This is a genomic window from Chloroflexota bacterium (assembly GCA_023475225.1).
GTDB lineage: Bacteria > Chloroflexota > UBA6077 > FW602-bin22 > JAMCVK01 > JAMCVK01.
The window spans coordinates 1-41,970 of sequence record JAMCVK010000017.1 but is presented as its reverse complement, the minus strand read 5'-3'; the positions used below and the strand labels follow the sequence as shown (position 1 = coordinate 41,970).

Below are 41,970 nucleotides of genomic sequence, written 5' to 3'. Positions count from 1 at the left end.
CTAGTGCATTTGGGTCTTCAGGAGACAACGGATTATGAGATTCCCGGAGGACACTTCTTTGAGCAGACCAGTGGTAGGCTAGCAGCCCGCGGCCGTGGCTACGCCATCAGCGATGCGCACGATGTCCCCTTCTGGACTGAGTTTCAGCGCCTGGGCGGGGTAACAGAATTGGGCTATCCCGCCTCAAGGCGCTTCATCTGGGATGGCTTCACCAGCCAGGTGATGCAAAAACAGGTCTTCCAGTGGCGACCGGAGGTGAAGCAGGTCTACTTCGTCAACGTCTTCGATGAGCTCTCCAAGGCTGGCAAGGACGGCTGGCTATTGGCCTATCGTCAGGTGCCCAGGCCCTTTGACTGGGCGGGGGATAAGGGGCTGCCCTGGGAGGAGGTGGCGAAGAGGCACCTGGCCCTGCTCGATCTCAACCCGGCCATCAAGGCGCGTTACTTAGCCGATCCAGACCCCATCGCCCACTTCGGTTTGCCCATGGGCTATGGGGAGTATGAGAACGTCTTTGTCTTGCGCTGCCAGCGGGCAGTGTTGCAGCAGTGGCGCACTGATACCCCCTGGGCCAAAGCGGGGGAGGTGACCGTAGCCAATGGGGGAGACATCGCCAAAGAGGCAGGACTGATTCCCAGGGAGGCGATAACCCCTGAGGCGCCACCCCAATAGATAAGTAGGTGAATCAGCAGCGGCCGGCCCCTATAGTGTAGACAAGAGCGCTATTCCAACCCCTCGTTTAACCCTCTCGTCTGTAAACAACCCCTAGGCTCAAAAAATGCCGATCATTTGACAAGTTCCCCAGGCCAACTTTATATTTTAGGCCAGGTATAGCGGAGAAATTGCCGCGCACGGCGGGCCGGTCTGCACCCCTACACACAGAAAGGCTGATGTCCGGCCCACCACCTGAGCGCCCATTTGTTTGTATGAATGCTGAGAAGGATTCTTGAATGTACGACATCATTGTAGTTGGAGGCGGACACGCCGGTTGTGAGGCCGCCCTGGCTGCCGCCCGGACAGGGTGCCAAACCCTATTACTGACGATAAGCCTAGATAACATAGCCTTGATGCCCTGTAACCCCTCCATCGGTGGGCCGGCCAAGGGTCATTTAGTGCGGGAGATCGACGCCATGGGGGGCGAGATGGCTCGCAATATCGATAAGACCTCCATTCAGATACGGATGCTCAACACGGGTAAAGGCCCAGCCGTGCAGGTGCCACGCGCTCAGGCTGATAAGCGCTTCTATCAACTGGCCATGAAGCAAACTCTAGAAGCCCAACCCGGCCTCGATTTCAAACAAGCAATGGTAGAGAGGATATTGGTCGAACCGAACAGTCGGAGCGAAAGGCAATGGGTGGTCAGGGGCGTGGTCACCTCTACTGGAACAGAGTACCGCGCTAAAGCTATGGTGATCACCACCGGCACCTCCCTGCGGGGAAGGATCATTATCGGCGAGGTCACCCAACTAGCCGGTCGGGCCGGGGAATTCCCCGCCATCGGCTTAGCTCAAAGCCTGGCCGAGATCGGGTTCACCTTGGGTCGCTTGAAGACGGGTACACCTCCACGCATCGATGCCCATACCGTAGACTTCAGCAAAACGGTCTTGCAACCAGGCAGCGAATCGTCCCTCTATTTCAGTTTCAGACCCCCCACCCTCGATGAGGATGGACATTGGCAGCCATGGTCAGGGTTTGGAACCACTTTGAATATCAACCCGGTTTACCCCCATCTCCAGCCGAGCACCTGGCGCCCTCAGCTGCCCTGTTATCTGGTGCATACCAACAGCCGGACCCATGAAATCATCCGCCAGAACCTGCATCGTGCTCCTCTCTTCACCGGATTGATCAAAGGAATCGGACCACGCTACTGTCCTTCCATCGAGGATAAGATCATTCGCTTCGCTGACAAGGAAGCCCACGGGCTCTTTCTGGAACCAGAGGGCTGGAACACCAGTGAGATGTATGTACAGGGGGCCAATACTAGCCTACCCGAGGACGTCCAGCTGGCCATGCTGCGGAGTATCCCAGCCCTGGCTGAGGTCGAGATGACCCGCGTTGGCTATGCTGTGGAGTACGACTATGTGCCGCCCAGCCAGATCACCCCTAGCCTGGAGACGAAGCTGGTCGAGGGGCTCTTCCTCGCCGGTCAGATCAACGGCACTTCTGGATATGAGGAGGCAGCGGCCCAGGGATTGGTCGCCGGTATCAACGCGGCCTTAAGGATAAGGGGGATCAACCGCGCTGTAGATGCAGGCCATCTGCCGACGGATATAGCCTCTGTCCTGAGCGCTCTCGATCGGGGCGAACCATTGACCTTACCACGCAACCTCGCCTACGCCGGGGTGATGATAGATGACCTGACCACCAAGGAGATAAGCGAACCCTACCGCATATTTACCTCACGGGCCGAGTATAGGTTACTCCTGCGCAGCGACAACGCTGACCTGCGCCTTACGCCCATCGGTTACAAGTTAGGGCTGATCGATGAGGAGCGTTACGAGGCGGTCGAGCAGAAACGGCGATTGATCTGGCAGACGATAGATCGGTTGAGCAAGACATACCCGAACCCCAAGGCGTACCTCGCGCAACCACTCGCCGAAGGACTCCAACCGGTGGACAAGGCGACGAGTGCACTCGACCTCCTGCGCCGTCCAGCGGTAACCTGCCAGATGCTCACCCCACTGCTCAGTGAAGATACGCTGCCGAACGACATCGCCGAGCAGGTAGAGATTGAGGTGAAGTACGCTGCCTACATCGAAAAGCAACAGGTCGAGGTGGAGCGTATGCGCCATTTGGAGCAGCGAAGACTACCCGAAGACCTCAACTATGACCTTATCCTCAGTCTCCGCCGCGAGGCCAAGCAAAAACTGAAGGAGATCAGGCCGCTGACCCTTGGCCAGGCCTCCCGCATCAGCGGTGTTACCCCAGCTGACATCGCTATTTTACTTGTCTATCTCCAACGGCTGCAGCGGGTCGCCTGAGCTTCCCCAGCCTACATTGTATTCATCCATTTCTCGTAAGGTTCCGGGAAGACTTTGTTCTCAGCCCATGAAGGCAGAGCTATAGCTCAAAACAGGCGAGGGTGTAGGCTTAGGACCGCGCTTGACTGGCCAGGAAACGAGCTACCTCCTCACGGGTCGGTAAAGAGGGTTGAGCACCGATCTTGGTCGTGGTCAAGGCTGCTACTGCATTAGCATAGTCTACTGCCTCCTCAAGACTATGTCCCTTGGAGGCAGCTACAGCCAGGGCGGCCGTGAAGGCATCTCCTGCCGCCGTCGTGTCCACCGCTTTCACCCTATAGGCTGGGAAATGCTGGGCCCCATTCCGCTGTACGAGGAGTGCACCATCCTTACCCAAAGTAACCACAACCGCTCCCACGCCCTGTCCCAACAACCGCTCGCCGGCCATTTTCACCGTGTCCATATCGGTAACTTCCATGCCAGTCAACAACGCCGCTTCGGTCTCATTAGGGGTAATGACATCAACCTTTCGCAGCAGATCCAGGGGAAGACTTCGGGCTGGAGCAGGATTCAAAAAGATGGGAACCCCATTCTCTTTGGCCAGATCAATGGCGTATTCCACGGTCTCCAGCGGGCTCTCCAGCTGAGTAATGAGGGCTTTGGCTGAGGCAATCATAGGTGCTGCCTGCTCAACATCTGCCCTTGACAATTGCATATTGGCCCCTGAGGCGACAGCGATGATGTTGTCGCCCCGCTCATCTACCAGGATAAAGGCCACGCCGGAAGGATAAGCAGCATCACGGGCAATTAAGGGGGTCTCAACCCCGGCCTCTTGCAGATTGGCCAATAATTGATCCCCGAAGAGGTCCAGCCCTACTCTGGCCACAAAGAAACACCTGGCCCCCAGTCTCGCTGCCGCCACAGCCTGGTTGGCTCCCTTGCCACCAGCAGCCATATGGAATTCGCCACCCAGCACCGTTTCGCCTACCCTAGGCAATTTCGGTATTTTGACGATCAGGTCCATATTGGAGCTGCCGACGACTACAAGATGTCCACTGTTAGACATCGATTCCTCCTTGATTAATTCATATCTATCAGGATCTACTCATCCCCTCTGTCCCGCTAGGTGGGCGAAGAGGGATGAATGGTCCCCCTTGCGGAAGAATAATTCCTCTCCAGAAATATCAATGATAACCGTGTCTCCTTCGATGAATTCATGAGCCAGCAGTTTCTTCGAGAGTGGACTCTCTACGAAACGTTGTATCGCCCGACGCAAGGGGCGCGCCCCATAGTTTGGGTCATAGCCCTCCTGAGCCAACCACTCCTTAGCTGCCGGTGTCAACTCTAATTGTATCCCCTGTTCCTGCAGCCGTCCTTGAAGATCCTTAAGCAATAGCTCCACGATCTGAACCATCTGGGCTTGGGTCAAGGGATCGAAAATGATGATCTCATCAATGCGGTTTAGGAATTCTGGACGAAAGGTGCGCTTCAACTCGGCCATTATGATCTCACGCATCTCCTCCTTCTCGTTCTCTGTCCGGCTGACCGGCAAAAAGCCGATGCTTGCCTGTTTGCGCACGTGCTGCGTACCCACGTTTGAGGTCATAATGATGACCGTGTTCCGGAAATCGACAGTGCGACCCTGCCCATCCGTCAGGCGTCCGTCGTCAAGGACCTGGAGCAAGGCGTTGAACACCTCCGGGTGAGCCTTTTCGATCTCATCGAAGAGCACTACCTGATACGGCCTGCGCCGGATGGCCTCAGTCAACTGCCCACCCTCCTCATAGCCAACATAGCCAGGCGGTGCACCGATCATACGGGCAACGGTATGTTTCTCCATATACTCAGACATATCGATGCGGGTCATAGCCTCATCGGTGTCAAAGAGGAACTCAGCTAAAGCCTTAGCCAGCTCCGTCTTCCCCACACCGGTAGGCCCCAAAAAGATGAAGGAACCGATTGGCCTTTTCAGGTCTTTAAGCCCAGACCTCGCCCGGCGCACGGCGTCAGCGACGGCCGCGATGGCCCCATCCTGACCGACCACGCGTTGATGCAACTTCTCCTCCATATCCAGCAACTTTGTCGCCTCTGTCTCCAGCATCCGGCTCACAGGGATACCTGTCCACTGGGAGACAAGGGTGGCGATGTCTTCCTCATCGACCACCTCGTCAATGTTATTCTCAGTTAACCACCTCTTACGAGCCTCCTGGTAGCGTTGGCGGAGGACGATAGCCTCGCTATGTAGGACTGCGGCACGCTCATATGCTCGCGCCTGGCTAGCTGCCTCTTCCTCCATCTGAAGGCGTTGGAGACTCTCCTCCATCGCCTTCAGCTCAGGCGGCATGCTATAGAGATCCATTCGTACTTTCGAGGCTGCCTCATCGATGAGGTCAACGGCCTTATCAGGGAGGAATCGGTCGCTTACGTAACGATGAGCTAGTTTGGCAGCAGATACCAGGGCTGAGTCGTCGATCTTCAAGCGATGATGAGCCTCATACTTATCACGCAGGCCGCGTAGAATCTCCACCGTCTCCTCCACCGATGGCTCATCGACGAAGATGGGTTGGAAACGCCTTTCCAGGGCAGCGTCCTTCTCTACGTGCTTATGATACTCATCGAGGGTGGTCGCACCAACGCACTGCAGCTCGCCGCGTGATAAAGCCGGCTTTAGGATGTTAGAGGCATCAATCGCCCCCTCAGCCGCCCCAGCCCCAACAACGGTGTGTAGTTCATCAATGAAGAGGATGATCTCTCCCTTCGAGCGCCGGATCTCGTCTACCACCGCCTTTAGGCGCTCTTCAAACTCACCTCTGAACCTCGACCCAGCCACCAAGGCAGCCATGTCGAGAGCGACCACCTTCTTGCCATACAGCATTTCGGGTACATCCCTGCTGACGATACGCTGCGCTAAGCCCTCCACAATGGCCGTCTTACCCACGCCTGGCTCTCCGATCAGGACCGGATTATTCTTTGTCCGACGCGACAAGATTTGGATTACCCGCCTAATTTCCTCATCGCGCCCCACTACCGGATCCAATTTGCCCAGCCGGGCCAACTCTGTCAGGTCACGGCTATACCTCTGAAGAATCTGATACTTATTCTCAGCATGCGGGTCTGTAACACGCTGCGTGCCTCTAATCTCCACCAAGGCCCTATAAATCTTCTCCTGGTCAATGCCCAACTCCTGGAGGATGCGCCCGGATGGCCCTTCTCGCTCTCCGGCAATAGCAATGAAAAGGTGCTCTGTTCCTATATATTCGTCTCTCAAACGGCTAGCCTCCTCCTCAGCCAGTTCGAAGACCCGTTTGAGTCGTGGAGTTATGTAGACCTGGGTCCGGCCGTCGCTAATGTAGAGCTGCTTCGGGCTGGCGTTCAACACGGCCATGACCTGCCCCATGGCTTGCTCGACATCGACGCCTAATTTCTGAAGGATCTTTGGCACCAGCCCATCAGATTGCTCCAGAAGGGCCTCCAGTAAATGCTCTATATCCAATTGTGTATGTTGCAGCTCTTGCAGGAGCTCCTGGGCCCGACTAATGGCCTCTTGTGCCCGCTCAGTAAAACGATCTATCCTCATTTCAAATACACCCTCCTCTATCGTTCCCAACGGCCAGGATATACAGATTGAGTCGCCCCCTCGCCGGTCGATGGCCCACAGCTATCACTCAGCCACTTCACCCAACATTGAACGCAGCCGCTGGATCTCTCTCTCTAGTTCACGTCGCATCTCTTCTGCCTCCCGTTCCATTTGAGCCACCCGTTCCATCATATTGATGATCACCTCCACCCCCGCCAGGTTAACACCCAAATCCTTCATAAGCCGCTTGATCTGGCGAAGACGCTCTATATCTGCCGCCGAATACAGACGTATCTTGCCGACCGTTCGTGAAGGTTCGATAAGACCGAGACGCTCATAATAGCGCAACGTCTGGGGATGCATACAGACCATCTTGGCCGCAACGCTAATAACATAGCACGGTTCACGATCAACCAAAGATCACTTCACCTCCTCGCTTGCCGTCTGGGTTTAAGCCACAGGACGCAAGCGCTGCAACTCCTCGAAGAGCGCCCGCTCCTTTGGAGTCAACCCTGTGGGCAATACGACCTTCACCTTGACGTAGAGATCGCCCTTGCCCGTTCCCTGGAGGCGGGGCATACCCAATCCAGCCAGCCGAAAGGTCCGGCCATTTTGGGTCTCCGCTGGTATCTTCAAGGCCACCTTACCCTTCAAGGTAGGCACCTGAACTTCGCCCCCCAGAATTGCTTGGCTAAGAGGAATCGGAACTTCACTATAAAGGTCATTCCCCTTCCTTTCAAAGAGGGGGTGGGGCTTCACCGAGACGATCAAATAAAGGTCACCCCGTGGTCCCCCAGCTAGCCCCTCGTACCCTTCTCCGGCCACGCGTATCCGGGAGCCATCCTGTACCCCAGGCGGTATTTTGACCTCTACACGTCGCGGCCGGCTGCTGCCGGGCACGTTGACTTCGATAAGCCGCTGTGTACCTTGGTAAGCCTCCTCCAGAGTCACCTCAATGTGATGTTCAATGTCCTGCCCGCGCTGTGTCCGTCGCATCGTGTCCTGAGCAGCACGACCATGTCCAACCGTCTCAAACAAACGTTCAAAGATGCTCCCCAAATCTCCCGTCGCTCCGCCAGGACGACCAAAATCGAACCTGAAGCCATCGAATTGCGGACCCACATCTGTAAAGGTCCACTCAAAACCACCCGGCCGGCTGGTCTCGCCATATGGCCATCCCTCACCGAAGCGGTCGTACTGCGCCCGCTTCTCTGGATCGCTTAACACGTCGTAAGCCTCTTGTACCTCCTTAAACCTGGCCTCAGCCGTCTTATCCCCAGCATTGAGATCCGGATGATATTTGCGGGCCAGCTTGCGATACGCCTGTCTTATTTCCTTGTCAGTGGCATTCCTGCTGACGCCAAGAATCTGATAGTAGTCTTTGCCAGCCATCCTCTCACCACACCTACATTTCGTCCCAACTACAAATCAACGGCTAACCCAGTGACGATATAAGTATATATCTTGAGTGTCATTTTGTCAAGTATTATTCAGTTAATGTGTTAGAGCTGCTAAAAAGACAGATGAGGGGAGCAAGCCAAAAAGGATAGCTGTCTGGAGCGTCTAGCGCGGTTTGGGTATCTCACCGCCGTCGGAGACAGTATAAGGACTCCTGACGTACCATTGGTCAATGTTCTTGAACCGATCACTGTCCATAATGAGCGGTCCAAGGTGGATGCCCTTAACGTTCTTGTTTATGACATAATTATAGACCGGGTAATACAACAGAATACCCGGCTCCTCATCGGCGAAGATGGACTGAAATTCTTGATACAGCTTCAGACGTTCCGTTTGGCTACTTGAACGTCGGGCGTTCTCCAGGACCTCATCAGCTCGCCGATTCGTCCATGAGGAGAAATTCAATCCTTCTTTGATCTGTGAGGAGTGCCAAAATTGATAACAGTCAGGATCGGCATTCGGCGACCACTCCTCCGTCAAGACGGACTGGAAATTGCGCGGTATGAGGAAATCCTGAACGACCCCAGACCAGCCAGCGGCATGAACCTCCACCTGCATGCCAATGTCCTTCAGCTGACGACCGAGCTCCTCAGCCACCTTGATCCGCAGAGGATTGTCGTTGGTTAGGATAACGAAGCGTAGCTTTTGTCCACCCTTATCCCGGATGCCATCCCCATCTGTATCCCTCCAGCCGAGGTCATCGAGCAACTTGCGGGCATAGTCCGGCTTATAGTCGTATCTCTTGACATCGTACTTGTACGCCCAAGAGGCGGGGCTAATCGGGCTGTCAGCCTGGGTCCCTCGACCGTCCAAGACAAGATTGATCAACTTTTGGCGATCAATGCCATAGGCTACGGCCTGGCGCACGCCCTTCTCCCCGAAGATAGAACTCTTTGTATTTAAGATGAGAAGGGTCAATTTGGACATCTCCGGTAGCGCATAGGTATTAAATTGCTTATCTCCCTCCAGCACTCTTACCTCCGCGGGGTTCAGGCGACCGACACCCTGGATCTCATCTCGTTGCAGGGCAATTAAGGCTTTTTTATCGTCCGGGTAGAAGCGGAAGCGAATCCGTGAGAGCAATGGCCGCCGTCCATAGTAGTCTTTATTGGCCTCAAGGACGACCTCCTGCAGGCTCGCCGCTTTCACTTTGTAGGGGCCGGTTCCCACTGGCTTAGCGTTAAAAGCACTATCAGGTAGCCGTTTAGCCGGAACGTTCGCCAGAATATGGGCGGGTAATATGCCTATCGTGGTAAATTCCAGAAAGGGGGCGTAAGCGTCTTTCAGTACAAAACGAACAGTGGCTTCGTCGATCTGCTGAACGGTCACGTCTCTCCAAAGCCCAGCCAGTGCTCGGTTGCCCTGGAAGTCGATGTCTTGAATCGCCTTGATTGTGAAGACGACGTCGTCAGCCCCAAACGGCTGACCATCGTGCCAGCGCACCCCTGGACGCAGGTAGAAGGTATAAACCCTGCCATCCGGGCTGATCTCCCAACGTTCAGCGAGCCCAGGCATTATCTGGCCATCATCCCCTACTTTGGTCAACCCCTGAAAAACTAAGGAAACGATATCATCGTCGACCGTATCCAGTTGACGAAGGATAGGATTTAGGAATTTTGGTTGCCCTATTGCCCCTTCGATGTAGGTTCCGCCTGCCTCGGGCACGATCGCTGTTGAGGTAGGGGAGGCGGCCGTGATGATGAGGGCGACGATCAGGCAGAGGCCGGCCGCCGCAATTAAGAGCTGCCAGCGAAGGTACTTGAACAAGATGATTACCCCAGCTCCTCAGGTGATTAGGCTGTCGGACCGGTCCTGGCTGCAATGACGCTAATGACGGATACTAGAAGGAAGATAACTGCCAGTATGATGGTGAAGTTGAAGAGAGTTTTCTCGATACCCCGCCGCGTGCGGAAGATAGAGGTATCAGCACTGAAAGTCCCACTGAAGCCAGCCCCTTTCGTTTGTAAGAGGATGACCACAATTAAGACTATCGATAGGATCATCTCCACGATGTTAAGGTAAGTAAGCAAGAACCTCACCCCCTCCCGAAGTAGTATGATTATAACATGGTCTTTTGCTAGTTCCAAGAAGGCAGCACTTTGGCGAGATTGCGAGAAAACGAGCGTAGGGGCACGGCGGGCCGTGTCCCTACGCGTATTCGTTCCAATAACTTCTCTGCGGCTTCGTCACGCAGATCCTGCGGCACAAGTTTGCCTTCGAATGCCCTTCGCAAGCTGTCAGTAGTCATCCTGAACGAGAGGCCAGCCTCCATCCAGCTGTTGGGCGTCCACCTACGGCGGATCACCCTGACTGGTATCTGGCTGGCCAGTCGAAGCGACGAAAGTCCCCTCAGATAGGGATGGAGCACAAGAATTCAGCCGCAGACTCGGGGGTAGCCGTGTTAATCATGATCCCACTACCCAGTTCAAAACCGGCCGCAATAGATAACTTTGGCAGAATCTCCACGTGCCAGTGGTAAACCCCGCCTGCCTCGTCGTGACAAGGGGTAGTATGTATATATAGATTAAATGGTGGATCGTTTAACCCCTGTTGCAACTTACCCAGCACAGCGTGGAGCGATTCCGCAAAGAGGTAGCGCTGCATCTCATTTATCACCTCAAAGTGCGAGCTATGGTGTCTGGGGAGAATCCACATCTCAAAGGGAACACGTGAGGCATAGGGTGCAAAGGCAACGAACGATCCGTTTTCGTAAATCAGGCGGTCACCTAGCTGCAATTCCTCCTCGAGCATGGCGCAATAGACGCAGCGGCCCGTTTTTTGCTGATAAAGCTTCGTTCCAGCAAGCTCCTGCTCTATCATGGCTGGAACCAGCGGCGTACCAAACAGCTGGGAATGGGGATGTTCTCGTGAAGCGCCGGCCTCCTGGCCATGATTGACAATGATGAGGATATATTTGATTATCGGGTTGTCCTTATGGGCCAGATAACGCTCCACATACGCTTTAACTACCGTAGCCACCTGCTCCACAGAAAGGGAACCGAGGTCATTATGGTGGTCCGGACCATCGATTATCACCTCATGCACCCCTAGAGCCTGCATCACTGCATACATCCCCACCTGGTGAGGGTAGAGAGAACCCTCAGCCGGACCAAAGGCCGGATAGAGATTGGGTACTACCCTCAGATACCAACCAGGGGAATCTGGTGTTGAACCGGGTTTCCGGTAAGCGATCACCTCCGCTGGAGTCATCCTCTCGTTTCCCTCACAAAAAGGACACTCTCTACCAGGTTTTGTATGCTCTTTTGGGGCCTGCGTGAAGGTGTGTGGACGTTTAGCCCTTTCGGTGGCTATCACCACCCAGTACCCAGCAATGGGGTCCTGTCTTAACTGCGGCATCTTCGAACCTCCCTTTCATCACAGGGCAGCTAACCAGCCACCTTCGCCATGCGCTTGAACTCAATCGCCTTTCGATACAGCTCCGCATATTTTTGGGCTGAAACATTCCAGGAATAATCAGCCTGCATCCCCCTCTCTTGCAACATGCGCCAGGTGCTTCTGTATTTATAGTTCTCGATCGCCCGCACAATAGCGGCAAAGAGGTCAAGGGAGCGATACCGACTGAAAGTGAAACCGTTTCCCTCGCCGCTGCGCGGATCGAAGTCATGTACGGTATCGGCTAGCCCTCCCGTAGTACGGACGATGGGGATGCAACCATAGCGCAAGGCAATCAGCTGTCCCAGCCCACATGGTTCGAACCGCGAGGGCATAAGGAACATATCCGCTCCGCTATAGATACGCTGCGCCAGGGTGGCATTAAAAGTGAGCAGGACAGCCATCTTGCCAGAATGCTTGCGCGCAAAGTTACTGAACATATCGTGATAATGCTGATCGCCCGTTCCCAAAAGGACGAACTGCATATTCAGCGCTTCCATCATTGGATCGAAGATCTCGGCCAAAATATCAAACCCCTTCTGATCGGCCAAGCGGGAGACCATCCCCACTAGGGGAACAGCTGCATCCACGTTCAGCCCAGTCTCACGTTGTAAGGCAGCCTTATTCTCAATCCTTTTATCAAGGGTAGCTACGTCGTAATTGACCGCAATATACTTATCCGTGGCTGGATTCATCTCATCGTAATCTATACCGTTTAGGATACCAAAAAGCCGGTCCTGTCGGTCGAGTAAGAGAGGATCAAGCTTCTCCCCATATTCTGGAGTCAAGATCTCTTTAGCATAGGTTTCGCTAACCGTGTTAATGACATCAGCGAAATTGATGCCCCTGGCCAAAAGGTCAACAACGTTGTCTAGATCCTCCATTCGGGGATGATGCAGGAACCCATATTCATCTATGCCGGCGATCTCCAAGATGCGATTCCCAAATATGCCCTGGTAGCGGAGATTGTGAATGGTGAATACAGTAGCAGTATTGGCGAAGAAGGGGTCGTCCCGGTAGATGGTCGTCAAATAGTTGGGGATGATGGCTGTGTGCCAGTCGTTGCAATGAATGATATCCGGCAGCCAATCCAGCCGTTTCAACATCTCCACCGCAGCTCTACAGAAAAGGACGAAGCGTTCTCCATCATCGGAATAACCATAGACACCTTCCCGGTTAAAGTAACGATCGTTATCCATGAAATAGATGGGCACCTTTCCCCCGATGGTTGACTCCAGGATGGCCACAGACTCGCTAGTGTCATCTATTGGGACAGGGAATGGCTCCAGTTTTGTGGTGAGGCCAAAGCGACTCTTGTCGATGCGCCCATAACGTGGCATAGCCACCCGTATATCGTGTCCCAAGTCTTTAAGGACCTTAGGCAAGGCCCCAGCCACATCGGCCAGTCCACCGGTCTTAGCGAAAGGAACTACCTCCGCAGCCAGGTAAAGAACCTTAAGCGATTTATCAGCCATCGTACTCTTTTTCCTCCAAACTTACTCCTATATTTTAAGAATTATAGTATAATTGGCTGTTGATAGAGCGCAAGGAGAGCACTTTTTACCATGAAACTGGCCATCACCGGCAAAGGTGGCGTCGGTAAGACTACCCTGGCCAGTCTGCTGGCCCGGCTCTATGCCCAGGAAGGATATCCTGTTCTGGCCATCGATGCCGATCCCAACGCTAACCTCGCCTCCGCCCTCGGTTTTCCGGCCGAGGTTATGGACCGGATTGTACCCATCAGCGAAATGAAGGATCTTATTGAGGAGCGCACCGGCGCCCGACCAGGCACCTTTGGCGCCTTTTTTAAGCTCAACCCCAGGGTTAACGACATTCCGGAACAGTTCTCTGCCACCCACGCCGGGGTTAAGCTGTTGGTTATGGGTACAGTAAAAAAGGGGGGCAGTGGCTGCGTCTGCCCGGAGAATGTTCTCCTCAAAAACCTCGTCAGCCATCTACTCCTTGACCGCCAAGAAATCGTCATTATGGATATGGAGGCGGGCATCGAGCACCTTGGGCGTGGGACGGCTCAGTCGACAGATGCCCTCCTCATCGTTGTTGAACCGGGCCTACGCTCCCTCCACACCGCTGAGACAATCAGGCCACTGGCTGACGATATCGGCATCCCCCGTTGTCTCGTCGTCGGTTCCAAGGTCAAAGACGAGTCTGATCGCTCTTTCATTAAGACACATCTGCCGACCTTTGAGGTGATAGGCTTCCTTTCCTATAGCGATCTGATCGTCGCTGCCGACCTCAAAGGGCTATCACCATTCGATCTCGATCCCAACGCTGTCGCCGAGGCGGATCAGATACGCCAACGCCTCGACAGACTTATCAGTAAAGGCCAGGTATAGCCAATACCAGAGATCTTTTGGAGTATAGTCTGGCTGCATACACCTGTCAACCTGATTGAAGAAAATCGAACAAGGGATGCAGCGCGCAACCCAAGATGTCCTTTTCATGATTACCACTTAAGCCGTCGAGGTAGGAACTGTGTCAGCCTATCAGGTAAAATTAGGCATCTTCGAGGGTCCTTTAGATCTGCTCCTCCACCTCATCGAGAGACATGATCTTGATATCACCGCTATCTCCCTGGCTACGGTGGCCGATCAGTATCTGGAGTATCTACATGCCCTCGACCATCCCCATCCAGCTATCTTAGCCGAGTTTCTCTCCATCGCCGCCAAGCTGCTCCTCCTCAAGTCGCTGGCCTTGCTACCAACTTCAAAGGAGATGGATTCGCCTGCTGTCTTACACGACGAGGCGGAGGAGATGGCCACCGACTTGACCCAGCAGCTACTTGAGTATAAGCGTTTCAAAGCAGCAACCGCTCAACTCCAGCAGCGACAAGATCAAGGGCTCCGCTCTTATGTTCGGCCTGCCACTCCGTCGCGGCCACCACTATCATCAGGGCTCAACAGTTTAATCCTGGCTGATCTAGTGACCGCTCTCCAGCGGGTCCTCCGACAACATTCTCCTCCTGGAGAGGAGATGGCCATGCCCAGAAACACCTTCACCATCGGGGACAAGATAGAGTTGATTTCGAACCTACTTCGCCGGGACGTCCAGCTCGGATTCGACGCTCTTACAGCCTCGGCTACCTCACGCCTCGAGGTGATCGTCACCTTCCTGGCCCTCCTGGAGTTACTAAAAACCGGTCGAGTAGGGGTGAGACAGGATAAGCTATTCGGGGAGATCCTTATCTTTGCGGTAGCGACACCAGAGAGCCACACCAATAGCTGAGCCCAAGGCATCGACAATGATATCCCATGGACTAGCTGATCTGCCCGGCGTGAACATCTGGTGCAGCTCATCGGTCATGGCATAGGCTACAGCGATAGATAAGGAATAAAAAGACGGCGCATTGGGTCGCCCTTCACTTGCCGAACTCGCAGCCCTTTGTAATAGCCAGCCGAGCAGCGCATATTCGCCCAAATGAGCTGCCTTCTTCCAGAGGAGTTCCAGCAGAGGGTATGGAGCAGTTGGAAGATGGGGCTGAGAAGAAAAGTAGAAGATAATGCCCATCCAGGCCGTTACCGGTAACCAATAGATGAACAACCTTCGCAGGACAGATGGCGGATGTTTTTTGAGATCCAACACTGCTCCTTACACCCTATCCACCGGTAGCCGTTTGATAGGCCAGCTCCACTGTCTCAACCAGTTTGTCCCAAGAGAAAGCGGTCGTAACACGCTGTCGTGCCTTCTCCCCCAACCAGCGCTGCCTCTCCCCATCTTTTAGAAGGGCGACGACTGCATCGCCGAACCCGACCCAATCGCCGGGTTCGATTAATACACCGCTGAGCCTATCTTCTATATATTCAGCATTCTGCCCCACCCAATCAGCGACGACCGGTAGGCCCGCAGCCATCAGGTCGATCAGCTTCACGGCACATTTGGCACGGTTGAGAAGGTTATCATCATAAGGATAAATGGCCACATCCGAAGCAGCGAAATAGTCTTCCAGATCATGACGATCGACCCAGCCGGCGAACGCAACGGACTCTCCCAGCCCCTCCTCCAAAAGCCTTCTCAATTCTCGCTCCTCGCCGTAAAGACCAGTGCCCACGACCAACAGTTTTGTCTCCGGTAGTCCCGTCACTATGCGACGGAAGATGCGCCTCATCCTCTCTAGAGAAAACTCAAAGAAGCGCGTGTATAACAACACTACGGGGTAATCCCCCAGGTTATATAGTTGGCGAATACGTGCCCCTGCCTCCGGCGATCGAACTGCCATTGACTGGCCGACTCCGTTTGGAACATAATGAACCCTATCACTCGGCACACCGATGGACCAGGCTAACGTCTGTAGAGTGCGACTGGCCACCGTCAGAGCATCACAATGCCTCAAACCCCACTTCTCTTGGGCGGCGACAATCAGTTTGATGTGCCTCGGTAAAGGATCCAGTTCGTTCCACCCACCCGGCCCTTCCCAGTCATCGCTATCCATAACTAATCTGACCTTGCTGAACCCGAGGGTCTTTAACCCCCATAAAAATGTGGCTACGAGACCGGTGTAGGCCTTGGGCTTAAAAGTGTGGATTACGTCAGGCTTCTCCCGCAGGATACGCCGCAGCAAGCGATACACTATCCAAATATGCCCCAGTAGGGGAAGCCTTGGGGGCAACTTGATATTCACAATCCGTACACCGTGGCTGACATCCTCACGAGCAGAATCGGCTGGTGTCTCCCAGGGCGGTACCACTATTACCACCTCCCAACCACGCCGCACCAGAGACTCGGCCATAGGCAAGGCCCGAACGCCCATCGTCCCTTTGTGCCATAACCCAAAATTGCCGACCATGACCACCTTCATCGCCCTAGCCACCCCAACAGATCGTCCCTCTCATACCAACCGCCCCTCGGACTATTCGACCGTCACCGATTTAGCCAGGTTGCGTGGTTGATCTACATCACAGCCTTTCCTGACAGCGATATAGTAAGCCAGCAACTGCAGAGGAAGCACGGCCAACACAGGCGTAAGATGATAGGAGGTACGGGGAATAAGCAGCACGTGATCCGATTTCTCTCTGATCTCCTCATCACCATCAGAAGCCACCGAGATAACAATGCCCCCCCTTGCCTTCACCTGTTGGATGTTGTTTACAACCTTCTCATAGACCCTATCCCGTGGGGCGATGGCCACGACAGGCATCAGCTCATCGATAAGGGCGATAGGACCGTGCTTCATTTCCCCAGCCGGATAACCCTCAGCATGAATGTAAGAGATCTCCTTCAGTTTCAGTGCCCCCTCCAGGGCCACTGGATAGTTGATCCCCCGGCCAAGGTAAAGAAAATTGTGGCACTTGAAATAGACATTCGCCAGATGTTCGTAAATTTCAGCAGGGCGAGCGAGCGTCTCCCCTACGAGGACAGGGAGCTCAGCAATATCCTGCAGCAGCTCCCTCACCCTATCCTCATTCAATAGTCCTCGCCCCTGTCCTAGATAGACAGCAAAGAGATATAGGGCCACTAGCTGAGCCGTGAAGGCCTTAGTCGAGGCCACACCAATCTCAGGCCCAGCGCGGGTATAGATAAGGGCATCGGCTATCCGACTGGCCTGACTGCCGACGACATTTACCACCCCCAGTATCTTGGCCTCCTTCTTCTTGGCCTCTTCCATAGAGACCAATGTATCCACAGTTTCACCAGATTGCGTAACCGCAACAAGTAGCGTTCGCTCATCAACCAGTGGATCGCGATAGCGAAACTCAGAGGCATAATCTACTTCGACCGGGAGACGGGCCAGCTCCTCGATAAGGAATTTCCCGATCAATCCGGCGTGCCAGGCCGTCCCACAAGCGACAATGGTGACCTTCTCGAAATTCCGCAGCTCTTGAGGCGAAAAGAGAACGTCTTCCAGATACAGCCGAGGCGGTTGGCATTCCAGCCGGCCTCGAATGGTATCCATCACCGCTGTCGATTGTTCGTGTATCTCCTTCAACATAAAATGCTTATAGCCACCCTTGGCCGCCGCTATGGGATCCCAGGGCACTATCTGAGAGGATTTCAGCAGGCGTTCCCCCTCTAGATTCAAACAAACTACGCCATCTTGCTGCACGACAGCAATCTCGCGGTTATCAAGGAAGATCATCCGCCGTGTATGATCCAAAATAGCTGGCGCATCAGAGGCGATAAACATCTCGCCTTCCCCTAAGCCGATAACCACCCCGCCGGCATGACCTAGGCGTGCCGCTACAATCTTATCGGGCTCACGCGCGCTCATCACCACGATAGCATGGGCCCCACTTACCTGTGACAGCATTTTGCGCACCGCTTCTACCAGAGGATCACCAGCACGACAATGCTTCTCGACGAGGTGGGCGATCACCTCTGTGTCAGTCTCCGAGCGGAAGATATGTCCCTCTGCCTGGAGCTGATTTTTGAGCCGGAGGTAGTTCTCCACGATCCCATTATGGATCACAACCGTCTCCCCCAGACAGTCAATGTGTGGATGCGCATTACTCTCACTAGGCTTACCGTGAGTGGCCCAACGAGTGTGTCCGATGCCTATGTAGCCGATTATGGGTTCGCTTTCCAGAATCCTGCGCAGGTTCTCCAGCTTGCCCACACTGCGTCGCAATTCAATTCGCCCATTATGAAATATAGCCAGACCGGCTGAATCATAACCCCGATACTCTAGGTGTTGCAGTCCTTCCAGTACAACCGTCGTCGCCTCACGCCCGCCAATGTAACCAACGATGCCGCACATCTAAACCTCCTTGAGCGCTTCTTGCCCCATCCGAGTTGCGCCTAGAAGCCCCCGCACCGTACCAGCAAACCGAAGGGGAATACCCAGCTGCTGCTCTAACTCAGCTGGGGTCATGCCATCCAGAAAACAACCAATGGCCGGATCGATAGTCGCCTCAGGTAGTATAACCAGATCACCAAGCGGCTGTCCGCGGGCAGTCGCTAAAATGTCAGGAGCAGTCAATAAACCGGAAACAGTTATGCTCTCACCGAAAAAGTGATTCTCCACCGGGAGCAGCGAAGGGTGAACCCCCATCCTGGTGGATAGCTCGGCTAAAATCGCAGCCAAGACAGGCTGAATCAACCGACCGCAAACGATCGTCGCCTTACACAGGGAGATCCTCCCAAGGTTGCGCTTTCGTATTCTTGACCACTCATCCAGCAACACCCGTACCATGCCTATTCCATTACTATACTGTGGAAATTTATCGTAGCGCCACGCCGCTGGGATGGGACAGCCGGCCAGAAGGTACAATTCATCGGCCAAATAGACCAACCCAACACCCAGCCTCGCCCGCAGCTCCTTTTGCCAGGAGTGTACCAGGGGGACCAATTGAGCAGCCTCAGCCGCGGTGAATAGGCGCAGGTTCGACGATCGCCCCCGCCGCTGGCGCGTTAGACCAACAGGAACCAGTCCTATCGATTGCACCCAGGGATAGAGAACGGCCAAATCAAAGACTGTCTTCTTCAACCGAAGATCATCGTTAACACCTGGGCAGATTACTACCTGGGTGTGCATCCTGATCCCCATCTGGCCCAGGCGCACCAGCTGTTCTAGGATATCAGGAGCAGCAGGATTACCCAACAACTGCCGGCGCAGTTCGAGATCGGTGGCATGTACTGAAACATAAAGAGGGCTTAGCCGTTGCTCGGCTAGCCGCTGCCAATCATCTTCGCTGAGATTTGTGAGGGTAATAAAATGTCCATAAAGGAAAGAGTAACGAAAATCATCATCTTTAATGTATAAGCTCGGGCGTAATCCCTTGGGGAGCTGGTCGATGAAGCAAAACGGGCAATGATTTTGGCAACGGCGCAGACCATCAAAGGTTGGTTCGGCAAAGCTGATGCCGAGCGGCTGACCACCCGCGGCCTTTAGCTGCCAGCATTGTTCACGGCGCTCAATGGTCAGATGCAACGCTTCATCAGCCGTGTAAAACTGATAGTCAAGCACATCCCTAAGCAGCTTGCCATTGACTGCTAACAGCCGATCCCCTCTCCTGATCCCCAGCCTGGCCGCTTCGCTCTCAGGCTCTACTTGCACAATAGTGTCACCCGCTCGCACTCCATCAATTTGGGGTAGGTTATTTCGGCAAATCATGTTCGTTCGCTAATTCTAGCCAGGCACTCCAACACACTGGCGATGGACCAATCAGGGGTTGATGCCCCCGCTGTTACCCCAACCCGACACGCAGAAACGAACCATTCTGGCCGCAGCTCACTTACCTCCTCAATATGATACGTCGGTACACCCTGATTGCGGCAGATTTCGGCCAGGCGGCGTGTATTGGCGCTTTCGCGTCCGCCGACAACGACCACGACATCCACCTCTTTGGTGAGTTCCAGCGCAGCCTGCTGTCGCTCCGCGGTGGCATTGCAGATCGTATTGTATACCGCGATCTCCTTAGCCTGCTTAATCTGAAGCTCGATCAAACGCTTAACAATCTCCTCATACGCCCCTATACGTTGCGTAGTTTGGGACAGAACAGCCACCTTTTTGGCCAGCAGCAGACCCTCTAAGTCCTGTAGATTGGAGACTACGCGCGTCTTGCCCTCCGTCCAACCAAGGACACCTTTCACTTCAGCATGGCCGGGATCACCGAAAAGCACGACCAAATATCCATCCTGGGAAAGGTGACGGGCCTTCTCCTGAACTACTTTTACCAGAGGACAAGTAGCGTCAATGACCTTGAGCCCCCTCCGTCTGGCCTCTTCTACTACAGTGGGAGGGACACCATAGGCTGCAATCACCACCGCACCACCGTCTATATCTGCCAAATCGGAGGCCACCCGTACCCCCAACTGTTCTAACCAATGAACCACCTGGGGATTGTGAACCAACCAACCCAGCGTTGAAACCTGTTCATGCTCCTTGGCCGCCCGCTCGACAAGCCCTACCGCTCGTCGCACCCCAAAACAAAACCCCATCTCCTTAGCTAGAATAACCTCCATGAATCAACCTCCCTCAGGAAGGGCATGACCGAAGGGATCTAACGCTGAAGTTCACTGCCGAATGGTTCCGCAATTAACTTTTCGACGATTTGCCATTCCTCCTCAAGGCTCAGGTCGTCGCTCCTGATGATCACCGCATCTGCCGCCGGTTGGAGAGGGGCGATAGACCTTTCGCTATCTAGCTTATCACGACGACATAAGTCGGCCAATACTGTGGCGTAGCTCACCTTCTCTCCTCTCTGTAGGGCTTGTTCGTAGCGACGTCGAGCCCGGATGGCTGGTGATGCCTCCAGGTAGATCTTCAGATCAGCATCAGGCACCACCACTGTGCCAATATCCCGCCCAACCATTACCACCCCTCCAGCACGGGCGATGGCCCGTTGCTGCTCAATCAGTGCCTCCCGCACCTCTGGATAGGCCGAGACGACAGAGACGACGGCGTCAACCTGGGAGGAGACAATCTGCCAGGTAGCATCCTGTTCGTCGGCCAGGACCGTATATTGGCGTCCATCAGCGACAGTTGGGTGGGTTACCTTAATCCTCACCGTTCTGGCTATCTGCGCCATTGCCTCCCGGTCCGCCGGGTCAACACCTTCTTGCAAAGTCAGCCAGGCCACGGTGCGATACATTACCCCAGTGTCAAAATATAGATAGCCGAGCCTGCGGGCCAACAGTTCCCCTAAAGTGCTCTTGCCTGAACCGGCCGGTCCATCGATGGCAATGGTGGAGGGCTTTATCATTATCTATTTCACCTGCTTGCTACTACTAATCCCACGGCTCTCTTCAGCCTCTCTATCTCCTCCTCGGCCAGTGGCCTCGTCTTTCCCACCGGCAAGCACCCCAGAGAGAGGGGGCCAAACCGAACCCTGATCAGGCGCTGCGCTCTGTAGCCAAAAAGTTCACTCATCAAGCGAATCTGGCGCTTGCGCCCTTCATGGATGACGAATCTCAGCCACATCCCCCTCTTATCTTGCTTCATCTTCTCTACCATGGCTGGGGCAGTTGTCCGTCCATCGAGCTCAACCCCAGAACACCAGAGTCGCAACACATCATCTGATGGTACTCCATCAATCAACACATGGTACTCCTTCTCTACCCCATAGCGAGGATGAGTCAGTCGATAGGCTAACTCACCATCATTAGTGAGCAGGATGAGCCCTTCGCTATCAACATCTAGCCTCCCCACAGGGTAGACCCGCTCTGCTAGCGGCGCCAGGTCCAAGACCGTAGGACGGCCCTGCGGATCAGTAACCGTGCTCACATAGCCAGGAGGTTTATTTAACAACCAGTAAATATGCTCTTTCGGTTTAGAGATCAGTTGGCCATCCAGCGTGACCTGAGCAGATGAGTCAACCTGTATCCCCAGTTCGGTGACTACATCGCCGTTGACGGCCACGCGTCCCTGGCGAATCAGTTGCTCGCAGAATCGCCATGAGCCTATCCCAGCCCGGGCGAGCACCTTCTGTAGTCGCTCCCCCCGCACCCTAACCTGCGCCACAGCTCCCCCCACTCAGCGTATCCTAAAAGGCAGCTTTGCCACAAGGGAATCATCCAGATAGAAGCGGGCTACTCCTGATCCCGCGCCTGGACTGAAATCAACGAACCAGTTTAAGAAGGACCTCTGCCAAGTACCCAGACATTCCTCGTACTTATCCTGTAGAACGAACGGGTGCCAGACCTGTTCAGCGTCTTCCATCCCGAAGAAGGGATTACGTGGCAAGGCGAGCTCGACCCAGGTGAAATTGGCGAAGAGATAGTTCAAAAGCGACTGGGCATCAGCCACCCGGTCTTTGCTGTGCATCAACCCGACAAAAACCTGGTGACCAGCTCTGGTCACGGAGGCTACCAAGGTCTGCCCGGCCGCCTCTTCGTCGCCAGTCTTGACACCATCAGTGCCGGCATATTTCCAGAGCAGCGCGTTCGTATTCTTTAGCCAGTAGACCCATTTCCCCCGAACCGTGATCTCCTTTGTCCCAACAATCTTAGCAAAAACCGGATTACGCATAGCGTATCGCCCTAACATGGCCATGTCATAGGCGCTGGAGTAATGGCCTTCGGCATCCAGTCCATGGGGATTGACAAAATGCGTGTCCTGCAAACCCAGCTCAGCTACCTTCGCGTTCATCATTTGAACGAATCGCTCTTCGCTACCCCCCACATACTGGGCGATGTCCACCGCTGCATCGTTTCCCGAGGGCAACATCAGCCCATACAGGAGGTCCTCAAGGGTCAGCTCCTCACCTGAACGGAGTCCCATAACCGAGCTACCAGGCATCGCTACGCTATTCACTTTGACCTTGACCAGATCACTGAGTCGAGCGTTTTCCAGAGCCACGATGGCCGTGACGATCTTAGTGAGACTGGCCGGTGGTAGCCGCTGATGAGCATCCTTCCCATAAACGAGCTTGCCGGTGGCGCCATCGATGATGGCTACACTGCGAGCGCTCACCTCGGGCGCGATCGCCCGGCGGACTAGCCCTACTTGCTCAGCAAATAAGGGGGCCTTAACCTGATCGCTCTCGATCAAGGCCGGCGGGCCAAACCCAGTCAACAACTGGCCAACGGCGAACAAGAAGATGAGTGCTGTTCTCTTACCCAATCCAACACCAAGCCCAGAGCACCGAGTCTGCGCTTTCGCTCTACCGTCTAATCATTAGGCGCAGTGGGCGATGGCCATCGCCCACTGCGCCATCATAGTCCCTTTCAGCCCTCCCCTTGGACCTGCTCCTCCTGTGCTTCCCTTGGAGCCTCTGCCACCTTAAGCAGACGCTCATATTCGAGGGGGTGCTCTCTCTTGTAGCGCTCCTCGGTCACACAACCGGTGAAGATCGATTTATTGAAGGGGAAGATGTGCGGTGCCAGATGGGCATTATAGAGATGAATAACGAAGATCCAACCAGCTGCCAGCACCGCTTCATCGCTATGGGCAATAGCGGCTATCGGTACCACCACCCCCGGCAGAAATCTGACCGCGATCAAGGGGAACCAGAGGATCAACCCCGTGCCTACCATTATGGGAACACCCCAGAACACCGCCCAATAATCGAACTTCTCGAAGTAGCTGTAGCGGTCAAACTTAGGCTTCTCTTTGGCCAGACCAAGACAATAAGCCGTATTCTGGAAAAAATCCCGGAAATCTTCCGGGGAAGGAATCATCCAGACGGGGAACGGTCGCTTGAGGACGACTATACCATAGATAAGGTAGGCTAGGTGATAGACACAGGCCAGGATCATCACTACAGCTGCTGACCGATGAATCATGCGAGCACTGTCTAGCCCACCCCATACCCCAATAAGCCATTGGCTCACAGATAGGGTATAAAACTTTTGGGGCAGGCCAGTGAACACTAAAAGGAGCAAGGAGACCATCATCATCAAATGTTGGGCCCTCTGGTGAACATCAAAACGAACGATCTCCCGGCTGACAGCCCTTCCTACGATCACCTCTCTCACCTTACCCACTGCAGGTTGGGGAACGTTCATCACCGCTTCGTTTGATGAAATGGCCATAATTATCCTCCCTGGAGAAATAGCGAAGTTATTACATCAATGGTAGGTCGGCTTGCGCCCCATCGACCATGCCAGAATCTCAAGCCCGACCATAAATAAGAATCAGAGGATTAACACCGCCGCCGTAAAGAAGAAAAAGAACCGTTCCGTGAAGTATACTGCTGGGAACTCCTTGGGCGAAGCCTCCTTATGTCCCAACCAACCGCTGGCAAATCTTTCGCCAGCGCCAGGATGACAGCGTCCGCAGGTGCTGGCCAGGTTTTGCTTGTTTACAGGTGAATCTGGCGCCTCTACACTCTTGATATCGTGATAGCCGTGGCAATCAATACAGGTAGCCTTGGGATGTTGAGTGATCTCGTAGGGACTTAACACGTTGGCCTTACCGTGAAAGGTAGCCATATAAGAGCTGTACACCGTCGTCGGTACCCCGTATCTGGCCATCAGCTCCGTTTTAGCGTGACATTGGGCACAGGTATGGGCGATACTTGGACGATAGGCGGGAGAGTCTGGACTCATTATACGAGCGATGCTATGGGGCGTATTCTCAGTGCTGTGACAATCGACGCAGGACGCTGCGTCACGGCCACCTGCGGCGAGGCTTTGGCCGTGGACGCTACCCCGATGCAGTGCAAGCTCAAAGGTGTGGCAGCGACCACAGGCTTCGGCTATAGACACCTTCGTCACCGGCGCCATCTGCTTGTGTGGATCCTCACTATGACAGGACGTACACTCGATGAAACGATGAGCGTACACCCTTTGCGCCTGAGCTTCCTCCACGCTGGCTGGGGGAGGAGCGGTAGATAAGGCCACGTGGGTGAACTCTGGTTTGGTGTGGCACCTACGACAGCCAGCACTCACCACACCAACCTTCGCTGGAGTAGGAGTAGGACTGGGTGGCATAACCGTGGTAGGACTGGGCACTGGTGCAGTGGGAGCCGGGACAGAGGGTGTAATGGTTGGACTCGGCAGCGGCGTGGGCTCTCCGGGCGTGCGGATAGGGGCCATAGGCGTAATCGCTGGAGTGGGTGTAGGCATCGCAGGGACCACTGTGGGAACAGGGGTGGGCGTCGCAGACACAACAGTTGGGCTTGGCCCCAGAGCAGGCCGATGACAGGACAAACAGGTATCGTTCCCCCGACCGGCATGGTCGGCCGGGACCGGTTTCATGCCTCCCGGCCCATGACATTGCAAACAGTTGCTGCGGTTCTCCAGGGTATGAGGAACACCAGGCTGAGCATTCGCGACGGCCGGGATGAGAGCCAGAAAAAACACCGCAACACCCAAGATCAGGCTGAAGCGGCGTAACCAAAGTGGAATGACGGTGCGTGCGAGCATCCCCCACACTAGTTTGGGCATCATTACCCTCCTGAGATTACCCCTATCGTAGTTGAAATTCCCGGCGACCCGAATTAGCCTCATTTTAGGTCACCCTTTGTCTGCTGTCAATTTGCACTTCAGCTAAATATATGCTACACTACGGCATTATTGTAAACCCTGGATGTAGAACTGGGCTGGTGTGTATCCGCAACATAAATAGGCTGTATTCCTGGTAAGTTAAGTAGGTTAGTAAGGAGGGTGTACAGTGAGACAGATCAAGATAGACGATACCACCTTGCGTGATGGAGAGCAAACGGCGGGGGTAGTGTTTGCCAATGCCGAGAAGGTACGTATCGCCAGGCTCCTCAGTGAGATTGGTGTGCATCAAATCGAGGCAGGCATCCCGGCTATGGGAGGAGACGAGAAAGAGGCCGTAAAGATGATCGCCAGGCTTGACCTCCCCACCAGCATTCTGGCCTGGAATAGGGCCGTTGTCTCTGATATCCAAGATTCGCTGGATTGTGGGATTAACGCCGTGGCCATCTCCATCTCCGCCTCAGACATCCATATTCAGACAAAGTTACAGCGCGACCGTCCTTGGGTCCTGGAGAACATCAAGAGGAGCGTAGACTTTGCCAAGAAGCACAATCTTTACGTCTCTGTCAATGCTGAGGACGCTTCTCGGGCTGATTGGGAATTCCTGGTACAATTCGCCCAAACGGCCAAGGAATGGGGGGCAGATAGATTGCGTTTCTGCGATACCCTGGGCGCTCTCGACCCCTTCGAAACCTACGACCGAATCAAGCGACTCATTGAAACAGTCCATATCGATATTGAGATGCATACCCACAACGATTTTGGTCTGGCTACAGCCAACGCCCTGGCTGGCATCCGGGCTGGGGCGACTTATGTCAACGTAACCGTTAATGGTCTTGGCGAGCGAGCCGGCAACGCCGCCCTCGAAGAGGTCGTGATGGCTCTCAAGTACACCCAGCACATTGACTTAGGAATCGATACCAGCCGTTTTCGTGAACTGGCCGAGTATGTCTCCCAAGCCTCCGGACGAATATTACCTGGCTGGAAACCAGTGGTGGGAACTAACGTTTTCGCCCATGAATCGGGCATCCACGTTGATGGCGTGATTAAGAACCCTCATAACTACGAGATCTTCAGCCCAGAGGAGGTTGGGCTGACACGACAGCTGGTAGTCGGCAAGCACTCGGGCTCGCACACTATCCACTACAAATTCCGGGAATTTGGGATAGAGCTGACAGAGGAGCAGACAACGAAGATCCTGGCTGCGGCAAGGGTACTAGCCGTGCAGCTGAAGCGGGCCCTCTTTGATAAAGAACTGATGTACATCTACCGCGATTGCCTAGAGAGGAAGGAAGAGGTTAAGACAGGATCGTTACACTCTTAAACCGCAGCAGCCGAAATATTGGCCGTGACTGTCGCCGAGAAGCTGGACTACGTTTATCAAAGCCTGCATCAACGCTATGGACCCCAACACTGGTGGCCAGCTGATGACCCCTTTGAGGTCATCGTGGGGGCCATCCTCACCCAAGCAGCCGCCTGGGCGAACGTTGAGAGGGCCATCGGGAACTTAAAGGCATGTGGTGTCCTTACTCCAATGGCTCTTGCTCAACTTAGCGAGCCGGAGCTAGCGTCACTGATCTATCCTTCTGGTTATTACAACGCTAAGGCTAAGAAATTAGCAGCTTTCGTTGCTCACCTGATACAACGTTACCACGGCGACCTCCAGGAGCTGTTCACCCTTGATCTGACCACCTTGCGGCGAGAACTCCTGCGCATACATGGCATCGGGCCGGAGACGGCCGATTCCATCGCCCTTTACGCAGCAGCTAAACCGGTCTTCGTCATCGATGCCTACACCCGTCGCATCTGTGCTCGCCTTGGCCTGTCTGAGGAAAATGCCAGCTATGAAAATCTACAACGCCTCTTTATGGACAACCTGCCACCAGACCCTCAGCTATTTAACGAGTACCACGCCCTACTCGTGCGCCACGGCAAGGAGTTATGTCGTAAACAACCTCGCTGCGCCCCTTGCCCTCTGACCTCAATATGCCTTTACAACACCAGCACCACCCCAAATGCTTTATCTCCTCGCCCCCAGCTGTTATAATGCTACCCAAATCATCAGCCACTTTAAGGATAAAACCGTGCTCAATCCCCGGTGGGATCAATCACATAAACGGCGAGGCGAGCCCAATCGACGTGGGGCTGTAAAGCACAGTGGTCAGGGCCGATTCACCTTGGCCATCTTCGCCCTTCTTTTCCTTATCTTCGCCATAGGTGGGTTATACTTTGGGTACCTTTTTCTCTCAACTCTGGGGTCCCTCCTCAGTGGCATCCCACGGCCGCTGCTTCCCTTCATCAGTTCTCCAGCAGGGGTGATCGATAGCTTTCCAACCTGGAAGAGCACTCAGAGGGTAAATATTCTCCTGCTAGGGATAGATCAGCGGGATGATGAAAGGGGACAGCCCACCCGCACTGATACAATGATCATCCTGACCATCGACCCTTATACTAAGTCGGCTGGTATGTTTTCCATCCCCCGCGATCTCTGGGTACCCATCCCCGGTCACGGCGAAAATAAGATTAACACGGCTAACTTCTTTGGCGATATGGGTAACTATCCCGGAGGCGGTCCAGCCCTGGCCGAGAAGACGGTAGAATACAACTTTGGCGTCAAAATAGATTATTACGCGCGCGTCGACTTCCACGGTTTCGAGAAGCTTATCGACGCTCTGGGAGGAATAACCCTTGACGTACCAAAACCAGTCAAGGATGACGAGTACCCTACGGGCAACTATGGTGTCATTCGGGTCCTCATCCCGGCCGGCTTACAAAGGATGGACGGGAGAACAGCCTTGCAATATGCCCGTTCGCGCCATGGGGATAACGATATTGCCCGTACCAGACGGCAACAGGAGGTGCTTTTGGCAGCCAGAAATGAGGCTATCGGACAGAATCTCCTGCCCAAGTTGCCCAGCATGCTGGGTATCCTGCGCGACGCTGTCAAAACCGACATCCCCCCTAACGACATCCTGGCCCTGGCCAAGCTGGGCAAGGACATCAACCCCAAGAACATCGCTCTCAGATCCATCGACGAGACGATGTTCGTGGAAAATTCCCCAATTTTCGGGGCCCTGATGCCCAAACGAGACGAAATCCGCAAAGTGATCGAAGAGGTCTTCTTCGACGCCCGTCTAAGAAAAGAGGCGGCAAGGGTGGAGGTATGGAACGGTACAAACCGCAACGGACTGGCCGCGGCCGTAGCCGAGGTGCTAAAACGACAGGGCTATAATATCGTCAATGTTGCCCAGGCTGATCGCTCTGATTATAGGGAGACCATAATTCTCGATCACACCGACAAGAGATACACTGTTGAACAGCTGGCTACCCTGCTGCACATCTCCAAAGCCAACATCCGGACGAGTAGCGATATCTCTCCCAACAGCGATATAGTGGTCATCTTAGGGGCAAATGCCAGGGTACCTGAATGAAATCACTGCTGCGTGCTGAATCTCCCCATCGCAAAGAGCAACATTAATACAGTGAACCCCACCACTACAGCCAGATCAACCTGAACCGAATTGAAGGAGATAGTCTCCATCACAGCCGAGGGAACACTCGGACGCAGAATGACCTGGCGTATCGGATCTACCCCATAGGCCACTGGATTCAGCTTGACTAATATTTCCATCCACTCCGGTAGGTTGCGCAGAGGGAACACGGCCCCACTGAGCATGAACAGAGGCAACAAGACAAACTGGGTGATCATCTGAAAGCCCTCCATGCTCCGTGTGCCAGCGGCGATAGCCACACCCAGAGAAGTTATGGCAAAACTTACCAGGAACATAAGAGGCAGAAGCTTCAAGATGATCGCCGGGGTAAGGGTGATCCCGAGGAAGGGTGCCAGCACCAACATCAAAGCACCCTGAACGACGGCCACGGTGCTTCCCCCCATCACCTTGCCTACAGCGATGGCCCAGCGCGGTACCGGCGCGACGAGTATCTCCTTGAGAAAGCCGAACTCCCTATCCCAAGCGATGGACATGCCACTGAACATAGAGGTGAACAGAATGGACATTCCCAGGACGCCAGGGAACATAAACTTAAGGTAATCGAAGCCTATAGCGTTGCTGCCTGGACCGATTCCAAAGCGCATTACTGGCGAGAGACCAGTACCAATAAGCAACAGCCATAAGATAGGCTGAGCCAGAGAGGTGACTACTCTGGCCTGGTCACGCTTTAGACGTAACAGATCACGAAGCCACATGATATAGATAGCCCTTAGGCTGTTCATCATCTTCCCTCCTCACCACCTCAGTGAAATCTGCGGCCGCCTCGAGCGCGCCAGATCAGACGGGCCCTGTCCATCCCATCGACCTCCTCATCGCGTATCTGGCGGCCAGTGAGCTTCAAAAAGACATCATCAAGAGTAGGACGACGCAGGCTCACCGACGTTACCCCTGTCTGCAAGCTGGATACTAAGCCAGGAATGAATTGCTCACCGTTGGACACCTCAAAACGGAGACCATCAGTACCCTGTTGAGCTTGAATATTGAAAATACGAGACAGTTCGTGCGCTGCCCGCGCATCATCGATCGTCTTAAGGGTAATCACATCGCCACCAACCAGGCTTCGCAAGCGCTCTGGGGTATCCAGAGCCACGATGCGACCATAATCGATGATAGCGATACGATCAGCATTACCCGCCTCATCCATGTAGTGCGTTGTAAGGAATATTGTAACCCCAGCCCGTTGGCGCAGATCGAGGATGTAGCTCCAGATATGACTGCGTGTTTGTGGGTCAAGCCCAAGCGTCGGCTCGTCGAGAAAGAGCACTTTAGGGTGATGCAAAATCCCTCGAGCGATCTCCAGTCTCCGTTTCATCCCTCCGGAGAAGGTCCGCACAATGCTATCACGACGATCATATAACTCCACCATCTTGAGGAGCTCCTCTACCCGTTGCCGGCGTATCAGTGCCGGTACATTATAAAGCACGCCATGGAAGTCTAGGTTCTCCTTGGCCGTCAGGCGATCATCCAGGGTAGTATCCTGGAAGACCAGACCAATAGAACGGCGAACTGCGTCCGGATGGGCGGTCACATCATAACCATCCAAGACGATTCGCCCAGAGGTGGGCTGCAGCAGGGTGCAAATAATATTGATGGTAGTGGTCTTGCCCGCCCCATTGGGGCCGAGAAAACCGAAGATCTCCCCCTCCTTGACCTCAAGAGAGATACCATCTACGGCCGTGAGGCCATTGAACTTCTTGACCAGGTTTTCTACTTCGATGATGCTCATTAAAACCCCCTCGATTTATAATCACGATTGCCGTCCACTGCAATTGGGACGAGACGGCCGCGCTGTTCTCTCTACTGAAGCAACCAGATGGCCGCTCTTTCCCCCAGATAGGCCAGGAAGATAAGCTTCGCCGAATTCCCCAATCCACAAGCCAACCAGAACCTTCCCACTGGATAGGAAAGACTGCCAGCCACGATCCCAATTACATCGAAGAAAGGGTTGGGAATAGCTGCCAGAAAAAGCAGAGCCAGAAATCCGTAACGGCGCAGCCACGCTTCCGCCTGCTGCCATCGCTCACTATGGCGTGAGATCAATAAAGCTTTACCGCCATAGCCGGCCAGGTAGCCGGTGAGTTCGCCCGTGGCTGCTCCTAGCCCAGCACAGATGCCTACCAGAAGAGGCGACCAGAGGGCCCCCGCCGCTATCACCGTGGCGAAGCCCGGGAAAGGGAAAAGAACCGTCGAAGACGAGAGGAACATAATGAAGAAGATGCCCAGGTAACCATAATCGGCTAAGCTGGCTATATTTGGCCTGGCCAGCACTAAATAAATGCTCAAACCGACTATACTCAGGATGACAAGGACTAACGTAGCCTTTTGTATCCTCACCAGTTGTTCAGGATCTAAACGAAGCAATGCTCACTCACCCTCTGATAGAAATCAATAGCCATAGAGATTACAAGAGGCCCTACCCCTCCTCAGGTTTAGGAAATAGGCTCCAAGAGGTCTATTCCTTGCAATCTAAGCGAAGCCGTGTTAACTTTTACATTAAATACCGACATGGCGCAATTGTCAACGTTGGAGTGAAATTGATTGCTTTGGGATATTCTTTCGTTGGTGCTTAGCCTGGGGATAATTCTATGGGCGGCGGACCTCTTCACCAACTCCATTGAGTGGGTTGGACATAAGCTCCACTTCAACGAGGGGATAGTGGGGAGTGTCTTGGCTGCTGTGGGCACGGCACTGCCGGAGACGTTGATCCCTATCGTCGCCGTGTTCCTGGCCAGAGGCGTTAAACATGGTCACGATGTGGGCATGGGAGCTATCCTGGGAGCACCATTTATGCTATCTACCTTGGCCATGTTCGTGACCGGACTCGCTGTAGTGTTGTACAGCTGGTCAGGGAGGAGAGCTACTACTTTGAGCATCAACCCTAAGGTGCTATGGCGGGACGTACGCTTTTTTCTCGCCGTTTATCTAGTGGCTGTAGCCGCGGCGTTCTTCGCCTCACCGGCCATTAAGGTGATCATTGCTCTGGGGTTCTTGCTCATCTACGTTTTCTACGTCTACCGGCATGCCATCGAGGGTGGGGAGCTCATCGATGCCAACCATCTCAGTCCCCTTCACTTCGCCCGCAATGCGGACAACCCACCACTAGCCCTGGTCATTCTCCAAGTATTAGCTGGGCTTGGGCTGATGATGGGCGGAGCATACCTCTTCGTGAATGGTACCAGTGCTGTTGCCGAAACGGTTCGGCTGCCAGCCCTTATCCTTTCCCTGATTATAGCTCCAATCGCCACTGAGCTGCCGGAGAAGTGTAACAGCATCCTCTGGGTACGTGACGGCAAAGATACCCTGGCCTTGGGCAATATCACCGGGGCAATGGTCTTCCAAAGCTGCATCCCCGTGTCCTTTGGTCTCATCTTCACTGATTGGAGCGTCACCACCCGCAACCTGGATGGTTTCGTCAGCGCGGCCATCGCCCTTGGCGCCACAACATTTATCTTTGGCACTATGTCCTGGCGCGGTCGTCTAACAGCACCCTTGTTGCTGACAGGCGGACTCTGGTATCTCCTCTACCTGTCCTACCTGGTCATAAGATAGAACTGTTCTCCCCACAACAGGGGGTTCCAAGGGGGCACTGCCCCACTGCTGGGATGACCCGGGGGACACAGCCTATCCAATTTCCCCCACTGGAGTAAGGGGAGGTCAAGGAGGGAACACCCTCCTTGGAGGGTCCTAGGGCTCCGCCCTAGTTCAATCCCCCCTTCTCCCGTCCTCCTCCGGAGGAGGACGGGAGAAGGGGTGTAGGGGGATGAGGGCGTCTTCCCCTTGAACCCCCTGCGGGGATTTGGGGGAGATATGCAACGCTCTCTTCTGTATCTATCGACTTACTTCGAACATACTGCTAGAATAAGAGAGAAGGGATTCGAAGGCTGGCCGCGGTTGGTTCGCTAGATAAAGGCCAAAAAAAATGAGGGCTATCCCGCTCATCTCGAAGTCGCTGCTCCTGGCACTGTTCCTCTGGGGCGTAACACTAGGTATGGCCTGGGCCAACGGGCCACGTATAGACCTGGTCACAATTAAAGGAGTCATTGACCCCCTCACTGCCCAGTATCTCTGTCGTGCCATCGATAAAGCAGAGCAAACCGGTGCTGAGTGCCTGATAATCCAGCTGGATACGCCGGGTGGGCTGGACACTTCCATGCGCGCTATGATGCAGAAGATGCTCAACTCTACAGTACCTGTGATTGTCTACGTCTATCCATCCGGAGCACGCGCCGCCTCAGCCGGAATGTTTATCACCTTAGCCGCCGATGTAGCGGCAATGGCCCCCGGCACAAACATAGGAGCAGCCCATCCCGTCTCCGTAGGTGAACAGGTCGATAAAACGATGACTGAGAAGGTAACTAGTGATGCAGCGGCTACTGCTCGAGCGATTGCGGTGCGGAGAGGACGCAATGCAGCCTGGGCCGAAAAAGCAGTGCGGGAAAGCGCCTCTATCACAGATAAAGAAGCGCTGGAGAATGGAGTCATTGATCTCATCGCCGTCAACCTCGCTGACCTATCGGCCAAGCTCGATGAACGTACAGTGGTGACAGCTGGCGGAGAAAGGACCTTACGAACCAGGGAGGCTGCAATCGTCCCAACGCCGATGAGCTTGCCAGAGACGTTATTGCACACTATCGTCGATCCGAATATCGCTTACCTCCTTTTGACCATCGGCATTTGGGCCATCATCGCCGAATTTTATCACCCGGGAGCCATCATCCCGGGCATCACTGGCGTCATCTGTTTGATTTTAGCCTTTGTTGCTTTCGAGAGTCTACCGCTGAACTGGGGAGGGCTGGCCCTTGTCATTGTGTCTATGATACTCTTCATTGTAGATCTCAAGTCTCCCAGTCATGGGGTACTGACGGGAGGGGGCATTATCGCCTTTATTCTGGGCTCCCTTATGCTCTTCAGTCCATTGACCCCTATGGCCCCGACCATGCCTGAAATACGCGTAAGCTGGTGGTTAATCACCGCTATGACTGCTGCGGTATCAGCCTTCTTCATCTTTGCCCTTGGTGCCGGGCTGCGGGCCCAACGGGTGCGACCTACCAGCGGCGTGGAGAGCCTCGTCGGGATGACAGGAATAGCCATATCAGATTTAGATCCGACCGGCATCGTGCAGGTGCAAAGCGAGGAGTGGAGCGCGACAACCAGCGGGGAAATGATCAAAGCTGGGGAAAGGGTGCAGGTAGTGGCTGTTGATGGACTGCGGTTACGAGTATGCCGCAGCGCGTGATGGCCAAAGACGAAAGGAGAAGGCAAAATGGAAGCATTAATCTGGATTATCATCCCCCTACTTCTCATCATAGTGTTGGCCACGATGGCTATCAAAATTGTACGCGAGTATCAGCGCCTGGTTGTTTTTCGTTTGGGTCGCTGCATCGGCAGTAAGGGTCCAGGGATCGTCCTGTTGATCCCTATCGTTGATCAACCGGTATGGGTCGACCTGCGGGAGCTTTTCCTCGAGATACCACACCAAACATGCATCACGAAGGACAATGCGCCGATCGCCATCGATTTCCTGATCTACTGGAAGGTCGTCGATCCTACACTAAGTGTCGTGCAGGTCAAAAACTTCGCCGGTGCCAGCCAGGGGATAGCCACCACCACCCTACGAGCCGTCATCGGTGATATCTTGCTGGACGATGTGCTGGCTAAGAGGGAACAGATCAATCAGGTGCTGCGTGTAAAACTGGATGAGGTCACCGAAAGGTGGGGCGTCAAGGTTACTACGGTAGAAATTCGCGAGATCCTGCCCCCTAGAGAGGTACAGGAGGCGATGAACAGGCAAATGTCGGCTGAACGCAATCGTCGCGCAATGGTTACCGAAGCCGACGGCAAACGCGAGGCGGCCATCAAGGTTGCCGAAGGGGAAAAACAATCGGCCATCCTTAGGGCTGAGGGAGATCGCCAGGCAGCGATCCTGCGCGCTGAGGGCTTCGCCATGGCCCTGGATAAGATCTTCGCCGTAGCCAAAACTATAGATAGTAAGACCATGAGCCTCCAATACCTGGAAACGCTTAAGACGCTTGGCGCCAGCCCAGCCACCAAGTACATCTTCCCTATGGAGTTCACTAACTTGCTACGACCCTTTATCAAGCACACGGAAGAAGTCAGCGTGGCGATGGCCAATGATGCCCGGGAAGATTCCGCTTGATAGCAAATGTTCAGAACCAGCCCGTACTAGAAAAAACAACAGGCGATGATATAATGGCCTCAATATAAAGCCCCGGGAGAGCACAACAGGTGCCCACTGATGAACGACAACGAGGGAGATTGCCAGCAACCGATTGGCTACTTCCAGCCTTTATCCTGGGTTTGGCCTTATCGGCCACTCTTCTGCTCGCGCACGCCTGCTCCTCTCTTCTGATGATGACCAGTTCCACAGTCTCACCGACGCCGACCGCGACCGTAATAGCCCAACCCACCAGTATGCCTACGCCGACACTGCTGCCCAGTCCAGCACCTACCACTACCCCAGAGCCGACCATCTATATCATCCGACCTGGCGACACGCTCTCAGCCATAGCTGCCAGATATGGCGTCTCCATCGAAGACCTGGTCCGGATGAACGACATCATTGATCCTAACGCTATCATACCAGGACAAAAGCTGCTCATACCAAGGCGCTCCTAGGAGGGTCAGCCGGCTGTTATAAGATCCCTATGACAGAAAGCCCGCGATCCAAAAATCGCGGGCTTTCTTTGCACCTGAAGCCCCTTTGGGCGCCACAGGATAGTTTTTCACAACGATGAACAGACTCAAGAAGTCGGCGATGATATGAAGTCTGACCAGCCTCCCTTCTCCCTCATCCTGAACCAGCTGCGGTGAGGGAATACATGTTTACCAAACCCTTCTACATCGATCACAGCAGCCGCATGCGTCGGCGACTCGATCGTCACAATTATCACGCGATCCCCGCTCTTTAGGGCATCTATCCTAACAGTGCGCGGACCGGCCCTGACAATCGTTTTCTCGGTCACCTCATAAGGGCCGCCGCTGACGCTCTTATCGTTAGGATCAATGGTGATGCTGTTCGAGCTTACAGCCGTCGCCCGGCCGGGGATGATCCTCACCTCTATCCTCTTGCCCTCCTTGTTCGTGAGGGCGAACTGTCCACCCAGGAAATGATCAAACCTTTCGCCCGGCGCGATACCCTTCAGTTCACCAAATAGAAGGCGTTCTGGCAAGACACTGGAAGGAGGGATAAATCTTCTCTCTCCTTTCGGTCTAGCACCCAGGGTAGCCTCTACGGTTTTCTCCTGCCCATCCCTCATCACCTTGAGGGATACCTTATCGCCAACATGCAATGCGCTTAGCTTATCTACCGCTTCTCTGGCCGTGGCTATCGCTTGTCCATTTATGACCGTAAGAACATCACCCTTCTCCAATCCGGCCTTAGCCGCCGGACTGTCCGCGATAACCCGGACAACAACTGCCCCTTTAGCCACTGCTGGCGTCTGACCGTGCTCTTTGACCTTGCTAGCATCTCGCAATAAAACCCCCAGCCAAGGCATCTCACTTCGAGGTGCGCTGGGCGTGGCTGTGGCTGAAGATGTTGGAGTAGATCCTTCGAAGGCATTTATTATGTTAGCCTTACAACCCACAGCCACCAAGCCAAGTAGGATCGCCAATATCAGTATCCCAAGGTAAACCCTCTTCATAGATTGTTCTCCTGCATCAAAATTAGTTGGCCAAAACTCAGCCCAAGCGAATAGTTTCTTACTTAAGTGATTCCACAATCTTGATCAATTCGTCAAGCGGTGCCGCCGTATCCACCGAGATGATCACCCCATCTCGCCGAGTACGCAGGATATGAACAACGTTTTGGCCATCAGACCGTCGTTCGTACCACCATTCCCTTCCACCGATGAGTAACCGCTTTTGAGCCAAATGTCCAAGACGCATTCCTCCCAGATCCGAGCGACTGCTTTGCCAAAGGCGTATCTTGCGGCCATCCTTGGTCACATAAGAGATATCAACCTCATTGATCCTATCTGTTGGCCCCACGCTCTCCAGATTTAAACGCTCCAATCTTGCTCCGGGGGGTAGATACTCCGGCAAATGTACCTCGAAAGTGGTCTGAGCCTTGGCCCGCTCTAGCGCCCGTGCCAGCCTTCCCCCTTCACCGCTTAACTTCTCACCAGGACTATTCGTCTTTAGCGTGGCCGTTGACACACTATCACCTTTCAGGGGGGAGATTGTATAGCCAAACTGAGGCGTAGCCGAGCCTATCGCCCTTTGGGGCCACCTCCATCCCAGCCAAAGCACTCCCGCCAGCACCACCACGACTCCAAGCGTCACAAAACTGAGAAGGAGGCGTCCAAAGTGGAGGCTCCACAGCGATCTGAACGAATTACGACGTTCTATACTTGCAAGGACCCTTTGACGTAAATCGGCCGAAGGTTGAGGCGTGAGCACGTGCTGTAGCAGAGATTGAATCTGCCGGTAACGAGCCAGCATGGTGGCACACGAAGGACATCCCATCAGGTGACTGATAAGCTGCTGACGCTCACGCTCACTCAAGGCGTCATCTATATAACGTGAGAGCAATAATTTATAAGCGGGACATCCCATCTCCCTTTCCTCCGCTCACACGCCCATAAATCTGAACGAACATCTCCCGTGCCCTGGATAGCCTCGTCCATATCGCCCCCTTGGAGGTGCCCAGAATTTCGGCGATCTCCTCAACGGAGAAACCCTCCACAGAGCGCAGGATCAGACAGGCCGCATATTGCGGTGGCATCTGAGCCAAGGTGCAACGCACCAGCTCGGCCTCGGCCATCCTACTCAGCTGGTTGCTCTCTGAATCAACACTTCCGCCATACCCCCTCTTTAGCAGGAACCAGGAGAATAGCCGTTTTCGCCGCAGCAGATCAAGACAGGCGTGAGAGGCGATGGCGTAAAGCCACGGCTCCAGGCGACTATCGTCCCGCAGACGGGATATATTCTGGAAGGCCCGCAGGAACGTATCCTGGACGATATCCTCAGCCTGCGTCTGATCGCCCAGCAGTCGGTAGGCATACCTGTGAATGGCTTCACCATAACGCTCATAGATGAGCGCAAAGGCCGTCGCCTCTCCCCTCCGAGCCCTTCCCAGCGCCTCATTCACCTGGACTATCTCGCCTTCCATCGCTGTCTCATCGTTCCTGATCTTACTATAGTATGACGAACAAATAACGCAAAACCTTACAAAAAGTATACCCATGGACTTCTATAGTACTACCGTCTGGGCCAATTAGTACTATTTTCCTATTGCGAGCCACCCAAGAAAGGTGTAGATTTTAACCAGAGGCAGGCTTCTGTAGCCATCGCCCTATCGGTTTCTAATAAGTCTTTGATCAAAGGAGGAAAGATGAGGAGGAGATTTATTTGGGTGCTCATTCTAGCTACCCTGCTGATCGCTGGTACAGTAATGGTGAATGTCCCCAGCGCCTCAGCGGCGGTAGATTGGTGTGAGTCGCACCTTGCTCCAATGAGCACGACAGCTGAAGCCCAGATCGTAGGCACCCCGGCCAGTGACATCCAGAGTCAGCACATCATCAGCGTTCCCTCCGTCGCTGTCTCGACAGAGAAGGGTGGCAGCAATCCCCACAAATAGCTTAGCCGGATTGGACGCTATTTTGTTATTGGGCAGCCAACCCAGGTGTTCGGCGGCCGGAGGTAAAAAGGGGTAAGGATGCACAGACTCTCTCTTGGCCTCGCAACTTACATTGGCAGCATGGTGCTGGCAGCGATAGTCTTACTTGTTTATTGCCTTTACACCTGGAAGGCAACGCCATTACCAAACGACCTGTTGCTGCCAGCAGTATTTACGGTTTTAATCGCGGTTGCCACCTGCTATCCGGTGATGATCTCGCCCCGTGTGAAGGTATCGGTAGCGACCGCTGCGCTCTTTGCTGGTCTCCTCCTCTTCGGAACTCCCACGGCTATCGTTGTGGCGGCTATCGGCAATGGACTAGGTAACATCGCTCTAAAGCGTAGTTGGTACAATACACTCTTCAATGCCAGTCAACACGCCGTGTGCGTCGGTCTCAGTGGATTAACCTATTACAGCCTAGTTCCGCAAGCAATACCGTTCTCCACCCTCTGGCAACAGAACATCATCGCCATGCCGCTGGCGGCGGCAATTATGTACTTGGCCAACACGCTGGCCGTTTCGGTAGCCGCTGGACTACAGCTCCGACAGGACCCATTACATTTATGGTTGACCGATCGCCGCTACGACGCCGCTCAACACGTGGCCCTCTTCCTCCTCGGCATCCTGGCCGCTTGGACCGCTCGCGATTATCCGTGGACCATCATGCTGGTGATCGTGCCGGTAGCGATCGTCTATCTCTCCTTCAAGAATAGCCTCCAATTACGCCTCCAGACCAAGGAGGCCATGGAGTCGCTGGCCGATGTCGTAGATATGCGCGATCCCTATACTTACGCTCATTCTCAACGTGTGGCTGAATACGCTGCCGAGATAGCGACTGCTATGGGGCTCTCCCACGAAGAGATTGACCTGATTCGCTCTGCCGCCCGTGTCCACGATGTGGGTAAGATCGGTGTCAGAAGTTCCATCCTTATCAAGCCGGGGCGCCTTGACCCGACAGAGTGGGCAGAGATGCAGAAACATCCCGAGATTGGCGCCGATATTGTGTCCAAATTCCCGGATTTCAGGCTGGGAAAGAACTTTATTCTCCATCATCACGAGCGCTATGACGGCAGCGGCTACCCCAAGCAGATTCCAAACAGCAAGATTCCTTTGGGCGCCCGCATCCTCGCTGTAGCCGATGCCTTCGACGCGATGACCTCTGATAGGCCTTATCGTGGCGCTCTAACTCCCGAACGGGCGGCTTTTGAGCTGCAAAGGCATAGCAGTACACAGTTTGACCCGCAGGTTGTCTCCGCGCTCCTGAAAGTGCTATCCATTAGACCACTGCTCAGAGAACCAGTTGTGGCCAGCCAATCTTTGCCGGCAGCCAGCTAGCCCTGGCCAAACGACTCTCAGCCCTGTGGCGTCAGAATTTGCACCTCCACACTGCTTAGCCGCTTAAACCTCTCCGCATCAGCTGCTGATCCAGCGATGCTCCCGTAATGCATGGGAACTGCTACCTTCGGATTAATCGCTGCGGCGGCTTCGACGGCCTCCCCAGCCGTCATAACGTAGACACCACTGACGGGTAAGAGGGCTACATCGGTCTTTATATCCCGCATCTCGGGGATGAAATCGGTATCACCGGCGTGGTAGATGCGCACACCCTTGACAGTGACGATGAAGCCAACCTTAGCATCTTCCTTCGGATGGTAGAGCACCCCCGGACTGCGGAACTTATTCACGTTGTAGGCTGAGACAACCTCAATGGGTATACCCTGCACCGTCAGCATATCACCCGGTTTCACCGTTTTGATTTGCCCCGCAAGTTCCTTCGCACAAGCAGCAATGGTCACGATGACCGTATCATTTTTCCTGATTTTGGCTATATCCTCCTTGGAACAGTGATCAAAATGTTCGTGGGTGACCAGGATCAGGTCTGCCGGCTCCTTCTCCCGTTTCAATTGCCAGGGGTCAATATAGATGGTCTTCTCCCCGCTGATCTTGAAACCAGCATGGCCGAGCCACTTGATGTTCTCAAGCATCCTACTACCTCCTCAAAATAATTTGTAAGCCTCGAGAAGGTTTGCTGAACTACCTCTCCTCAATACCATTATAATCCATGTTTCAATCCCCTTACGAGGATTGCCTTCTTTTACCCATGGCAGAAAGTTCTGCCAAAGGAGGATCAAGGGGTAGCGGCACTACCCAAAGCTTGACCAGAAGCCGCAAAGTTAGTTAGTATGAGATTGTTACAATAGGGATGCATCATGGGGTTGCGAAGCGTCTCTGAACGCCTTTTTGCTAACAGGTGGGATAGATACGTGAACAGGTTAAGAGCCATTTTCTTTGACTGGGATGATACACTCTGTTACGTTAAGCCACATCGCTATGATACCTTCGGAGCAGTCTTGGAGAAATTCGGCTACAACATCAGCGATTCCGCCCTGATCTGCGCCGAAGCGGCCATCAGGTCTGGGGCTATCTTACCCAGCGAGCAGTATGTAGAAGCACTCTGTAGCCAGCTGCGTCTGCCTGAACCCGTGCTCCGAGCCACCACTCAAGCCTTCCAAGAACGTGAGCTGGTCAAGGAAACGCTGCTTTTCGAGGATGCTATACCGGTAATCCAGTCCCTGCGGTCTCGGGGGTTGAGATTGGCTGTGGTATCCAACAACTCGGAACAAAGGTTAGCCGAGTTAGCCAGGCAGTTTGCTCTTACCCCATACCTGGAGCTCATCGTCTCATCAGAGATCGTTGGGGTTGGCAAGCCCGATGGACGTATCTTCCAATATGCCCTGGACCAGCTCGGCATAAGTGCCGATTGTGTCCTACACTTAGGCGATTCTTACGAGGCCGACGTCATAGGTGCCCGAGCAGTAGGGATCGCCCCAGTGCTGATAGATCGGCGTCACTGTTACAGTGAGGTGGACTGCCCGCATTTGGATAATCTGGCTGACTTAATTCCATTGATGATGGAGCGCTTCGACCTCGATTAAACAAGGGGTACTATGCCTGAACAATCCGAACAACGTCTTATTTACAATGGCAAAACCAAAACGGTATACGCTGAATCCGGTAGCGATGACATCATCATCGCATTCAAGGATAACGTGACCGGCTGGCCGGATGGCACACCAGATCCGGGAGGTAATTTCATTGTCGGCACCATTCCCGGAAGTGGGAAAAAGAATCTAACGATAACCATGGCCTTTTTCACCCTCCTGCGCCAGGCCGGTATCGCCACCCCAATAATACAGCAGTTGGATGAATGGCAAATCCGTGTAGAGGCCCTGAAACTGATACCGTTAGAGGTCATCTGCCGTAATCAAGCGACCGGGTCCTTTGTCCGCCGCTATGGAGAGTTTGTACAGGAAGGGCAGCCGTTGGATGGTCTGATTGAGTTCACGCTCAAGGATGACCTTCTAGGAGACCCCCTTATTACAGAAGAAGCAGTGCGCAAGCTGTCCATCATAGATGCGGCTGAGATCGAGCAGATCAAAAGGACGGTAAGACAGGTGAATTCCGTTATGCAATGCTTTCTGGCGCCATTGGGCATCGAACTCTGGGATTTCAAACTGGAATTTGGACGACGCCCCAATGGTGAACTGGTGGTAAGGGATGAGATTTGCCCCCCGTACGGCGCGTTTTCGCCGT

The 41,970-nt window shown here is 54.2% G+C and carries 41 protein-coding genes; 16 read left to right on the top strand and 25 right to left on the bottom strand.

Annotation, left to right across the window (positions count from 1 at the left end; translation table 11 throughout):
* A partial coding sequence (locus M1136_03580) for a hypothetical protein (GenBank protein ID MCL5074721.1) occupies positions 1-669 on the top strand: 669 nt, incomplete at its 5' end.
* Positions 670-947: 278 nt separating this feature from the next.
* Positions 948-2,978, top strand: a complete 2,031-nt coding sequence (locus tag M1136_03575; protein ID MCL5074720.1) for a tRNA uridine-5-carboxymethylaminomethyl(34) synthesis enzyme MnmG — start codon at positions 948-950, stop codon at positions 2,976-2,978.
* A gap of 109 nt (positions 2,979-3,087) precedes the next feature.
* Here M1136_03575 and rbsK read toward each other — a convergent pair whose 3' ends face one another.
* The 6 genes from rbsK to secG form a co-directional block, all read right to left on the bottom strand.
* Entirely contained in the window at positions 3,088-4,023 is a 936-nt protein-coding gene (rbsK, locus tag M1136_03570; GenBank protein ID MCL5074719.1) for a ribokinase, read from the bottom strand.
* A 39-nt stretch (positions 4,024-4,062) separates the two neighbouring features.
* On the bottom strand, positions 4,063-6,534 hold the full coding sequence (locus M1136_03565; protein ID MCL5074718.1) for an AAA family ATPase: 2,472 nt from the start codon (positions 6,532-6,534) through the stop codon (positions 4,063-4,065).
* Between the two features lie 84 nt (positions 6,535-6,618).
* Positions 6,619-6,951, bottom strand: a complete 333-nt coding sequence (locus M1136_03560) for a helix-turn-helix transcriptional regulator (GenBank protein MCL5074717.1) — start codon at positions 6,949-6,951, stop codon at positions 6,619-6,621.
* Positions 6,952-6,984: 33 nt separating this feature from the next.
* Positions 6,985-7,926, bottom strand: a complete 942-nt coding sequence (locus tag M1136_03555; GenBank protein MCL5074716.1) for a DnaJ domain-containing protein — start codon at positions 7,924-7,926, stop codon at positions 6,985-6,987.
* A 171-nt stretch (positions 7,927-8,097) separates the two neighbouring features.
* Positions 8,098-9,759, bottom strand: coding sequence for an ABC transporter substrate-binding protein (locus tag M1136_03550; GenBank protein MCL5074715.1), 1,662 nt, complete (start codon positions 9,757-9,759; stop codon positions 8,098-8,100).
* 26 nt (positions 9,760-9,785) lie between these two features.
* Positions 9,786-10,022 (bottom strand): preprotein translocase subunit SecG, encoded by a 237-nt coding sequence (gene secG, locus M1136_03545; protein MCL5074714.1) that lies wholly within the window; start codon positions 10,020-10,022, stop codon positions 9,786-9,788.
* Positions 10,023-10,091: 69 nt separating this feature from the next.
* Here secG and M1136_03540 point away from each other — a divergent pair, with 69 nt between their 5' ends.
* Positions 10,092-10,349, top strand: coding sequence for a hypothetical protein (locus M1136_03540; GenBank protein ID MCL5074713.1), 258 nt, complete (start codon positions 10,092-10,094; stop codon positions 10,347-10,349).
* On the opposite strand, the gene galT is transcribed toward M1136_03540, so the two are convergent.
* Complete coding sequence (gene galT / locus M1136_03535) at positions 10,342-11,349, bottom strand: galactose-1-phosphate uridylyltransferase (protein ID MCL5074712.1); 1,008 nt, start codon at positions 11,347-11,349, stop codon at positions 10,342-10,344. The two genes, M1136_03540 and galT, sit on opposite strands and share 8 nt — an antisense overlap.
* Positions 11,350-11,378: 29 nt before the next feature.
* Entirely contained in the window at positions 11,379-12,860 is a 1,482-nt protein-coding gene (glgA, locus tag M1136_03530; GenBank protein ID MCL5074711.1) for a glycogen synthase GlgA, read from the bottom strand.
* A gap of 90 nt (positions 12,861-12,950) precedes the next feature.
* Between glgA and M1136_03525 the strand changes: the two genes are divergently transcribed.
* Both M1136_03525 and M1136_03520 read left to right on the top strand, forming a co-directional pair.
* Positions 12,951-13,739 (top strand): carbon monoxide dehydrogenase accessory protein CooC, encoded by a 789-nt coding sequence (locus tag M1136_03525; GenBank protein ID MCL5074710.1) that lies wholly within the window; start codon positions 12,951-12,953, stop codon positions 13,737-13,739.
* Between the two features lie 139 nt (positions 13,740-13,878).
* Positions 13,879-14,628 (top strand): segregation/condensation protein A, encoded by a 750-nt coding sequence (locus M1136_03520; protein ID MCL5074709.1) that lies wholly within the window; start codon positions 13,879-13,881, stop codon positions 14,626-14,628.
* Here the strand turns inward: M1136_03520 and M1136_03515 are convergent.
* From M1136_03515 to M1136_03470, 10 genes are all read right to left on the bottom strand, one after another.
* A complete protein-coding gene (locus tag M1136_03515) occupies positions 14,569-14,982 on the bottom strand; it encodes a VanZ family protein (protein MCL5074708.1) in 414 nt (137 codons plus the stop codon). The two genes, M1136_03520 and M1136_03515, sit on opposite strands and share 60 nt — an antisense overlap.
* 16 nt (positions 14,983-14,998) lie before the next feature.
* Positions 14,999-16,198 carry a glycosyltransferase family 4 protein gene (locus tag M1136_03510; protein MCL5074707.1) on the bottom strand — a complete coding sequence of 400 codons (1,200 nt, stop codon included), beginning with the start codon at positions 16,196-16,198 and terminating at the stop codon, positions 14,999-15,001.
* Positions 16,199-16,249: 51 nt separating this feature from the next.
* A complete protein-coding gene (gene glmS, locus M1136_03505; GenBank protein ID MCL5074706.1) occupies positions 16,250-18,094 on the bottom strand; it encodes a glutamine--fructose-6-phosphate transaminase (isomerizing) in 1,845 nt (614 codons plus the stop codon).
* Positions 18,095-19,393, bottom strand: a complete 1,299-nt coding sequence (locus tag M1136_03500; GenBank protein MCL5074705.1) for a DUF512 domain-containing protein — start codon at positions 19,391-19,393, stop codon at positions 18,095-18,097. It abuts the gene before it with no gap.
* A gap of 53 nt (positions 19,394-19,446) precedes the next feature.
* On the bottom strand, positions 19,447-20,301 hold the full coding sequence (gene ispH / locus M1136_03495) for a 4-hydroxy-3-methylbut-2-enyl diphosphate reductase (protein ID MCL5074704.1): 855 nt from the start codon (positions 20,299-20,301) through the stop codon (positions 19,447-19,449).
* A gap of 38 nt (positions 20,302-20,339) precedes the next feature.
* Positions 20,340-21,041, bottom strand: a complete 702-nt coding sequence (gene cmk / locus M1136_03490) for a (d)CMP kinase (protein ID MCL5074703.1) — start codon at positions 21,039-21,041, stop codon at positions 20,340-20,342.
* 8 nt (positions 21,042-21,049) lie between these two features.
* A complete protein-coding gene (locus M1136_03485; GenBank protein MCL5074702.1) occupies positions 21,050-21,799 on the bottom strand; it encodes an rRNA pseudouridine synthase in 750 nt (249 codons plus the stop codon).
* Between the two features lie 12 nt (positions 21,800-21,811).
* Complete coding sequence (locus tag M1136_03480; GenBank protein MCL5074701.1) at positions 21,812-22,900, bottom strand: D-alanyl-D-alanine carboxypeptidase; 1,089 nt, start codon at positions 22,898-22,900, stop codon at positions 21,812-21,814.
* A 104-nt stretch (positions 22,901-23,004) separates the two neighbouring features.
* The gene (locus M1136_03475; protein MCL5074700.1) at positions 23,005-23,811 is read right to left on the bottom strand and encodes a cytochrome b/b6 domain-containing protein; all 807 of its coding nucleotides are present in this window, start codon (positions 23,809-23,811) and stop codon (positions 23,005-23,007) included.
* A 102-nt stretch (positions 23,812-23,913) separates the two neighbouring features.
* Positions 23,914-25,230: a hypothetical protein gene (locus M1136_03470; GenBank protein ID MCL5074699.1), complete on the bottom strand. Its 1,317-nt coding sequence runs from the start codon at positions 25,228-25,230 to the stop codon at positions 23,914-23,916.
* 163 nt (positions 25,231-25,393) lie between these two features.
* Here M1136_03470 and nifV point away from each other — a divergent pair, with 163 nt between their 5' ends.
* The 3 genes from nifV to M1136_03455 are packed head-to-tail and all read left to right on the top strand — an operon-like array spanning position 25,394 to position 28,655.
* Positions 25,394-26,548, top strand: coding sequence for a homocitrate synthase (gene nifV / locus M1136_03465; GenBank protein ID MCL5074698.1), 1,155 nt, complete (start codon positions 25,394-25,396; stop codon positions 26,546-26,548).
* An 18-nt stretch (positions 26,549-26,566) separates the two neighbouring features.
* Positions 26,567-27,271, top strand: coding sequence for an endonuclease III domain-containing protein (locus M1136_03460; protein MCL5074697.1), 705 nt, complete (start codon positions 26,567-26,569; stop codon positions 27,269-27,271).
* A gap of 37 nt (positions 27,272-27,308) precedes the next feature.
* The gene (locus tag M1136_03455; protein ID MCL5074696.1) at positions 27,309-28,655 is read left to right on the top strand and encodes an LCP family protein; all 1,347 of its coding nucleotides are present in this window, start codon (positions 27,309-27,311) and stop codon (positions 28,653-28,655) included.
* Between the two features lie 2 nt (positions 28,656-28,657).
* Here the strand turns inward: M1136_03455 and M1136_03450 are convergent, their stop codons facing one another.
* The 3 genes from M1136_03450 to M1136_03440 all read right to left on the bottom strand — a co-directional run bounded on the left by M1136_03450 (position 28,658) and on the right by M1136_03440 (position 31,097).
* A complete protein-coding gene (locus tag M1136_03450; GenBank protein MCL5074695.1) occupies positions 28,658-29,461 on the bottom strand; it encodes an ABC transporter permease in 804 nt (267 codons plus the stop codon).
* A 17-nt stretch (positions 29,462-29,478) separates the two neighbouring features.
* Entirely contained in the window at positions 29,479-30,462 is a 984-nt protein-coding gene (locus M1136_03445) for an ATP-binding cassette domain-containing protein (GenBank protein ID MCL5074694.1), read from the bottom strand.
* A 71-nt stretch (positions 30,463-30,533) separates the two neighbouring features.
* Entirely contained in the window at positions 30,534-31,097 is a 564-nt protein-coding gene (locus tag M1136_03440) for a VTT domain-containing protein (protein MCL5074693.1), read from the bottom strand.
* Between the two features lie 177 nt (positions 31,098-31,274).
* On the opposite strand from M1136_03440, the gene M1136_03435 reads away from it, so the two are divergent.
* The 4 genes from M1136_03435 to M1136_03420 all read left to right on the top strand — a co-directional run bounded on the left by M1136_03435 (position 31,275) and on the right by M1136_03420 (position 35,372).
* Positions 31,275-32,285, top strand: coding sequence for a sodium:calcium antiporter (locus tag M1136_03435; GenBank protein ID MCL5074692.1), 1,011 nt, complete (start codon positions 31,275-31,277; stop codon positions 32,283-32,285).
* Positions 32,286-32,655: 370 nt separating this feature from the next.
* The gene (locus M1136_03430; protein ID MCL5074691.1) at positions 32,656-33,972 is read left to right on the top strand and encodes a nodulation protein NfeD; all 1,317 of its coding nucleotides are present in this window, start codon (positions 32,656-32,658) and stop codon (positions 33,970-33,972) included.
* Positions 33,973-33,999: 27 nt separating this feature from the next.
* The gene (locus tag M1136_03425) at positions 34,000-34,893 is read left to right on the top strand and encodes an SPFH/Band 7/PHB domain protein (GenBank protein ID MCL5074690.1); all 894 of its coding nucleotides are present in this window, start codon (positions 34,000-34,002) and stop codon (positions 34,891-34,893) included.
* Positions 34,894-34,982: 89 nt separating this feature from the next.
* Entirely contained in the window at positions 34,983-35,372 is a 390-nt protein-coding gene (locus M1136_03420; GenBank protein MCL5074689.1) for a LysM peptidoglycan-binding domain-containing protein, read from the top strand.
* Between the two features lie 125 nt (positions 35,373-35,497).
* On the opposite strand, the gene M1136_03415 is transcribed toward M1136_03420, so the two are convergent.
* Genes M1136_03415 through M1136_03405 form a run of 3 tightly spaced genes read right to left on the bottom strand, consistent with a single transcriptional unit; the run spans position 35,498 to position 37,869 of the window.
* A complete protein-coding gene (locus M1136_03415; GenBank protein ID MCL5074688.1) occupies positions 35,498-36,400 on the bottom strand; it encodes a PDZ domain-containing protein in 903 nt (300 codons plus the stop codon).
* A gap of 58 nt (positions 36,401-36,458) precedes the next feature.
* Entirely contained in the window at positions 36,459-37,313 is an 855-nt protein-coding gene (locus M1136_03410; GenBank protein ID MCL5074687.1) for a zf-HC2 domain-containing protein, read from the bottom strand.
* Positions 37,294-37,869 carry an RNA polymerase sigma factor gene (locus M1136_03405; GenBank protein MCL5074686.1) on the bottom strand — a complete coding sequence of 192 codons (576 nt, stop codon included), beginning with the start codon at positions 37,867-37,869 and terminating at the stop codon, positions 37,294-37,296. The genes M1136_03410 and M1136_03405 overlap by 20 nt, the downstream gene beginning before the upstream one ends.
* A 222-nt stretch (positions 37,870-38,091) precedes the next feature.
* Between M1136_03405 and M1136_03400 the strand changes: the two genes are divergently transcribed.
* Complete coding sequence (locus tag M1136_03400) at positions 38,092-38,337, top strand: hypothetical protein (protein ID MCL5074685.1); 246 nt, start codon at positions 38,092-38,094, stop codon at positions 38,335-38,337.
* A gap of 78 nt (positions 38,338-38,415) precedes the next feature.
* On the top strand, positions 38,416-39,711 hold the full coding sequence (locus M1136_03395; protein ID MCL5074684.1) for an HD-GYP domain-containing protein: 1,296 nt from the start codon (positions 38,416-38,418) through the stop codon (positions 39,709-39,711).
* 17 nt (positions 39,712-39,728) lie between these two features.
* On the opposite strand, the gene M1136_03390 is transcribed toward M1136_03395, so the two are convergent.
* Entirely contained in the window at positions 39,729-40,361 is a 633-nt protein-coding gene (locus tag M1136_03390; GenBank protein MCL5074683.1) for an MBL fold metallo-hydrolase, read from the bottom strand.
* Between the two features lie 279 nt (positions 40,362-40,640).
* On the opposite strand from M1136_03390, the gene M1136_03385 reads away from it, so the two are divergent.
* Together M1136_03385 and M1136_03380 are read left to right on the top strand one after the other, a co-directional pair.
* Complete coding sequence (locus M1136_03385; GenBank protein ID MCL5074682.1) at positions 40,641-41,312, top strand: HAD-IA family hydrolase; 672 nt, start codon at positions 40,641-40,643, stop codon at positions 41,310-41,312.
* A gap of 12 nt (positions 41,313-41,324) precedes the next feature.
* On the top strand, positions 41,325-41,970 hold a 646-nt coding region (locus M1136_03380), incomplete at its 3' end, for a phosphoribosylaminoimidazolesuccinocarboxamide synthase (protein ID MCL5074681.1).

What these genes read in the sequence shown, in the direction of transcription:
- M1136_03575 (MCL5074720.1), top strand. Translation starts at nt 948, where the DNA reads ATGTACGACATCATTGTAGTTGGAGGCGGACACGCCGGTTGTGAGGCC.
- rbsK (MCL5074719.1), bottom strand. Translation starts at nt 4,023, where the DNA reads ATGTCTAACAGTGGACATCTTGTAGTCGTCGGCAGCTCCAATATGGAC.
- M1136_03565 (MCL5074718.1), bottom strand. Translation starts at nt 6,534, where the DNA reads ATGAGGATAGATCGTTTTACTGAGCGGGCACAAGAGGCCATTAGTCGG.
- M1136_03555 (MCL5074716.1), bottom strand. Translation starts at nt 7,926, where the DNA reads ATGGCTGGCAAAGACTACTATCAGATTCTTGGCGTCAGCAGGAATGCC.
- galT (MCL5074712.1), bottom strand. Translation starts at nt 11,349, where the DNA reads ATGCCGCAGTTAAGACAGGACCCCATTGCTGGGTACTGGGTGGTGATA.
- glgA (MCL5074711.1), bottom strand. Translation starts at nt 12,860, where the DNA reads ATGGCTGATAAATCGCTTAAGGTTCTTTACCTGGCTGCGGAGGTAGTT.
- M1136_03525 (MCL5074710.1), top strand. Translation starts at nt 12,951, where the DNA reads ATGAAACTGGCCATCACCGGCAAAGGTGGCGTCGGTAAGACTACCCTG.
- M1136_03510 (MCL5074707.1), bottom strand. Translation starts at nt 16,198, where the DNA reads ATGAAGGTGGTCATGGTCGGCAATTTTGGGTTATGGCACAAAGGGACG.
- glmS (MCL5074706.1), bottom strand. Translation starts at nt 18,094, where the DNA reads ATGTGCGGCATCGTTGGTTACATTGGCGGGCGTGAGGCGACGACGGTT.
- ispH (MCL5074704.1), bottom strand. Translation starts at nt 20,301, where the DNA reads ATGGAGGTTATTCTAGCTAAGGAGATGGGGTTTTGTTTTGGGGTGCGA.
- cmk (MCL5074703.1), bottom strand. Translation starts at nt 21,041, where the DNA reads ATGATAAAGCCCTCCACCATTGCCATCGATGGACCGGCCGGTTCAGGC.
- M1136_03475 (MCL5074700.1), bottom strand. Translation starts at nt 23,811, where the DNA reads ATGGCCATTTCATCAAACGAAGCGGTGATGAACGTTCCCCAACCTGCA.
- M1136_03470 (MCL5074699.1), bottom strand. Translation starts at nt 25,230, where the DNA reads ATGAGGCTAATTCGGGTCGCCGGGAATTTCAACTACGATAGGGGTAAT.
- M1136_03450 (MCL5074695.1), bottom strand. Translation starts at nt 29,461, where the DNA reads ATGATGAACAGCCTAAGGGCTATCTATATCATGTGGCTTCGTGATCTG.
- M1136_03445 (MCL5074694.1), bottom strand. Translation starts at nt 30,462, where the DNA reads ATGAGCATCATCGAAGTAGAAAACCTGGTCAAGAAGTTCAATGGCCTC.
- M1136_03430 (MCL5074691.1), top strand. Translation starts at nt 32,656, where the DNA reads ATGAGGGCTATCCCGCTCATCTCGAAGTCGCTGCTCCTGGCACTGTTC.
- M1136_03425 (MCL5074690.1), top strand. Translation starts at nt 34,000, where the DNA reads ATGGAAGCATTAATCTGGATTATCATCCCCCTACTTCTCATCATAGTG.
- M1136_03415 (MCL5074688.1), bottom strand. Translation starts at nt 36,400, where the DNA reads ATGAAGAGGGTTTACCTTGGGATACTGATATTGGCGATCCTACTTGGC.
- M1136_03410 (MCL5074687.1), bottom strand. Translation starts at nt 37,313, where the DNA reads ATGGGATGTCCCGCTTATAAATTATTGCTCTCACGTTATATAGATGAC.
- M1136_03405 (MCL5074686.1), bottom strand. Translation starts at nt 37,869, where the DNA reads ATGGAAGGCGAGATAGTCCAGGTGAATGAGGCGCTGGGAAGGGCTCGG.
- M1136_03400 (MCL5074685.1), top strand. Translation starts at nt 38,092, where the DNA reads ATGAGGAGGAGATTTATTTGGGTGCTCATTCTAGCTACCCTGCTGATC.
- M1136_03395 (MCL5074684.1), top strand. Translation starts at nt 38,416, where the DNA reads ATGCACAGACTCTCTCTTGGCCTCGCAACTTACATTGGCAGCATGGTG.
- M1136_03390 (MCL5074683.1), bottom strand. Translation starts at nt 40,361, where the DNA reads ATGCTTGAGAACATCAAGTGGCTCGGCCATGCTGGTTTCAAGATCAGC.